At 74.9% G+C, this 55,880-nt stretch carries 57 protein-coding genes and 1 pseudogene (2 of these 58 only partly in view); 32 read left to right on the forward strand and 26 right to left on the reverse strand.

All coding sequences use genetic code 11. From position 1 onward, the window contains the following. The 5 genes and pseudogenes from PGB27_RS23705 to hutU all read right to left on the reverse strand — a co-directional run. A pseudogene (locus PGB27_RS23705) lies at positions 1-601 on the reverse strand (aromatic amino acid ammonia-lyase) (it extends 901 nt beyond the left edge of the window). Between the two features lie 26 nt (positions 602-627). Then, positions 628-1,815, reverse strand: coding sequence for an imidazolonepropionase (gene hutI / locus PGB27_RS23710; protein WP_274202895.1), 1,188 nt, complete (start codon positions 1,813-1,815; stop codon positions 628-630). Then, complete coding sequence (locus PGB27_RS23715; RefSeq protein WP_274202977.1) at positions 1,812-3,095, reverse strand: formimidoylglutamate deiminase; 1,284 nt, start codon at positions 3,093-3,095, stop codon at positions 1,812-1,814. The genes hutI and PGB27_RS23715 overlap by 4 nt, the downstream gene beginning before the upstream one ends. Continuing rightward, positions 3,092-4,273 (reverse strand): allantoate amidohydrolase, encoded by a 1,182-nt coding sequence (locus PGB27_RS23720; protein ID WP_274202896.1) that lies wholly within the window; start codon positions 4,271-4,273, stop codon positions 3,092-3,094. The genes PGB27_RS23715 and PGB27_RS23720 overlap by 4 nt, the downstream gene beginning before the upstream one ends. Beyond that, the gene (hutU, locus tag PGB27_RS23725; RefSeq protein WP_274202897.1) at positions 4,270-5,919 is read right to left on the reverse strand and encodes a urocanate hydratase; all 1,650 of its coding nucleotides are present in this window, start codon (positions 5,917-5,919) and stop codon (positions 4,270-4,272) included. The genes PGB27_RS23720 and hutU overlap by 4 nt, the downstream gene beginning before the upstream one ends. Positions 5,920-5,998: 79 nt before the next feature. Here hutU and PGB27_RS23730 point away from each other — a divergent pair, with 79 nt between their 5' ends. Beyond that, positions 5,999-6,811: an IclR family transcriptional regulator gene (locus tag PGB27_RS23730; protein WP_274202898.1), complete on the forward strand. Its 813-nt coding sequence runs from the start codon at positions 5,999-6,001 to the stop codon at positions 6,809-6,811. A 96-nt stretch (positions 6,812-6,907) separates the two neighbouring features. On the opposite strand, the gene PGB27_RS23735 is transcribed toward PGB27_RS23730, so the two are convergent. After that, a complete protein-coding gene (locus PGB27_RS23735) occupies positions 6,908-7,675 on the reverse strand; it encodes a class I SAM-dependent methyltransferase (RefSeq protein ID WP_274202899.1) in 768 nt (255 codons plus the stop codon). 299 nt (positions 7,676-7,974) lie between these two features. Between PGB27_RS23735 and PGB27_RS23740 the strand changes: the two genes are divergently transcribed. The 3 genes from PGB27_RS23740 (at position 7,975) to PGB27_RS23750 (ending at position 11,188) form a co-directional block, all read left to right on the forward strand. Further along, positions 7,975-8,124, forward strand: a complete 150-nt coding sequence (locus PGB27_RS23740) for a hypothetical protein (protein WP_274202900.1) — start codon at positions 7,975-7,977, stop codon at positions 8,122-8,124. Then, positions 8,121-8,765 carry a hypothetical protein gene (locus PGB27_RS23745; protein WP_274202901.1) on the forward strand — a complete coding sequence of 215 codons (645 nt, stop codon included), beginning with the start codon at positions 8,121-8,123 and terminating at the stop codon, positions 8,763-8,765. Before PGB27_RS23740 ends, PGB27_RS23745 begins: the two co-directional genes overlap by 4 nt. 257 nt (positions 8,766-9,022) lie before the next feature. Further along, positions 9,023-11,188, forward strand: a complete 2,166-nt coding sequence (locus tag PGB27_RS23750) for an HNH endonuclease signature motif containing protein (protein ID WP_274202902.1) — start codon at positions 9,023-9,025, stop codon at positions 11,186-11,188. A gap of 19 nt (positions 11,189-11,207) precedes the next feature. On the opposite strand, the gene PGB27_RS23755 is transcribed toward PGB27_RS23750, so the two are convergent. Next, positions 11,208-11,525, reverse strand: a complete 318-nt coding sequence (locus PGB27_RS23755) for a hypothetical protein (protein WP_274202903.1) — start codon at positions 11,523-11,525, stop codon at positions 11,208-11,210. Positions 11,526-11,630: 105 nt separating this feature from the next. Then, positions 11,631-12,632: a PLP-dependent cysteine synthase family protein gene (locus PGB27_RS23760; protein WP_274202904.1), complete on the reverse strand. Its 1,002-nt coding sequence runs from the start codon at positions 12,630-12,632 to the stop codon at positions 11,631-11,633. A 57-nt stretch (positions 12,633-12,689) separates the two neighbouring features. Between PGB27_RS23760 and PGB27_RS23765 the strand changes: the two genes are divergently transcribed. Further along, positions 12,690-14,045: a four-carbon acid sugar kinase family protein gene (locus PGB27_RS23765; protein WP_274202905.1), complete on the forward strand. Its 1,356-nt coding sequence runs from the start codon at positions 12,690-12,692 to the stop codon at positions 14,043-14,045. After that, on the forward strand, positions 14,036-14,995 hold the full coding sequence (gene denD, locus PGB27_RS23770; protein WP_274202906.1) for a D-erythronate dehydrogenase: 960 nt from the start codon (positions 14,036-14,038) through the stop codon (positions 14,993-14,995). Before PGB27_RS23765 ends, denD begins: the two co-directional genes overlap by 10 nt. Positions 14,996-15,031: 36 nt before the next feature. Here the strand turns inward: denD and fmdA are convergent, their stop codons facing one another. From fmdA to PGB27_RS23790, 4 genes are all read right to left on the reverse strand, one after another. Further along, positions 15,032-16,285 (reverse strand): formamidase, encoded by a 1,254-nt coding sequence (fmdA, locus tag PGB27_RS23775; protein WP_274202907.1) that lies wholly within the window; start codon positions 16,283-16,285, stop codon positions 15,032-15,034. A gap of 26 nt (positions 16,286-16,311) precedes the next feature. Then, the gene (locus tag PGB27_RS23780) at positions 16,312-16,947 is read right to left on the reverse strand and encodes an AmiS/UreI family transporter (RefSeq protein ID WP_274202908.1); all 636 of its coding nucleotides are present in this window, start codon (positions 16,945-16,947) and stop codon (positions 16,312-16,314) included. Between the two features lie 126 nt (positions 16,948-17,073). Then, a complete protein-coding gene (locus PGB27_RS23785; protein WP_274202909.1) occupies positions 17,074-17,355 on the reverse strand; it encodes an FmdB family zinc ribbon protein in 282 nt (93 codons plus the stop codon). Positions 17,356-17,456: 101 nt separating this feature from the next. Then, positions 17,457-18,533, reverse strand: coding sequence for a substrate-binding domain-containing protein (locus PGB27_RS23790; RefSeq protein WP_274202910.1), 1,077 nt, complete (start codon positions 18,531-18,533; stop codon positions 17,457-17,459). Positions 18,534-18,633: 100 nt separating this feature from the next. Here PGB27_RS23790 and PGB27_RS23795 point away from each other — a divergent pair, with 100 nt between their 5' ends. Then, the gene (locus tag PGB27_RS23795) at positions 18,634-19,107 is read left to right on the forward strand and encodes a MarR family winged helix-turn-helix transcriptional regulator (RefSeq protein WP_274202911.1); all 474 of its coding nucleotides are present in this window, start codon (positions 18,634-18,636) and stop codon (positions 19,105-19,107) included. Between the two features lie 3 nt (positions 19,108-19,110). Here the strand turns inward: PGB27_RS23795 and PGB27_RS23800 are convergent, their stop codons facing one another. Beyond that, positions 19,111-19,491 (reverse strand): MerR family transcriptional regulator, encoded by a 381-nt coding sequence (locus tag PGB27_RS23800; RefSeq protein WP_274202912.1) that lies wholly within the window; start codon positions 19,489-19,491, stop codon positions 19,111-19,113. Between the two features lie 57 nt (positions 19,492-19,548). Between PGB27_RS23800 and PGB27_RS23805 the strand changes: the two genes are divergently transcribed. Beyond that, positions 19,549-20,457, forward strand: coding sequence for an NAD(P)-dependent oxidoreductase (locus tag PGB27_RS23805; RefSeq protein ID WP_274202913.1), 909 nt, complete (start codon positions 19,549-19,551; stop codon positions 20,455-20,457). Here the strand turns inward: PGB27_RS23805 and PGB27_RS23810 are convergent. Beyond that, positions 20,399-21,085 carry a CDP-alcohol phosphatidyltransferase family protein gene (locus tag PGB27_RS23810; RefSeq protein WP_274202914.1) on the reverse strand — a complete coding sequence of 229 codons (687 nt, stop codon included), beginning with the start codon at positions 21,083-21,085 and terminating at the stop codon, positions 20,399-20,401. The genes PGB27_RS23805 and PGB27_RS23810 overlap by 59 nt on opposite strands. A 55-nt stretch (positions 21,086-21,140) precedes the next feature. Then, complete coding sequence (locus PGB27_RS23815) at positions 21,141-21,920, reverse strand: methyltransferase domain-containing protein (protein ID WP_274202915.1); 780 nt, start codon at positions 21,918-21,920, stop codon at positions 21,141-21,143. A gap of 90 nt (positions 21,921-22,010) precedes the next feature. On the opposite strand from PGB27_RS23815, the gene PGB27_RS23820 reads away from it, so the two are divergent. Continuing rightward, positions 22,011-22,466 carry a pyridoxamine 5'-phosphate oxidase family protein gene (locus PGB27_RS23820; RefSeq protein ID WP_274202916.1) on the forward strand — a complete coding sequence of 152 codons (456 nt, stop codon included), beginning with the start codon at positions 22,011-22,013 and terminating at the stop codon, positions 22,464-22,466. A 33-nt stretch (positions 22,467-22,499) separates the two neighbouring features. Here the strand turns inward: PGB27_RS23820 and PGB27_RS23825 are convergent, their stop codons facing one another. Continuing rightward, complete coding sequence (locus PGB27_RS23825; protein ID WP_274202917.1) at positions 22,500-23,162, reverse strand: NADPH-dependent F420 reductase; 663 nt, start codon at positions 23,160-23,162, stop codon at positions 22,500-22,502. 272 nt (positions 23,163-23,434) lie between these two features. Here PGB27_RS23825 and PGB27_RS23830 point away from each other — a divergent pair, with 272 nt between their 5' ends. The 4 genes from PGB27_RS23830 (at position 23,435) to PGB27_RS23845 (ending at position 27,189) form a co-directional block, all read left to right on the forward strand. Beyond that, positions 23,435-25,573 carry a DEAD/DEAH box helicase gene (locus PGB27_RS23830; RefSeq protein ID WP_274202918.1) on the forward strand — a complete coding sequence of 713 codons (2,139 nt, stop codon included), beginning with the start codon at positions 23,435-23,437 and terminating at the stop codon, positions 25,571-25,573. 16 nt (positions 25,574-25,589) lie between these two features. Next, on the forward strand, positions 25,590-26,225 hold the full coding sequence (locus PGB27_RS23835) for a ribonuclease H family protein (protein WP_274202978.1): 636 nt from the start codon (positions 25,590-25,592) through the stop codon (positions 26,223-26,225). An 82-nt stretch (positions 26,226-26,307) separates the two neighbouring features. Beyond that, a complete protein-coding gene (locus PGB27_RS23840; protein WP_274202919.1) occupies positions 26,308-26,796 on the forward strand; it encodes a hypothetical protein in 489 nt (162 codons plus the stop codon). A gap of 78 nt (positions 26,797-26,874) precedes the next feature. After that, positions 26,875-27,189 carry a hypothetical protein gene (locus PGB27_RS23845; RefSeq protein ID WP_274202920.1) on the forward strand — a complete coding sequence of 105 codons (315 nt, stop codon included), beginning with the start codon at positions 26,875-26,877 and terminating at the stop codon, positions 27,187-27,189. A 3-nt stretch (positions 27,190-27,192) separates the two neighbouring features. Here PGB27_RS23845 and PGB27_RS23850 read toward each other — a convergent pair whose 3' ends face one another. After that, positions 27,193-27,888: a LysR substrate-binding domain-containing protein gene (locus tag PGB27_RS23850; RefSeq protein WP_274202921.1), complete on the reverse strand. Its 696-nt coding sequence runs from the start codon at positions 27,886-27,888 to the stop codon at positions 27,193-27,195. 287 nt (positions 27,889-28,175) lie between these two features. On the opposite strand from PGB27_RS23850, the gene PGB27_RS29485 reads away from it, so the two are divergent. From PGB27_RS29485 to PGB27_RS23880, 5 genes are all read left to right on the forward strand, one after another. Continuing rightward, positions 28,176-29,708: a S9 family peptidase gene (locus tag PGB27_RS29485; RefSeq protein WP_408630113.1), complete on the forward strand. Its 1,533-nt coding sequence runs from the start codon at positions 28,176-28,178 to the stop codon at positions 29,706-29,708. Then, positions 29,705-30,571 carry an SDR family oxidoreductase gene (locus PGB27_RS23865; RefSeq protein WP_274202922.1) on the forward strand — a complete coding sequence of 289 codons (867 nt, stop codon included), beginning with the start codon at positions 29,705-29,707 and terminating at the stop codon, positions 30,569-30,571. The genes PGB27_RS29485 and PGB27_RS23865 overlap by 4 nt, the downstream gene beginning before the upstream one ends. Positions 30,572-30,671: 100 nt before the next feature. Continuing rightward, on the forward strand, positions 30,672-31,115 hold the full coding sequence (locus PGB27_RS23870; protein WP_274202923.1) for a phage holin family protein: 444 nt from the start codon (positions 30,672-30,674) through the stop codon (positions 31,113-31,115). Beyond that, a complete protein-coding gene (locus tag PGB27_RS23875) occupies positions 31,096-31,437 on the forward strand; it encodes a DUF3618 domain-containing protein (RefSeq protein ID WP_274202924.1) in 342 nt (113 codons plus the stop codon). Before PGB27_RS23870 ends, PGB27_RS23875 begins: the two co-directional genes overlap by 20 nt. After that, positions 31,434-31,739: a DUF4235 domain-containing protein gene (locus PGB27_RS23880; RefSeq protein ID WP_274202925.1), complete on the forward strand. Its 306-nt coding sequence runs from the start codon at positions 31,434-31,436 to the stop codon at positions 31,737-31,739. Before PGB27_RS23875 ends, PGB27_RS23880 begins: the two co-directional genes overlap by 4 nt. Before the next feature lie 143 nt (positions 31,740-31,882). Here PGB27_RS23880 and PGB27_RS23885 read toward each other — a convergent pair whose 3' ends face one another. Continuing rightward, positions 31,883-32,761 (reverse strand): universal stress protein, encoded by an 879-nt coding sequence (locus PGB27_RS23885; RefSeq protein WP_274202926.1) that lies wholly within the window; start codon positions 32,759-32,761, stop codon positions 31,883-31,885. Beyond that, the gene (locus PGB27_RS23890; RefSeq protein WP_274202927.1) at positions 32,758-33,252 is read right to left on the reverse strand and encodes a hypothetical protein; all 495 of its coding nucleotides are present in this window, start codon (positions 33,250-33,252) and stop codon (positions 32,758-32,760) included. The genes PGB27_RS23885 and PGB27_RS23890 overlap by 4 nt, the downstream gene beginning before the upstream one ends. 135 nt (positions 33,253-33,387) lie before the next feature. On the opposite strand from PGB27_RS23890, the gene PGB27_RS23895 reads away from it, so the two are divergent. After that, entirely contained in the window at positions 33,388-34,935 is a 1,548-nt protein-coding gene (locus PGB27_RS23895; RefSeq protein WP_274202928.1) for a PucR family transcriptional regulator, read from the forward strand. On the opposite strand, the gene PGB27_RS23900 is transcribed toward PGB27_RS23895, so the two are convergent. Further along, on the reverse strand, positions 34,932-35,255 hold the full coding sequence (locus tag PGB27_RS23900; protein WP_274202929.1) for a DUF3040 domain-containing protein: 324 nt from the start codon (positions 35,253-35,255) through the stop codon (positions 34,932-34,934). The two genes, PGB27_RS23895 and PGB27_RS23900, sit on opposite strands and share 4 nt — an antisense overlap. Positions 35,256-35,470: 215 nt before the next feature. On the opposite strand from PGB27_RS23900, the gene PGB27_RS23905 reads away from it, so the two are divergent. From PGB27_RS23905 to PGB27_RS23930, 6 genes are all read left to right on the forward strand, one after another. Continuing rightward, positions 35,471-35,926: a GreA/GreB family elongation factor gene (locus tag PGB27_RS23905; RefSeq protein WP_274202930.1), complete on the forward strand. Its 456-nt coding sequence runs from the start codon at positions 35,471-35,473 to the stop codon at positions 35,924-35,926. Positions 35,927-36,014: 88 nt separating this feature from the next. Then, positions 36,015-36,473 (forward strand): QcrA and Rieske domain-containing protein, encoded by a 459-nt coding sequence (locus PGB27_RS23910; RefSeq protein WP_274202931.1) that lies wholly within the window; start codon positions 36,015-36,017, stop codon positions 36,471-36,473. Positions 36,474-36,552: 79 nt separating this feature from the next. Beyond that, positions 36,553-38,751, forward strand: a complete 2,199-nt coding sequence (locus tag PGB27_RS23915; protein ID WP_274202932.1) for a serine/threonine-protein kinase — start codon at positions 36,553-36,555, stop codon at positions 38,749-38,751. Between the two features lie 76 nt (positions 38,752-38,827). Then, positions 38,828-39,433 carry a P-loop NTPase family protein gene (locus PGB27_RS23920; protein WP_274202933.1) on the forward strand — a complete coding sequence of 202 codons (606 nt, stop codon included), beginning with the start codon at positions 38,828-38,830 and terminating at the stop codon, positions 39,431-39,433. A 20-nt stretch (positions 39,434-39,453) separates the two neighbouring features. After that, positions 39,454-40,929, forward strand: coding sequence for a protein kinase domain-containing protein (locus tag PGB27_RS23925; RefSeq protein ID WP_274202934.1), 1,476 nt, complete (start codon positions 39,454-39,456; stop codon positions 40,927-40,929). A gap of 50 nt (positions 40,930-40,979) precedes the next feature. After that, positions 40,980-41,684 carry a hypothetical protein gene (locus PGB27_RS23930; RefSeq protein WP_274202935.1) on the forward strand — a complete coding sequence of 235 codons (705 nt, stop codon included), beginning with the start codon at positions 40,980-40,982 and terminating at the stop codon, positions 41,682-41,684. Between the two features lie 42 nt (positions 41,685-41,726). On the opposite strand, the gene PGB27_RS23935 is transcribed toward PGB27_RS23930, so the two are convergent. Next, positions 41,727-43,694, reverse strand: coding sequence for a 3-oxoacyl-[acyl-carrier-protein] synthase III C-terminal domain-containing protein (locus tag PGB27_RS23935; protein WP_274202936.1), 1,968 nt, complete (start codon positions 43,692-43,694; stop codon positions 41,727-41,729). Between the two features lie 914 nt (positions 43,695-44,608). Between PGB27_RS23935 and PGB27_RS23940 the strand changes: the two genes are divergently transcribed. From PGB27_RS23940 to PGB27_RS23960, 5 genes are read left to right on the forward strand one after another with little or no spacing between them, the layout of a single operon-like run. After that, positions 44,609-45,835: an epoxide hydrolase family protein gene (locus PGB27_RS23940; RefSeq protein ID WP_274202937.1), complete on the forward strand. Its 1,227-nt coding sequence runs from the start codon at positions 44,609-44,611 to the stop codon at positions 45,833-45,835. Continuing rightward, positions 45,832-46,815: a redoxin family protein gene (locus PGB27_RS23945; protein ID WP_274202938.1), complete on the forward strand. Its 984-nt coding sequence runs from the start codon at positions 45,832-45,834 to the stop codon at positions 46,813-46,815. The genes PGB27_RS23940 and PGB27_RS23945 overlap by 4 nt, the downstream gene beginning before the upstream one ends. A gap of 38 nt (positions 46,816-46,853) precedes the next feature. Further along, on the forward strand, positions 46,854-48,989 hold the full coding sequence (locus PGB27_RS23950) for a DHA2 family efflux MFS transporter permease subunit (protein WP_274202939.1): 2,136 nt from the start codon (positions 46,854-46,856) through the stop codon (positions 48,987-48,989). 20 nt (positions 48,990-49,009) lie between these two features. Then, entirely contained in the window at positions 49,010-49,693 is a 684-nt protein-coding gene (locus tag PGB27_RS23955) for an FAD-binding oxidoreductase (protein ID WP_274202940.1), read from the forward strand. A 14-nt stretch (positions 49,694-49,707) separates the two neighbouring features. Next, complete coding sequence (locus tag PGB27_RS23960; protein WP_274202941.1) at positions 49,708-49,974, forward strand: DUF6510 family protein; 267 nt, start codon at positions 49,708-49,710, stop codon at positions 49,972-49,974. A 134-nt stretch (positions 49,975-50,108) separates the two neighbouring features. On the opposite strand, the gene PGB27_RS23965 is transcribed toward PGB27_RS23960, so the two are convergent. Both PGB27_RS23965 and PGB27_RS23970 read right to left on the reverse strand, forming a co-directional pair. Next, positions 50,109-50,465, reverse strand: coding sequence for an STAS domain-containing protein (locus PGB27_RS23965; protein WP_274202942.1), 357 nt, complete (start codon positions 50,463-50,465; stop codon positions 50,109-50,111). 213 nt (positions 50,466-50,678) lie between these two features. Next, on the reverse strand, positions 50,679-51,011 hold the full coding sequence (locus tag PGB27_RS23970; protein WP_274202943.1) for a hypothetical protein: 333 nt from the start codon (positions 51,009-51,011) through the stop codon (positions 50,679-50,681). A 237-nt stretch (positions 51,012-51,248) separates the two neighbouring features. Between PGB27_RS23970 and PGB27_RS23975 the strand changes: the two genes are divergently transcribed. Both PGB27_RS23975 and PGB27_RS23980 read left to right on the forward strand, forming a co-directional pair. Beyond that, complete coding sequence (locus PGB27_RS23975) at positions 51,249-52,214, forward strand: CPBP family intramembrane glutamic endopeptidase (RefSeq protein ID WP_274202944.1); 966 nt, start codon at positions 51,249-51,251, stop codon at positions 52,212-52,214. 59 nt (positions 52,215-52,273) lie between these two features. Continuing rightward, the gene (locus PGB27_RS23980; RefSeq protein ID WP_274202945.1) at positions 52,274-52,807 is read left to right on the forward strand and encodes a GtrA family protein; all 534 of its coding nucleotides are present in this window, start codon (positions 52,274-52,276) and stop codon (positions 52,805-52,807) included. Positions 52,808-52,849: 42 nt separating this feature from the next. Here the strand turns inward: PGB27_RS23980 and PGB27_RS23985 are convergent, their stop codons facing one another. From PGB27_RS23985 to PGB27_RS23995, 3 genes are all read right to left on the reverse strand, one after another. After that, complete coding sequence (locus PGB27_RS23985) at positions 52,850-53,824, reverse strand: alpha/beta fold hydrolase (RefSeq protein ID WP_274202946.1); 975 nt, start codon at positions 53,822-53,824, stop codon at positions 52,850-52,852. Between the two features lie 226 nt (positions 53,825-54,050). Beyond that, the gene (locus PGB27_RS23990) at positions 54,051-54,638 is read right to left on the reverse strand and encodes a TetR/AcrR family transcriptional regulator (protein ID WP_274202947.1); all 588 of its coding nucleotides are present in this window, start codon (positions 54,636-54,638) and stop codon (positions 54,051-54,053) included. Continuing rightward, positions 54,635-55,880, reverse strand: partial view of a cytochrome P450 family protein gene (locus tag PGB27_RS23995; RefSeq protein ID WP_274202948.1) — the 3' portion only. It continues 14 nt past the right edge of the window; the window shows 1,246 of its 1,260 coding nt (coding positions 15-1,260); its start codon lies off the right edge, out of view; the stop codon is at positions 54,635-54,637. The genes PGB27_RS23990 and PGB27_RS23995 overlap by 4 nt, the downstream gene beginning before the upstream one ends.

A 55,880-nucleotide genomic window follows, 5' to 3' on the forward strand; every position in this document is an offset into this window, starting at 1 on the left:
AGCGCCGCCTCGGCGAGGGTGACCGCGTTGCTCGAGACGAACGCCAGCGCGTCGCCGGCGTCGACGGGGACCGGGCCGTGCCGCGGCGGGGCCGTCTCCCACGCGCCCTCCCCCGCGAGCGCCAGCGCGATCTGCGCCAGCGGCGCGAGGTCGCCGGTCCCGATCGCGCCGAGACGGTGCACGACGGGCCGCGCGTCGGCCGCGACCGCGTCGCCCAGCGCGCGCACGAGCGCCGGCGACACCCCGGAGCGCCCCGCGAGGAGCTGGTTGAGCCGGACCAGCAGCGCCGCCCGCACGAGCTCGGCGTCGAGCCCTCCCCCGCGCCGCCCGAGTGGCTGCGCAGCAGGCGCAGGCCGTGACCGGTGGGGTCGTCGGCGACGGCGGTCTCGTCGCGGTTCGCCCCGACACCGGTGGTGCGCCCGTACACGGCGCGGCGGGTGCTGAGGTCCGCCCCCAGCCGGGCGGCGCGCTCCACGCGGGCGAGCGCGCCGCGGTCGAGGTGCAGGTCGACCGGACCCGGGGTCCGCGCGGTCGCCGCGACGGCGCGGGCGGTGAGCGACGCGCCGCCGAGCCGGAGCGGCGGGCGACCCGCCGGCGGCAGGTCCGGCCGGACCGGGCTGTCGGTGCTCACGGACGGACCTCCTCCGGTACCGGGCACGGGGTGACGGGCACGCGCCGCCCGGCCCGCCACACCGCCGCGGTCAGCGGCACGCCGGGGCGCTGGGCCAGGTGGACGACGGTCGGCGCGTCGAGCACGTGCAGGTCGGCGCGGGCGCCCACCCGCAGGTGGCCGACGTCGTCGCGGCGCAGGGCCCGGGCGCCGCCGAGTGTCGCCGCGCGGACGGCCTCGGGCACCGACAGCCCGCACTGCAGCACGGCGAGGGCCACGCAGAGCGCCATGGACGTGGTGTAGCAGCTCCCGGGGTTGGCGTTGCTGGCCAGCGCGACCGTGGCGCCGGCGTCGACGAGGCGGCGGGCCGGTGGCGGGGGCTGGCCGGTCGAGAGGTCGCAGGCGGGCAGCAGGGTCGCCACGGTGTCCGACCCGGCGAGGGCCTCGACGTCGTCGTCGGCCAGGTGCGTGGCGTGGTCGACCGACGCGGCCCCGGCGGCCACGGCGACCGCCACCCCGGGTCCCGGGCCGAGCTGGTTGCCGTGCACGCGCCCGCCGAGCCCCCGCGCGGCACCCGCGGCGAGGACCCGGGCGGCGGCGTCGCCGTCGAACGCGCCCTCCTCGCAGAACACGTCGATCCACCGGACGTGCCCGGCGACGGCGTCGAGCATCGGGCCGCAGACGACGTCGAGGTAGTCGGCGGTCGTCGTGCCGGCGGGGGCGAGGTGGGCGCCGAGGAACGTGACCTCGTCGACGCCCGCGGCCGCGATCCGGGCCGCACGGGCCTCGTCGGCGACCGTGAGCCCGTACCCGGTCTTCGTCTCCAGGCAGGTGGTGCCCTGCCGGGCGGCCTCCGCCACGTGGCGGCGCAGCCGGTCGGCGAGGTCGGCGTCGGGCGCGGCCCGGGTCGCGTCGACCGTCGTCCGAATCCCCGCCGCGGCGTAGGGCTGCCCCGCGACCCGCCGCGCGAACTCCTCGCCCCGGTCCCCGGCGAAGACGAGGTGGGTGTGGCTGTCCACCCAGCCGGGCAGCACCGCGCGGCCGTCGACGTCGACGGCGGTGTCGGCGACCGGGGCGTCCCGTGCCCGTCCCGTCCAGGCGATCCGCTCGCCCTCGACGACGACGGCGAAGGGACCGGGTCCCGCGGGCCCGTCGGGGTCGTGGGTGGTGAGCTCGCCGATGCCCGTGACCAGCAGGGACGTCACGGCGCGTGCACCGCCCGGATCGCGGCGGCCAGGTCCGCGGCGGGTCGCTCGACGAGCTGGTGGACCCCGTCACGGACGATCACGCGGCCCCCGACGCGGACCTCCCGGACGTCGGCGGCGGTGGCCGCGAGGAGCACCCCGTCCGGGTGCGCGCCCGCGGTGCGCACGGAGGCGGTGTCGACGGTGACGAGGTCGGCCGGGGCGCCGACGGCGAGGGCGCCCCCGTCCGTGCCGGCGCGCAGGAGGGCGTCGGGGGCGAAGCGCTCCCGGACGCCGTGCGCCAGGCGCTCGTGCATCTCCAGGGCGCGCATCTCCTCGCAGGGGTCGATCACCGCGTGGCTGTCGCTGCCCAGGCACAGCGGCACGCCGGCGGCCGCGAGCGCGCCCGCGGGGCCGATCCCGTCGCCCAGGTCGCGCTCGGTGGTCGGGCAGAGGCACGCCCGGGTCCCGGTGCGGGCGAGGCGGGCGACGTCGTCGCCGGTCAGGTGGGTGGCGTGGACGGCGGTGGTGGTCGGGGCGAGCACCCCTGCATCGTCGAGCAGGGCCGTGGGGGTCAGGCCGTGGGCGGCGAGGCACGCGGCGTTCTCGGCGGGCTGCTCGGAGAGGTGGACGTGCAGGGCCCGCTCCCCCGTCCACGCGGCGACGGTCGGCAGGGCCTCCCGCGGCACCGCGCGCACCGAGTGGATCGCCCCGCCGACGCGCACGCGGTCCCCGTCGTCGAGCTTCGCGACGAGCGACGCCCGCTCCGCCCAGGCCTCGACGTCGGCGTCGGCGAAGCGGCGCTGCACGCCCTCCGGTGCGCGGTCGAACCCGGCGGCGAGGTAGCAGGTGTCGAGCAGGGTGATCCGCAGCCCGGCGGCCTGGGCGGCCTCGACGAGGGCGCGGTCCATGGCGACGGGGTCGGCGTACGGGTGGCCGCCCGGCGCGTGGTGCAGGTAGTGGAACTCGGTCAGTGCGGTGTGGCCGGCGAGCGCCATCTCGACGTAGACGGCGGTGGCGAGGCGGCGGTAGGTGTCGGGGTCGAGCGCGGCGGCGACGCGGTACATGCCCTCGCGCCAGCTCCAGAACGAGTCGGCCGCCCGCGCGGGCCGGCCGCGCAGGGCGCGGTGGAAGGCGTGCGAGTGCCGGTTGACCAGGCCGGGGAGGGTGAGACCGGGCAGGACGGTGCCCCGGCGTGGCGCACCGGGTGCGACGCCGACGATCCGGTCGCCGTCCAGCTCCAGGGCGACGGCGTCGACCGGCCCGCCGGGCAGCCACGCCTGCTCGCACCACAGGGTCAGCGACACAGCACCTCCAGGACGTCGGCGAGGGCCCGCACGCCGGCCTCGACGTCGGCGTCGTCCGCGTGCTCGTCGGGCGCGTGGCTGACACCGGTGGGGTTGCGGACGTGGAGCATCCCGGCGGGGACGTGCGCGGCGAGGACCCCGGCGTCGTGGCCGGCGGCCGTGGCGAGGCGTCCCGCACCGGTGACCGCGGCCAGGGTGTCGGCGAGCGCGGCGTCGAGCGTGACCGCGTCCGACACCGACTCGGCGCGGACCTCGACCGTGCACCCCTCGTCGGCCGCGGCGGCGTACGCGGCGGCGGCGACGTCGTCCACGAGCGTCTGCGGGAGGGGCCCCCGGGCGTCGAGCCAGAGGTCCACCCGGGACGCGACGACGTTGGTGCCGCCGGGCACCGCGTGCAGGCGCCCGACCGTCGCGCGGGCCTCGTCGCCGTGGTGCGCCATCGCGGCGCGGGCGGCGAGCACCGTGGCGGCGGCCGGCAGCATCGGGTCGCGGCGGTCGTCGAGGCGGGTGGTGCCGGCGTGGTCGGCGCGCCCGAGGAACGACAGCCGCCACCGGCCGTGGGCGACGATCGTCGACCCGACGGCCAGCGCCTCCCCGCGCGGGGCGAGCGCGCGGCCCTGCTCGACGTGCAGCTCGACGAAGCGGCCGATCAGCGCCAGGCGCTCCGGCTCGGCGCCGAGCCGTGCGGGGTCCCGGCCCCACTGCGTCAGGGCCTCGGCGAGGCTGACGCCGTCGGGATCGCGCAGGTCGCGGGCGCGGTCGGGGTCGAGGGCGCCGGTGAGCAGTCGTGACCCGAGGCAGGGCACGCCGAAGCGCCCGCCCTCCTCCTCGGCGAACACGACGACCGCCAGCGGACGCGCCGGGACGACCCCGCGGGCGCGGAGCTCGTCCACCGCGCGCAGCGCCGAGACGACCCCGAGCGGCCCGTCGTGGGCGCCGCCGCCCGGGACGGAGTCGAGGTGGCTGCCGGTGACGACGGCACCCGGCCCCGGCGTGCCCCACCACGCCCACAGGTTGAGGTTCACGTCGGTCTCGACCGCGAGGCCCCGCCGCTCCGCCTGCTCGGTGAACCACGCCCGCAGCGTCCACTCGGCGTCGTCGCCGAGGTGGCGGGACCAGCCGCCGCGGCGCGCGTCGCGGCCGATGTCGGCGATGTCGTCCAGGAGCCTCATGCCTGCTCCCGCGGTGTCTCCCGGAGGGGGATCCGCACGCCGCGCTCGTCGGCGACCTCGAGGGCGCGCGCGTAGCCGGCGTCGGCGTGCCGGACGACGCCGGTGCCGGGGTCGTTGGTGAGCACCCGGGTGATCTTGTCCCGGGCGAGCGCCGACCCGTCGGCGACGCACACCTGCCCGGCGTGGATCGAGCGCCCGATGCCGACCCCGCCCCCGTGGTGCAGCGACACCCAACTGGCCCCCGACGCGGTGTTGAGCAGGGCGTTGAGCAGCGGCCAGTCGGCGATCGCGTCGGACCCGTCGGCCATCGCCTCGGTCTCCCGGTGTGGGGAGGCGACGCTGCCTGCGTCGAGGTGGTCGCGGCCGATGACGACCGGCGCGGCGAGCTCCCCCGAGGCCACCATGTCGTTGAACCGCTCCCCCGCCCGGTGCCGCTCGCCGTAGCCGAGCCAGCAGATGCGCGCCGGCAGCCCCTGGTGGCGCACCTTCTCCCCCGCCAGCCGCATCCAGCGCGCGAGGGGTTCGTCGTCGCCGAAGAGGTCGAGCACCGCGCGGTCGGTGGCCGCGATGTCGGTGGGGTCGCCGGACAGCGCCGCCCACCGGAACGGCCCGCGGCCCTCGCAGAACAGCGGGCGGATGTAGGCGGGCACGAAGCCGGGGATGTCGAAGGCGCGCTCGACGCCGGCGAGGCGGGCCTCGGCGCGGATCGAGTTGCCGTAGTCGAAGACCTCGGCACCGTCGTCGAAGAAGCCGAGCATCGCCTCGACGTGCGTGCCCATCGACGCGCGGGCGCGGTCGGTGAACTCCTCGGGTTCGGCGCGCGCGTACTCGGCCCAGTCGGCGAGGTCGACGCCGATCGGCAGGTAGGACAGGGGGTCGTGCGCCGAGGTCTGGTCGGTGACGACGTCCACCGGCGCCCCGGCCCGGCGGATCGCGGGGAGCAGCTCGGCGGCGTTGCCGACGACGCCGACGGAGATCGGCTCCCGCGCGGCGCGCGCCGCCTCCACCCGGCGCAGGGCGGCGTCGAGGTCGTCGGCGACCTCGTCGAGGTAGCCGGTGGCCACGCGGCGGTGCGCGCGGGCCGGGTCCGCCTCGACGACGAGCGCGGTGCCGCCGTTCATCGTCACGGCGAGGGGTTGCGCGCCGCCCATGCCGCCGAGCCCGGCGGTCAGCGTGAGGGTGCCGGCGAGCGAGCCGCCCCGCGGGCGGGCGACGGCGGCGAAGGTCTCGTAGGTGCCCTGCAGGATCCCCTGGCTGCCGATGTAGATCCACGAGCCGGCGGTCATCTGCCCGTACATCGTCAGACCGAGGTGCTCGAGGCGGCGGAACTCCGGCCAGGTGGCCCAGTCGCCGACGAGGTTGCTGTTGGCGAGCAGCACCCGCGGCGCCCACTCGTGGGTGGTGAAGACGCCGACCGGGCGCCCGGACTGGACGAGCAGCGTCTCGTCGGGGGCGAGGTCGACCAGGCAGCGGCGGATCGCCGCGAGGCTCGCGTGGTCGCGGGCGGCCTTCCCGGTGCCGCCGTAGACCACGAGGTCCTCGGGCCGCTCGGCGACCTCGGGGTCGAGGTTGTTGTCGAGCATCCGCAGCGCGCCCTCGGCGGCCCACGTGCGTGCCGACCTGGTCCGTCCCCGCGCTGCTGGCATGGGTCCAGTGCAGCGCCCGGACGGGCCGGCCGACAGGGGCGCTGGCGTCCTGCTGTCTCGGATACGAGACTCTGGCCCCGTGGCCGGTGTCCCGGGGTTGCGCCGGGGGCTCGCGATCCTGCGCCTGCTCGCGGCGGGCGAGCCCCTGACGGCGGCGACGCTGTCCGCGCGCCTCGGCCTGCCCCGCTCGACGACCTACCACCTGCTCACCGAGCTCGAGGCCGCCGGCGTCGTCGCGCACCTCCCGGACACCGCGCGCTGGGCCGTCGGCATCGGCGCGTTCGAGATCGGGACGGCGTACCTGCGCCACCACCCGCTCGACGAGGTGGCGGGCCCGTCCCTGCGCCGGCTCGCGCACCGCGTCGACCACGACGTGCACCTCGGGGTGCTCGACGGGCGCGAGCTGCTCTACCTGCTGCGCGAGCGCCCGCCGCGCCCGCAGACGCTCGTCACCGCCGTCGGCGTCCGCCTCCCCGCGCACCTCACGGCGTCGGGGCGCGCCGTCCTCGCCGGGCTCGCCCCCGCCCAGCGCCGGGCCCTGCTCGCCGGCGCCGGACCGCTGCCGCGGCGCACCGACCGCGGCCCGACCTCCGTGCGCGCGCTCTCGGCGGTGCTCGCGGTCGAGGCGCGGCGCGGCTGGTCGGTGAAGGACGGCGAGGTCAGTCGCGGCTACGCCTCGGTCGCGCGGGCGATCCACGGCGCCGACGGGGTGGCGGTCGCGGCGATCAGCGTGACGTTCCCGCACCACTGCGACCCGGCGTGCGGGGCCGACTTCGGCGACCTCGCGGCGGTGGTCGGGCGCACCGCCGTCGAGGTCACCCGCCGGCTGGGCGGTCGGTCAGGGGCGGGCGTCGGGCCGCCCGCACCACCTGGGGGCGGTGGCTCCCGCTGATCGCCGTGGACTCGCGTCGGCGGGGTTCCCCGTGGGTGGGTGTGGTGGGCGTGGACCGCGACGTCGGCGACGTCGGCGACGATGGTGCACAACCGATCAGCCGGGAGCGACCCAGCCCTTGACGAAGGCGAAGTGCTCGTCGAACCGCAGGACCGGCTCGTCGCGGTAGGCGTGGCGGAACTGGGCGATGCCCGCCCGGAGCTCGTCCTCCGAGAACTCGCCCAGCACCGAGAGGTAGCGCGCCTCGAGCAGCCGGACGTAGCGCTGCCGGTCGATCGTGGTGTGGAAGGTCCGGTAGCTGACGCTGGTGCGCAGGCCCGCCGCCGCGAGGGTCTCGACGATCTCCGACGTCTCGGGCTGGAGCTGCGCGAACCGCTCGTGGGCCTCGCGGAACAGCGGATGGTCGATCGTCCGCGGGAGCATCACGACGAGGATCCGGCCGTGCCGTGACAGCAGTCCGACGAGCCCCTCGAGGGTCTTCCGCCGGTCGCCGACGTGGTGGATCGACTCCTTCATGATGATCGCGTCGAGCGTGTCGGCGCCGGGCAGCGGCACCTGCCCGGACGCGAGGTCCTCGGCGCGGGCGACCAGCGGCTGCAGGCCGGGCAGCTTCGGGAGGCGGTCGAGCATCGCCGGTACGGGGTCGACGCAGAGGATCGGCCGGGTCGGTCGGACGGCCTCGGCGACATGGCGGGTGTAGAGGCCGGTGCCGCAGCCGACATCGGCGATCGCGTCCGAGGACGTCAGCCGCAGCGCGTCCGTGATGGCCCCGGCGAAGCGCCGCACGTAGTCCGGGTCGTAGGACCAGTGCTCGTCGTAGTCGGCGGCGACGCTCTCGTAGTGCTCGGCGGTCCGGTCGGTCATGGCGGCCTCCCCGCGTGCGCTGTGACGGCGGTCTCGGCCGTCGCGTCAGGGTGGCATGCGTGAGCCGGACGGAGCAGGGGTGGTGGAGATCGGATCTGTCGGCGCGGAGGGAGCGGGTGCCGGCTCGGGATGGGGGACGGAGATCGCCGCCGCGGCCGGCGGGGAGCGGTGACGGCCGTGGGGTGACCGCTCCTGGTGGCGCCCGTCGGGAGGGCCGGGCGGGTGGTGTCACCACCGTCTCGTCCCACCGGCGCCGCCTCGTCTGGTGCCGGGACGCCGGACGTGCCAGCGTTCCCGTCATGGACATCGGCCCCGTCCGTCGCCGCCTCACCGCCGAACCGATCAGCTCCCCGGTGCCGGGCGAGTCGTCGACCGAAGGGGCCGACGACGCCGTCGCCGCGCCGGTGCCTGCCGCCCCCGACGACACCGCCCCGCAGCCCGCGCGGTGACGACCCCGGTCGACCCCGATCGCCGCCCCGGACCCGCCGAGGTCCTGGGCGTCCCGGACCTGCCCGCACCGATCCTCGGATGGCGGACCTGGCGCGTGGGCCGCCGGGCGCAGCGCCGCGCCGACCTCATCGCGCCGCTGGCCGGCGTCGTGTGGCCGGCGCGCCGACCGATGATCGCCCACTGCGGGTCGGCGGGGCACTCACCGCCCGGCGACCGCTGCCGCTGCGGCCTCTACGCCGTCTCCGACCCGGGCACGCTCGAGTGGGGCCCGTCCGACGTCGAGGTGCTGGGTGTCGTGGCGCTGTGGGGACAGGTCGTCGAGGGGACGCGCGGCTGGCGGGCGTCGCACGGCTACCCGCGGATGATCGTCGCCGGGCCGGGCGTGACCACCGAGCAGCGGGCCGCGCTGGCCCGGCGCTACGGGGTGCCGGTGCACGGCGCGGGTCTGCCCGCGAAGGCCCTCGCCACGCAGCTGTCGGGCGACCGCGAGGCCGCGGACCGCCTGCTCCACCGCCCGGTCGACGAGACCGAGGCCGTGCTCACCGAGCGGATGCCCGAGTGGACGCGGCGCTGGCAGGCCCGCCAGGCCTGCACCGCGCCGCGTCCCGGGACCTTCGGCCGGCTCTGGCGACGGCGCTGAGGGTCGGGGCTGACGCCCTACGGCTGCAGGGTCCGCAGCATCGCCCAGAGCTCGGGTACACGGTGACCAGGACGATCGGGTGCTGACCAGCAGCTCCCGGGCACGCCGGCGTCGATCATGCCGAGCAGGGCTCGCACGGGTCGGCGAGGGCGGTGGAGGTCCCGCTCCACATCGTGACCCGTTCGTGACCTGGAGCAGGTCCTCATCGGCCCTCGATCCGACCGGCACTGTCGGGGGTCGCCTCTAACGTCGTCTCCGTGAGCATCGACCACGACCTCCGGCCCGGCCTCGCCGCCGAGCTGGACGCGCTCGCCCCGGGCGCGGAGCTGGTCGCTGCTCTCGAGCGCCTCTCGCCGGCCGCGCTCACGGGCGAGGACCTCGCCGCCTACCTGCGCGCCTGCCAGCGCGCGACCAGCCGCGGCGTCGCCCGCCTGCTCGACGGGATGCACCACCTGGGACGCGCGCAGGCCGACCGCGTCGACCGTCGCGACGGGCTCGACGAGTTCTCGGGCGACGAGGTCGCGGCGGTGCTGGGCTGGGGCCGCACCATGACGAGCCGGAGGCTCGACCTCGCCGACGACCTGCAGGATCGCCTGCCCGACGTCGGCGACGCCCTGTGGCACGGGGCCATCGACGAGTACAAGGCGACCCGCTTCAGTGAGGGCACGTGCGACCTCGCCGACGACCACGCCCGCCACGTCTGCCGGGTGCTCCTGCCGGAGGCTGCGGAGCTCCCGCCCGCCGAGCTCGCCCGACGCATCGAGCAGGTCGCCACGGCCCTCGACCCCGAGTGGGCGGCGCGGCGCGCGGCGCGGGCGGAGAAGAACGCCCGGGTGATCCTCAGCCCCAACCCCACGGGCACCGCGACCTTCTCGGTGTGCGACATCGCCGCGCCCAGCGGGCTCGCCATGCGCGACCGCTGCGACGCCCTGGCCGCCGCGGTGCGCCACCTCGGGGTGCTGACACCGATCGGCTCCCTGCGCGCCCAGGTCGCCGAGCGACTCCTCGACGGGTCGGTGGCGGGCCTCGACGACCACAAGGTCGCTCTACTCCTCGCCGCTGAGTACCACGAGCACAACCGCCCCGACTCCTCGACGACCACCGACGACGCCAGCGCCGCCCAGGAGCCCGACCACGAGCGTGACCAGTGCTCCGACGACCACCACGGCTCCGACAACGGGCCGGGCGACGACGGTCGGGGCAGGGGCGACCAGGGTCCCGACGACGACGGGCCGGACGACGGGCCGGACGACGACGACCCAGGCCGCGACGACGACGGTCCCGGCGACGACGAACCGGACGACGACCCCGACGACCGGTCGGGCGGCCCCGTGGCCGACGGCGCGGAGGACGAGGCCTGCAGCGATGCGGACGGGGTCGGCAAGGCACTCGCGCCCGCAGATCACCCCTGCGAGCAGGGCGTCCTCGACCTGCCGGACCTCGCCGACCTGCCCGCGCCGGCCCTCCCGCCCACGATCGAGGGGGCGGACCCGGGCCCCGGGCGTCCTCGGTGCGGCACGTCCGAGCTACGGCTGCGACTCACCACCGCGCTCGGCCTCGACGACCTGCCCGCCACCGTGCCCGGCTACGGCAACCTGCTGGCCCACCACGCCCGGACGATGCTCACCGCCCACCACAGCGGCGAGTGGCGCATCGTCCTCGCCGACGACGAGGGCCGGCTCCAGCACGTCCTGCTCGCCCGACGACGACCACGACGACCAGTCCAGCCCCCGGAGCCACGAGGCCGGGGGCGGGTCGAGCAATGCACCGCGATCGTCGAGCTCCAGGTCCCGACGACGCTGGCGGCCGCCCTCGATCCGCGCGCCCATCCTGCGTGGTCGGGCTTCATCGCCGAGGTACAACGGCGCCTCGACGAGCTGGGCGGCCACTCGCCCGCGGGCCCGTACGAGACCACCGCCGACCATCTGCGGCGGCGTCCTCGTGTCGAGATCGACCGGTGGGTCCGGGTCCGCGACCGGCACTGCGTGGCGCCGGGCTGCCGACGGTCCGCGCGTCGGGCGGACCTCGACCACACCCTCGACTGGGCCTGCGACGGCATCACATCGCACACGAACCTCGGGGTCCTCGACCGGCACCACCACCGCGCCAAGCACGTCGCGGGCTGGAAGGTCGACCAGCCGTCGCCCGGGCTGTTCGCCTTCCGCACCCGCGCCGGGGTCCACCACACGACCCACCCGAAGAGGATCATCGAACCGCTGCCCCGACCCCGCCCGGCCCGCAGGCCTCGGCCGCTCCCCGACGACGGCCCGGTCGTCGACCCCGGCCTCGACCTCAGCCACGAGTCCGACGCCGCCGAGGAGGACGCCTGGCGCCGACGCTTCCTCCGCCGGACCGGCATGACCGCCGAGACCACGTCGACTCCGCCCCCGCGGCACGCGGACGACGACCCGCCGCCCTTCTGATCGCCCGAGGCCCCCGCCCCTACCCCGGCCCGCGCCGCGCCCGCAGGTGCAGGAACAGCGGCACGCGCTGCCAGCGGTGGTCGGCGTCGTCCCGCACCGCCTCGTCGGGCACCGCCGGCTCGCGCAGCGCCTCGACCAGCAGGCCGTTGCCCTCGAAGGCCCGGGTGTAGTCCTCGAGCGGGTGGTGGAGCGAGTGGAAGGTCATCCTCAGCCCGGCCCGCTCGATCGAGTCCGCGTAGCGCCGCCCGCGCAGGTACGACTCCTCGACCACGTACTCGCTCCCGGCCTCCCGCGACCGGAAGGTCCCCGCCGAGTTCAGCGGGTGCACCACGGCCACGCACAGCACCCCGCCCGGCACCAGCACCCGGGCGCCGCGCCCAGGCGATCCACCGGTCGGCCTGCTCGTCCCACGCGCGGCGGAGGTCGTCCACGCCCGCGAGTCTCAATCACCGAAGAGGTCGCCCGCGAGGTACTTGAGCCCCGTGTCCACGGCGACCGTCACCACCGTGCGGCCCGGCCCCACTTCTGCCGCCAGCTCCAGCGCCCCGGCGATGTTCAGCGCCGACGACGTCCCGACGAACAGCCCCTCATCCCGGGCCAGCCGCCGTGCCAGCGCCCGCGCCTCGCCCTCGTCCACGGCCCGCGCGTCGTCGTGAGCCCGCCCGGAGCCCGACGACGAGGGCACCAGCAACGGCGGCACGATCCCCGTCGCCGTGCCCTCCACCCGGTGCGCCCCGCCCCTCCCGGCCGTGAGCGTCGGCGAGCTCGCCGGCTCGAGCGCGACCACCCGCGTCGGCCCCGCCTCGTGCAGCACCCCCGCGACCCCGGCCAGCATCCCGCCCGTCCCGACCGCGGCGCAGAAGACGTCCACCGACGAGGCCTGCGCCAGGATCTCCCGCCCCAGCACGGCGTAGCCGGTGAGGGCGTCGGCGTTGTGGAACTGGTCGGTCCAGAAGGCGTCCTGCTCGACGACGATCCGGTCGACCTCCGCCCGCATCCGGACGAACAGGTCCGGCGTGATCCGGCCCTCGCGACTCGGCACCACCGTCAGCTCGGCACCGAACGCCCGCATCGTGCGCAGCTTCTCCGGCGAGAACGCGTCGGAGGAGACCAGGGACAGCGGGTGGCCGACGACCGCGCACACGAAGGCCAGCGACGACCCCGTGCTCCCGCCCGTGAACTCGACGACCCGCCGGCCCGGCCGCAGCTCGCCCCGCGCCCGCGCGCCCTCCACGATCGCCGTCGCCATCCGGTCCTTGTAGCTGCCCGTCGGGTTGGCGCCCTCGAGCTTGACCAGCACGTCCGCCGCCCCGGCGGGCACGACCCGGCCCAACCGGACCATCGGCGTGCCCCCGACGGCGTCGAGCACCGACGGCGCCACGCCCGCGTGTCCGACCCCCGCCTGTCCGACCCCCGCCTGTCCGGCCCCCGTCTGTCCGACCATGGCGACAGCATGCTCCGCCGGCGGCCGGATGCGGACCGTTCCTGCCACGATGCACCGATGGGCACCGACCGGCTCGCCGCACTCCCGCCCGTGCGCGAGGTCCCGGCCGAGCAGGTGCGTGAGGCGCTGGTCGGCACCCCGACCGTCGTGGTGCTCGACGACGACCCCACCGGCACCCAGACCGTCCGCGACCTCCCCGTCCTCACCCGCTGGACCGCCGACGACGTCGACTGGGCCCTCGCCCAGGGCACGCCCGCCTTCTTCGTCCTCACCAACACCCGCAGCCTCGGCCCCGACGACGCCGCGGCGCGCACCCGCGAGGTCGTCCGCACCTGCCTCGCGGTCGCCGGGCGCCGCGGGATGGACGTCGTCTTCGCGAGCCGCAGCGACTCCACCCTGCGCGGGCACTTCCCGCTCGAGACCGACGTCATCGCCCGGGCCGCCGGCGCCCCGGACGCGGTGATCCTCGCGCCCGCCTTCCCCGACGCCGGCCGCGTCACCCTCGACGGCGTCCACTGGCTGCGCGACGGCGACCGGCTCACCCCGGTCGCCGACAGCGAGTTCGCCGCCGACGCCACCTTCGGCTACCGCTCCTCGCGCCTGGCCACCTGGGTGGCGGAGAAGAGCGGCGGCGCCATCCCGGCCGCCGACGTCGCCGAGGTCGGCATCGAGGAGCTGCGCGACGGGGAGGTCACGCTGCCGCGGAGCCGGGTGATCGTCCTCGACGCCGTCGTCGACGACGACCTGCGCGCCGCCGTCCTCGCCATCCTCGCCGCCGAGCGCGCCGGCGCCCGCTATGTCTACCGCGTCGGCCCCTCGTTCGTCCGCGCCCGCGCCGGGCAGGGCGCGCAGCCGCCGCTCGACGACGCCGAGCTGAGCCGCACCGTCGCCCGCGGCCACGGCCTGCTCGTCGCCGGCTCCCACGTCGGGCGGACCAGCCGCCAGCTCGAGCGCCTCGCCGCCCGCCGCGACCTCGCGCACGTCGAGCTCGACGTCGCGGCCGTGCTGGAGGGCGCACCCCTCGACGAGATCACCGCCGACGCCGTCGACGCCCTGAAACGCCGCACCACCCTCGTCAGCACCTCCCGCACGCTCGTCACCGGCCGCGACGAGGCCGAGAGCCTCGCCATCGCCCGCCGGGTCAGCGCCGCGCTCACCGGCGTCGTGCGGCAGGTCGTCCACGCCGCCGAGCCCGCCTACGTCCTCGCCAAGGGCGGCATCACCTCGTCGGACGTCGCCACCGAGTCGCTGCGGGCCGACCGCGCCTGGGTGCGCGGCTCGATGCTCCCGGGGCTCGTGTCGCTCTGGGCGCCCACGAGCGGCCCGCCCCTCGTCGTGTTCCCCGGCAACGTCGGTGACGACGAGGCCCTCGCCGACGTCGTCGACCGCCTCGAGGAGGCCGCATGCGCGTGATCGTCACCGGCGGGTCGGGGTTCCTCGGGACGCTGCTGTGCCGCCGGCTGCTCGCCGGTCCGATCGGGATCGGCGGCGCGGCACCCGCCGACGTCACGCGGCTGGTCGTCGTCGACCTCGTCGCGCCCGCCGACGACGTCGCCGCCGACCCGCGCGTCGAGCACGTCCAGGGCGAGCTCAGCCGCACCCTCGGCGAGGAGGCCGACGCGGTCTTCCACCTCGCCGGCGTGGTCAGCGGCGCCGCGGAGGCCGACTTCGACGCCGGCATGCACACCAACCTCGACGGCACCCGCGCCGTCCTGGAGTACGCCCGCGGGCACGCGACGCCGCCGGTGCTGGTGTTCACCAGCTCGCTCGCGGTCTTCGGCAGCGACCCGGCGATCGGCCCGGTCGGCACCGTCGACGACGACACCCTCCCGCGCCCGCAGTCCAGCTACGGCGTCCAGAAGTTCATCGGCGAGCAGCTCGTCGCCGACTACACCCGCAAGGGCTTCGTCCGCGGGCGCTCGGTCCGGCTCATGACGGTCTCGGTACGCCCCGGGCGTCCCAACGCCGCGGCGTCGAGCTTCCTGTCGGGCATCGTCCGCGAGCCCCTCGCGGGCGAGCGCGCGGTGTGCCCCGCTCCTCCGGACATGGCCGTCGCGCTCTCGTCGCCGCAGCGCACCCTCGAGGGCATCCTGCGCGCCGCCGAGGTCGACGACGCCACGTGGGGCAGCCGGACCGCGATGAACCTGCCCGCGCTGACCACCACGCCCCGCGAGATGGTCGCCGCCCTCGACCGCGTCGCCGGCCCCGGCACCAGCGACCTCGTGGACTGGGTCGAGGACCCGGCGGTCGTGGCCGTCGTCGGCAGCTGGCCCGAGCGCTTCGAGACCCCCCGCGCCCACGCCCTCGGCCTCACCGCCGACACGTCCTACGACGACGTCGTCCGCGCCTACCTGAGGGGCTGATGCGCGGACGACGTCGCCGGGGCCGGGGAGCCCGTCTCAGGCGCGCGACATCGGGACGCCCTGGCCCGGGTCGATCTTCGTCGGGCCGTCCTTGCCCGGCTTGACGTCGAAGTCGAAGATCCCGGTCGGGAGGTAGACCGTCGAGCACGAGTTCGGGATGTCGACCACGCCGGACAGGCGGCCCTCGATCGGCGCCGCGCCCAGGATCATGTAGGCCTGGACGGGCGAGTAGCCGAAGGTCGTCAGGTAGTCGATCGCGTGCAGGCAGGCCCGCTGGTACGAGAGGTGCGAGTCGAGGTAGCGCTGCTCGCCGTCGAGGGTGACCGACGTGCCGGAGAAGGCGATCCACTCGCTGTACTGCGGGTCGGTGTTCCCCGGGACGAAGATCGCGTTCTCGGAGACGCCGTAGGTCTGCATGCCGCCCTTGATGAGGTCGACGTGCAGGTCGATGAACCCGCCCATCTCGATCGCGCCGCAGAACGTGATCTCGCCGTCGCCCTGCGAGAAGTGCAGGTCGCCCATGGAGAGGTTCGCGCCGTCGACGAACACCGGGTAGAAGACGCGGCTGCCCTTGGTGAAGTTCTTGATGTCCTGGTTGCCGCCGTTCTCCCGCGGCGGCGCGGTGCGGGCGGCCTCGTTGCGGGCCCGCTCGAAGTCCTCGCCCGACAGCGACCCGAGGATCGCCGAGTCCGGCTGCGGCGGCAGGGCCAGCGGCGGCACCGCCTGCGGGTTCGTGTCGATGAGCGCCTGCTCGCGGGCGTTCCACTTGCCCAGCAGGTCGTGCGACGGCGCGGTGCCCATGAGGCCCGGGTGGACGATGCCGGTGAACTCGACGTGCGGGACGTGACGCGAGGTGGCCTTCCCGCCGCGGAAGTCCCAGATGACCTTGTAGGCGTCCGGGAAGTGGTCGGTGAGGAACCCGCCGCCGTTGGTCTTGGCGAAGACGCCGGTGTAGCCCCAGCCCTGGCCGGCCAGCGGGCCGGAGTCCTCCTGCGGGATCGGGCCGACGTCGAGGATGTCGACGATGAGCAGGTCACCGGGCTGCGCGCCCTCGACCGCGATCGGCCCGGACAGCACGTGCACGCTGTTGAGCGGCGCGTGGAGGATGTCGTCGGCCGAGTCGTCGTTGACGATCGCGCCGTCGAACCACTCCCGGCAGTCGACCCGGAACACGTCGCCGGGCTTGACGTGCACCTGCGCGGGCACGTCGGGGTGCCAGCGGTTGTGGCCGACGATCTGCTGCTCGGTGAACTTCTTGCTGCTGTCGAGCGGGAAGACCTTCTTCGGCATCGCTTCTCTCCTCGGTACGCGGGTGGTCAGGCGGGGACGCGCTCGCCGGTGGGCGCGGGCGTGGGCGGGGCGGGCTGCCGGCGCGCCCACGGGACGAGGGCCGCGAAGACGACCACCCCGAAGATCGCCAGCCCGATCGCGAGCGGGACGCCGATCACGTCGTAGACGCCCGTGAGGAGCAGGAGCGCGGGGATCCACGCGGTGACCCACCCCTGGATGGCGCACACCGCGCCGGTGTAGCGCCCGATCCCCTCGCGCTTGCGGCCCAGCAGCACGAAGAACAGCGCCCAGAGGAACGCCCAGTACAGCCAGATGACACCGAAGGCCGGGTCGGCGAAGCGGGTGAAGTTCAGCGCGGAGAAGACGAGCGCGGTGATGGCGACGAACAGGCAGAAGTAGCCGAGCCCGGTGCCGTCGAGGTCCCAGGTCAGGTTCACCGCGACGTAGAGGTAGGTGAACGAGAAGAGGAACAGGCCGGACGCCGCGAGCACGACGTCGGCGTCACCGTTCGCCGTGAAGATCAGGTAGAGCGGCGTGACGATCTGCAGCCCACCGACGAAGAAGTTCATCGGTGCGGCCGAGCGGGCGTCGATCCACCCCAGCAGCATGACGCCGTTGATGAACAGCACGGCGCCGACGAAGAGCAGGCCGACGCTAGCCACGGGACGGCGCCGATCGAGGTCGCAGCACGGGACGTCCTCTCTGTCGTGGGGCCCGCCCGAGCAGGGCAGGAGGCATCGCGCCCCGGGGTCGACCGGGGCGGACCGGGGGCGAAAGGGTGGGTGCGGTCAGGGGCGCGGCAGCGCCGCGGTGCGCGGGTCGAGGGGACGCGACGGCCCGACGGGACGGGGCGGCGGCGCGCTGACGACGGCGGGCTCGGTGCGCGAGGCCTCGGCGCGGTCGATGGCCGCGACCTTCCTCCGGTCGGCCAGGGCGAGCCGCGGTGCAGTGATCATCTTGGCGGCGTCGGCGCCGCAGGTCGGGCACGGGACGACCGCGGGCGCGGTGCCCATCGGCCGCATGACGTCGACGGGACCGTCCGCGCCGCAGCGGTACGCGTAGAGCGGCATCGCTGTCCCCCTTCGTCGAGGCCCCGACGCCGCGGGCGAGATATGCGTCGTAGGAATTGGTTTCCTAGGAAACTAGCGACGGCGGGGCGAGCCGTCAACACTCAGAGCTGCTGCACGACGTCCCAGGTCAGCCCGTCGGCGACGGCCAGGAAGACCCGCTGGCGCAGGTGCCGGTCGCGCAGCTCGACCGTGCCGCGCGGGCTCTCGTACGCCAGGCCGTCGGCCACCGACATCATCGCCGGCACCTGCGTGGAGCCGGCCCGGCGCATCAGCTCGGTGAGCAGCCGGACGCCCTCGTAGCAGGACTCGCCGAGGCTGTTCAGCACCGGCGCGTCGTCGCCGAACTCGCGGAAGTAGGTGGCGGCGAACTCCAGCCCCGAGCTCGTCGCGAGGTCCTCGAAGTAGCCCGCCGAGGTCATCAGCCCGCGCGTGCTCTCCGTCCCGGACGCGAGCAGCACGTTCTCCTCGATGAGCGAGCTGAACCGCAGGATGTCCCGGTCGAGGCCCGCCGCGGCGAAGGACCGGTTGAACGCGACCGCGTCGTCGCCGATGAGCAGCATCAGCACCGCGTCGCAGCCGCTGGCCTCGACGCGGCCCAGCACCGACGAGAAGTCGGAGGTGCCGAGCGGCACGAACATCTCGTCGCAGACGGTGCCGCCGATCCGGCGCAGGTAGCGCGCCGCCGTCGCCGCCGAGCGCCGCGGCCAGACGTAGTCGTCGCCGACGATCGTCCAGCGCTGCACGCCCGCGGTGCCGGCGAACCAGTCCAGCGTCGGGCCGAGCTGGAGGTCCGGCGTCTCGCCGGTGAGGAACAGGCCCGGCCGGTCCTCGCCGCCCTCGTAGAGCGCGGTGTACGCGTACGGCACGCGACCGCGGATACGGGGCGCGACCGCCTCGCGGACCGCCGAGATGTGCCAGCCCGTGACGGCCTGGACCGCGCCGGCGCTCACCAGCGCGTCGACCTCGATCGCCACCTCCTCCGGGCTGCGCCCCCCGTCGACCGGCACGAGGTTCAGCTCCCGGCCGAGCACCCCGCCGTCGGCGTTGATCTCCTGCACGGCGAGCGCGGCGCAGCTCTCGCAGGACGGCCCGAAGATCCCGGCGGGACCCTGCAGCGGGATCACGAGCGCCATGTCCAGCACGTCGCGTCCGCGCGTGCGGGACAGCGACTCGGTCATGGGGAGACGCTAGCGAGCGGGACCCCGTCCGGAGCTGCTCCGATCGGACGAGCCGCGCGCACTCGCCCACCGTGAGCGACTCCGCGGCTACGATCGAGCGGTGCCGGCCAGCGCAGGAGGGTCCACCGGAGAGGGCGACGAGGCCCTCCGGTTGCTCTCGCTCGTCGAGCGGACGCTCACCGGGCGGCTCGAGGAGGCGCTGCGCCGCTGCGGGTCGAGCCTCGACCAGTGGCGGATCCTGAGCCTGCTCGCCGAGCGCGGCGGCTGCCCGATGAACGTGGTCGCCGACCACGTGCTGCTCCTCGCGCCGAAGCTGAGCAAGCTGGTCGACCGCATGGTCTCGGCGAACCTCATCCTGCGCCGGCGCGACCACGAGGACCGTCGGCGCGTGCTCATCGTCGTCTCGCCCCGCGGGCGGCAGGCCCTGGCGGAGTGGGACGCGGCGACGGCCGAGGTCCGGGGCCAGTTCCGCGCGGTCCTCGGCCCGGACGCCGAGCTCTTCGACGCGCTGCTGCGGCGCCTGCAGGAGGGCCTGACCCCGGCGCGCCTGGGCGAGCTCGAGGCACCGGCCTGACGCTCAGCAGCTCGCGGCGTACCGGTCGTCGTCCGGGACCGCCGTGGCGATGACGGCGTCCAGCCCGTCGCGGGCGGCGGCGAGCTCGTCGATCATCGCGGTGATCCGGTCGCGCTCGCGGTACAGGTCGTCGAGCAGCTCGGGACAGCTCGCCACCAGCCGCGGGCCGTCGGCGCCCATGCACGGCAGGAGCTCGGCGATGGTGGCCGTCGAGAGCCCCGCGGCGAGCAGGGTGCGCACGTGGTGCACCACGTCGACGTCCGCCTCGGCGTACTCCCGGTAGCCCGAGGCCGCGCGCTGCGGGCGCAGCAGGCCCTGCTCCTCGTAGTAGCGCAGGAGTCGCGGCGCCACCCCGACCCGGCGCGCCAGCTCGCCGATCCGCACGTCCCCGACCTCCGGGCTTGACCTTCACACCGGTGTCAGACTTTAACGTCCCCGGTCATGGAGCAGAAGGAAGCCGTCACCGTCCTGGGCCTCGGCGCGATGGGCACCGCCCTCGCCCGCGCCCTCCTGGCCGCCGGGCACCCCGTCACCGTCTGGAACCGCACCCCCGCCCGCGCCGACGCCCTGGTCGCCGACGGCGCCCGACCGGCGCCCGACCCAGCGAGCGCGGTCGCCGCGAGTGCCCTGACGATCGTCTGCCTGCTCGACGACGACGCCGTGCGCGCCGTCCTCGACGGGGTCGACCTCGCCGGCGCGACGCTGGTGAACCTCACCTCGGGCACGCCCGAGCACGCCCGCGCGACCGCCGCGTGGCTGTCCGACCGCGGTGCCGAGGTCCTCGCCGGGACGATCATGGTGCCGACCCCGCTCGTCGGCCCCGAGGAGGGCCTCGTCCTCTACAGCGGACCCGCCACGGTGCACGACCGGCACCGGACGACCCTCGCGGCGCTGGGGCGCACCGACCACCTGGGCGACGACCCCGGGCGCGCGGCGCTGTTCGACCTCGGCATGCTCGACGTCTTCTTCGCCGGCCTGGCGTCGTTCCTCCACGCCGCGGCGGTGGTGGGTCGCGACGGCGTCCCCGCCGCCGAGTTCGTGCGCTACGCCGAGGAGGTCGTCGCGATCCTGCCCGCCACCTTCCGCGGGCTCGCGGAGGACGTCGACGCGGGCACCCACCCCGGCGAGGAGGACAACCTCGTCATGGACGCGACCGCACTCGGCCACATCGTCGCGACGAGCCGGGCGCGGGGCGTCGACCCGGCGCTGCCCGAGCTCGTTCACCGGCTGGCGCGGCGGGCGATCGACCGGGGCCACGGCGCGGACGGGTTCTCCCGGGTGGTGGACGAGATCAGGTCCCCGCGTCCCCGGGATGCCGCGGCCGCCCCCGCAGACGCCGGCGCACGTTGACGACCAGCTGCGTCGTGGCGAGCAGGGCGAGCAGCGCCCAGAGCGCCGCGGCCACCGTCACCACGAGCACGGCCATCGACGGGACGATGCCCGCGACCCCGAGCGCGACCCCGCCGATGACCAGCCGGGCCGGGCGCTCGGCGATCGTCACGACGCCGGTCTCCGTCATGCCCGCCGCGCTCGCGCTCGACCGGATCGACTCGTCGAGCACCGTGAGGACCGCGGCCGCGGCGCACACCGGTCCCGGTGCGCCGAGCAACCAGAGCGCGGTGACCATGCTGACGTCGCCGACGCGGTCGACGATCTGGTCGAGGACCCGGCCCCAGGCGGTGGCGGCGCCGGTGAGCTCGGCGACCGCGCCGTCCACGCCGTCGAGGAGCGCGACGACCACGACCAGGGCCGCCGCGAGCAGCGCCCACCGCCCGCCGAGCGCGGCGACGCCGGCGATCGCGACCGCACCGACCCCGCCCACACCCGTGACCCACGACGGCGGCACGGCGCGGCGGGCGAGCGGCGCGGCGAGGACGTGCGAGATGCGCAGCCAGGCGCGCGCCGGACGGGAGCCGGCCACGTCGTAGTCACCGTGCGCCCGCGACCAGCGCTCGACGTAGTCCTCGTGGTCGTCCACGTCCACCCGAACCCCCCGGCCACCGGTCGACAGGCCCCGGCCACCCTACTGGTGATCAGTCCCCGGATCGTGCCGTCGCGACGAAGCAGTAGCGGTTGACACTGAAGAGGTAGTCGGTCCCCCGGGAGCGCAGGTCGGCCGTCCAGCGCGCCGCGTCCTGCGCGGTGAGGCCGTGGCGGCCGGTCACGTAGTCGGCGATCGTGACCATCGTGTGCGCGCTGTAGGTGTCCTCGGCGAGGACCGGGTTGAACAACGGCACGAGCGCGCGCTCGGCGACGTCGAACCCCGCGCGCTCGAGCAGGCCGGGCAGGACCCGGGGCAGGTACGGGTCGACGAGGTGCTCGTCCCACGCCGTCATGACCCGGCGGTGCAGGTCGCGGTCGGCGGCGTGCCAGACCACGGAGTCCCAGTCGGTGTCGAGGACGACGACGCGCCCGCCGGGCCGCAGCACCCGGTGCACCTCGCGCAGCGCCCCGGGGACGTCGGCCACGTACTCGTAGACCTGCGTCGACACCACCGCGTCGAAGGATCCGTCGGCGTACGGCAGGGCCTCCGCACCGCCCTCGTCGATGCCGACCCACCGGAGGTCGGCGCAGTGCTCCGCGGCGACGGCGTTCATCGCCGTGCTGGGGTCGATGCCGCGGACCGAACCGTCGAGCCCGACCGCCTCGGCGATCGACCGGACCAGGAAGCCCGGCCCCGACCCGACGTCGAGGACGTCCTCGCCGGGCAGCGGACGGAGCAGCGCCAGCACCTGCTCGCGCTGCCGGACCACGTCGGGCGTGGCGTAGACGAGCTGGATGCGGCGGGCGCCCTCGTCCCCGAACGGCAGCACGCGGCCCAGCGTCCCGCGCTCGCGGGTCCCGGGACAACGTCGTCGCTCAGCCGGGACACCCCTGTCGGAGGGTGGTGCCACGATCGGCGCATGGCGAGGTGGCGTGACGTCGAGGCAGCGGTACCGGAGTTCGCGGCGCGGGTGCGGGCGCTCTTCGACGCCCACCGGCACAAGACCCTCGCGACGCTGCGCGCCGACGGGTCGCCGCGGATCTCCGGCATCGAGACCGTGTTCGACGAGGGCGAGCTGACGTTCGGCTCCATGCCCGGTGCCCGCAAGGGCGCGGACCTGCGCCGCGATCCCCGGTTCGCGCTGCACAGCGCCACCGTCGACCCCGTCGAGGGCGCCGAGGCGCAGTGGCCGGGCGAGGCCAAGATCGCGGGGCGGGCGGTCGCGGCGGGCGCGGTCACCGGGGAGGCCGAGGGCGACCTCTTCCACGCCGACGTCACCGAGGTCGTCCACACCCACCTCGACCCGGCGGCGACGCTGCTCGTCGTCGAGTGGTGGACCCCGGCGGGCGGGCTGCAGCGCGTGGAGCGGGCGTGAGCCGGCCCAGGGCGCGGGCGCCCACCATCCCGCTCAGGCCGCCCGGAAGTCCGCGGGACGCTCCGGCGACGCCTCGGCCAGGGCCCGGCGCACGCCGTCGGCGTCGAGGTCCGCGCCGTAGACCGGGGTGCCGGGCTGCTGACGCCAGGACTCCTCGAGTCCGCCGGCGTCGACCGGGTCGAAGCCGAGCTCGTCGACCAGCGCGAACACCGTGTCCTTGGCCGGGCCGTCCGCGCCCGCGACCGGCAGCGCGATGCGGCCGGCCTCGCCCCGCGGCCGGCCGCGCTCCAGCAGGTGCTTCCAGTTGATGCCGTTGAACACCTTGTACACCGGCGTCCCGAGGATCTCGGAGACCCACACGCTCTCCGGCGTCCCGTCCTCCAGGGCGTCGATCCGCCCGTCGCGCTGCTGCGGGTAGTAGTTGTTCGTCTCGATGACCGGGGCGCCCGGCTTCGCCCCGGCGACGATGTCCGGACCCAGGGCCGGGGTGTTCTTCTGCGGGATGCTGACGATCACGACGTCCGCGTCCGCCGCGGCGTCGCGGGCCCACACCGGCGTCGCGCCGGTCTCCGCCGCCAGCTCCGCGAGCGTCTCGGGTGCGCGGGAGTTGGCCACGCGGACCTCGTGCCCCAGCGCCGCGAGCCGCCGCGTCAACGTCGCGCCGATCAAGCCTGTCCCGATGATGCCGATCCTCACGAGCGGGGTAACCCCGGGCTGGTCGACGGTGTTCCGGGCGTGCCGCACCGCCTCTCGCCGGTGCGGCGGTATAGTGGTGATGAACCCCGGCACGTCGCGCAGGGTCAGACCCTGCGGCGACCGCTCGACGCGGACCGTTCGGCATCCGCGGCGGCGCTCTGCCGTTCCCGCCGCGGTTCAGCGCGTCGTGTGCGGAGCCCGTCCGCTCCGCCGGCGACACCGACATGCTGCACGCAGCCCGGCACGACCGCCGGGCATTCCGGAGGAGGTCCATGGCTCGTCGAGGCCAGCCGCAGAACACTGCTCGCCGTGGTGGTGCCCCCGGGCCCCGCCGGCGGGGCGGGCGGCGGCGCGAGGACGTCACGGCGGTGCTCACGCGCGCCGTGCAGGAGGTCCGCTCCGCGCTGGGCAACGGCCGGGTGACGGCGTCGACCCGGACGAAGTTCCAGGCGGTCGCCCTGGCGCTGCGCGACGAGCGCGCGCGGGTGCGGGCGGACGAGGAGCTCACCGACGCCCGCCGGAACGACCGACTCAAGCGCCTCGACGACATCGCCACCGACCTCGCCAAGACCGCCGTCCGGCACCCGGCGCTCCTGTCGCTGCTCAGCGAGGACGCGGTCGTCTCCGACGACGCCCGCTCGCTCGAGCACGAGATGCTCCGGCGCGCCGGCATCGAGCCGCCCGCCGCCCCGGAGCCGGAGGTCGAGGAGCCGGCCGCCGAGCCCGCGAAGCCGGGCGTCGTCCCGCAGTCGGTCATCTCTCGCCGCCTCGCGAACCCCTTCCTCGAGCCCGACTTCTCCGCCGCTCGCCCGGCCGCGCCCCGGCCGACGCCGCTGAGCGGCTGGGAGCTGCTCGACCCGCTGCTGCGCTCCTTCGAGCGCGCGAGCGACGGGGCCTCGACGAGCATGGACCTGCCTGCGCCCGGGAACGTCCGGGTCCCCGGCGGCCGGGAGCTCATGCCGCACCAGGCCCGGCTCGTCGCCGCCGCCTCCGACGGGCACCGGACCTTCCTGCTCGCCGACGAGCCCGGCCTGGGCAAGACCGCGCAGGCGCTGCTCGCCGCCGAGGCGGCGAAGGCGTACCCGCTGCTGGTCGTCGTGCCCAACGTCGTCAAGACCAACTGGGTCCGCGAGGCCGGCCTCTGGTCGACGCGGCGCACGGCCACCGCGGTCCAGGGCAACGGAGAGTCCGTCGACGGCTTCGCCGACATCGTCGTCGTCAACTACGAGGTGCTCGACCGGCACATGGGCTGGCTGCGCGACTTCGGGTTCCGCGGGATGGTCGTCGACGAGGCGCACTTCATCAAGAACAAGACCTCCCAGCGCTCCCAGCACGTCCTGGCCCTGTCCGAGCGCATCCGGGCCTTCACCGCGCGCCCGCTGCTCATGGCGCTGACCGGCACGCCGCTGATCAACGACATCGAGGACTTCCTCGCGATCTGGGAGTTCCTCGGCTGGATCGACGAGAAGAAGCCGCTGGCCGAGCTCATGGACGCCCTGACCGCCACCGGCCTGACGCCGGCCGATCCCGGCTTCTCGCCGGCGGCCCGGCAGGCCGTGGTGGACCAGGGCATCGTCCGCCGCCGCAAGGTCGACGTGGCCGCCGACATCCCGGCGCGCCGCATCGCCGACCTGCCCGTCGAGCTCGACGGCCCGACCGGCCGCTCGATCCGTGCCGCGGAGCGCGACCTCGCCCGCCGCATGGTGGCGCGCTACCGCGACGCCCTCGCCGCGCGGGGCGCCGAGCCGGTCGAGAGCCCCGACGGTGTGGACCACGAGCTCGTCGCCCGCGTCGCCACGTGGGAGCAGAAGGACGCCGCCAACTCCCCCAACGGCGACAACGTGTTCTCGATGATGCGGCGCATCGGCCAGGCCAAGGCCACGCTCGCCGCCGACTACGCCGTCCAGCTCGCCCGCAGCGCCGGCAAGGTCGTCTTCTTCGCCAAGCACGTCGACGTCATGGACGCCGCCGAGGACACGTTCGCCCAGGCGGGCGTGCGGTACTCCTCGATCCGCGGCGACCAGACGCCCGGCGTGCGGCAGCGCAACATCGACGCGTTCGTCGAGGACCCGGACGTCGCGGTCGCGGTCTGCTCGCTGACCGCGGCCGGGGTCGGCATCAACCTGCAGGTCGCGTCGAACATCGTGCTCGCCGAGCTGCCGTGGACCGCGGCCGAGCAGACGCAGGCCATCGACCGCAGCCACCGCATCGGGCAGACCGAGCCGGTCACGGCGTGGCGCATCCTCGCCGCGCAGACGATCGACGCGCGGATCGCGGACCTCATCGACGACAAGGCGGGCCTCGCCGCGGCGGCGCTCGACGGGTCCGACGAGGAGGTCGGCTCGTCGACCGACGCCCAGCACGCGACCCTGGTCGCGCTCCTGACGGAGGCGCTCCAGGCCGGCGATTAGGGTGGCCGCCGTGCCGATGACCGCCAAGTACGCGACCACCTGCGGGGTCTGCGCCGCGCCCGTCACCCCGGGCGAGGAGATCGCGCGCTCCGGGGAGCGGTGGGCGCACGCGGCGTGCGCGTCGACGTCGGGTGCGGGCTCGTCCGCCAAGCCCGCCGCCAGGACCGTGTCCAAGGCCGCCGCCAAGGCCACGAAGCCCTCGCGTCCGGACATGCCCGCGCCCGACGGGGCCCTCGAGGTGTGGACCGACGGCGCGTGCTCGGGCAACCCGGGTCCCGGCGGCTGGGCCTGGGCCACCCGCGACGGCCGGCAGGCCAGCGGCGGCGAGCCCCGCACCACCAACCAGCGCATGGAGATCCGCGCCGCCCTGGAGGCGGTGCGGGCGCTGGACGGCCCGCTGGTCGTGGTCAGTGACTCCACCTACGTCGTCAACTGCTTCCGCGACGGCTGGTGGAAGGGCTGGCTCGCCCGCGGCTGGGTGACCAGCGCCAGGAAGCCGGTGGTGAGCCGCGACCTCTGGGAGCCGCTGATCACGATCGTCAACGAGCGCGGGGACATCTCCTTCCGCTGGACCAAGGGCCACTCGGGCGACGAGATGAACGACCTCGTCGACCGGCTCGCGGTGGAGGAGTCCAAGGCCGTCGCGAGCTGAGGGACGCCGTCGCCACCCCGCGCGCGTCTGCTTTCGGGTGAAGATGGCCCACGGGAGGCGGCAGGCGCGTGACGATGCGCCGGTGACTCCCACAGCACCGACGGCGCGGCGGCGCGCGATCGTGGTCGGGGCCGCCCTGGCGTCGGTCCTGGCCCTCACCGGCTGCGGCAGCAGCGGACCGCAGTCGTTCTCCGACCTCAGCGCGGTGATCCAGGACGGCGGTCTCGTCGTGTGCACCTCCCGGCCCGTCCCGAACCCGCCCGGGACGCCGGCCCAGGAGACCCAGGCCCTCGAGGTCGGGTCGACCGACGCGGGCGAGCTCTCCGCCGAGGGGCAGAACGGCACCGGGAACCTGACCTGTGCCCCGAGCGCCGTCACCGTCGCGACCGCCTCCCGCTACGCCGACCAGGACGCCCGCGACGAGGCGGCCCGGGCGCTGCAGGCCACGGTGCCGCCCGCGAGCGGCACGACCGTGCACAGCACCGGCCTGTTCGTGGTCGTCGTGGCGGACCCGAACAACGACGGGCCGACCGACCGCCTCGACGAGGTGCTCACGAAGGCCGCCTCCTGACCGGTCCGCGGGCCGCGGGCGGGGGCCACGCCTCGTAGGCTCCGGTCGGCCCGGTCGTCCAGCACCCCGGAGGAGCCCGTGTACCTCGCCATCGCCACCGACGGTGTCGAGCTCCAGCAGCCCGAGAGGGTGAACGAGCTCTACGCGTCCTACTGGGAGCGGCTGGGACCCGACGAGATCAGCAAACTGCTGGCCGAGCACGACGCCGGGGAGCTCCTCCCCGACTTCAACCACATCATGGTGCCGGTGGCCACGCTGCGACGCCTCGCCGCCGGGCGCGTGCCGGAGGGCTGGGAGGACGACTTCGCCGGCATGCTCGCCTACGCCCGCGAGAAGGGCTGGCTCAGCGAGGACGGCGAGGCCGTCCGGGCCCACCTCGAACGGGAGCGGTAGCCCTCACCCCTCCCCCACCGTCCGCGCCGCGCGCCGCGGCACCGCGACCAGCGCCGCCAGGCGGTGGCCGGCCGGCAGGGCGACGACCCGCGGCTCGAGCCGGACCAGGTCGAGCCGCAGGCCGTCGTCGTCGGCGGTCGGGGGCCGTACGAGCGCGGTGTCGACCGTCCGGGACCGGACCGCGCTCGCCTGCTCGTGCCACGCCAGCTGCACGAGCTGCACGGTGACGTCCGGGGCCTCGCGCGCCACGAGGTCGAGGATGCGCCGGGTGTGCGTACCGGTCGCGGCGCTCATGAAGCCGAGGCGCAGGACGCCGTGCAGGTCACGACGGTAGGCCTCGAGGCCCGCGACGGCCCGGTCGGCGGCGGCCGGCGCCGCGCGGGCGTCGGGGAGGAACCGCCGGCCGGCCTCGGCGGGGACGACGGGGTGGGCGCTGCGGTCGAGGAGGTCGACGCCGACCTTGCGCTCCAGCAGCTCGAGGACATCGAGAACCCGCGCCAGCGGTGTACGAGGACGGCGCCTCCCGCCAGATCCTCGAGCCCGGTCGGACGCGTTTGACCATGCCGCAGCGGCACGGTGTTCCGTGGAGCCCGTGTCCCCCGAGCTCGAGCCGAGCATGACCGCCGCGCCGCTGATCGACGTCGAGGAGTTCTTCGCCGACCCGGACTTCGCCGCCCCGACGATCTCCCCGGACGGCACGCGGATCGCCTACCTCGCGCCGCACCGGGGACGGCGCAACGTCTGGGTGCGCGGGGTCGACGAGACCCACGACGACGCCGTCCCCGTCACCCACGACGAGCGGCGCGGGATCACCAGCTACTCCTGGACCGACGACCCCCGTTGGCTGCTCTACCGCCAGGACGCCGACGGCGACGAGGAGTGGCACCTCTACCGCGTCGACCTCGAGGACCCCGACTCCCCGGCCGTCGACCTGACCCCCCCTCGAGGCCGGCTCGCGCGTCTTCGCCGTCGACCCGGAGACGACGGTGCCCGGCACGGTCATCGCGTGGATGAACCCGCGGCCGCTGTTCGTCGACGTGTTCCGCATCGACGTGGCCACCGGGCGGACGACAGCGCTGGTGGAGCGGACCGACCCCGCCGAGACGTTCGTGATCGACCGGTCGGGGCGCCCGAGGTGGTTCATCGCGCAGGACGCCGACGGCACCCACGAGGTCCACGCCGCCGATCCCGACACCGGCGAGCGACGGCTGGTGCACCGTCTCGGCGGGCCCGAGCACCCGATCGGCTTCTTCCTGCACCCGACACCCGACGGCCGCGCCGCCCTGATCGGCGACTACCAGGACTCCGACGACCTGCGCCTCGTGCGCCTCGACCGCGACACCGGCGAGCTGACCGTCGTCGCCGCGCTCGACGGGCACAGCCTGGACACCTCGAGCGCCGTCGCCGACACCCTGCCACCGACGGTGTTCGTCAGCCGGCGCACCGGGGAGGTCATCGCCGCGCGCTTCACCGGCGACCGCCCGCGCGTCGTACCGGTCGACCCCGGGTTCGCCGACGTGCAGGCCGCCCTGGAGAAGCTCTCCGACGGCGTGCTCGACACCGTCTCCTCCGACCTCGCCGAGCAGCGCTGGGTCGCCACCTTCGTCCACGACCGCGAGCCGGGCACGGCCTGGTTCCACGACCGCGTCACCGGCGAGTCCCGCGTGCTCCACCGCGCGACGCGCCCGGACCCGGCCCTGCTCGCGCCGATGACGCCGATCACGCTCACCGCGCGCGACGGCATGCCCCTGCACGGCTTCCTCACCCTGCCCCTCGGGGTCGAACCGCAGCGCCTGCCGCTGGTGCTGCTCGTGCACGGCGGGCCGTGGGCGCACGACGGCTGGGGCTACCTCGCCGCCGTGCAGTTCCTGGCCAACCGCGGCTACGCGGTGCTGCGGGTGAACTTCCGCGGCTCGACCGGCCAGGGCCGTCGCCACCTCACCGCCGCGATCGGCGAGTTCGCCGGGAGGATGCACGACGACCTGATCGACGCCGTCGACTGGGCCGTCGCCCGTGGCCATGCCGACCCCGACCGCGTCGCGATCGTCGGCGGCTCGTACGGCGGCTACGCCGCGCTGGTCGGCGTCACCGTCACCCCTGACCGCTTCGCCGCCGCCGTCGACTACGTGGGCATCTCCGACCTCGCGAACTTCCTGGCCACGCTGCCGCCGTTCGTGCGCGCGAACATGACCAACAACTGGATCCGCTACGTCGGCGACCCCGACGACCCCGAGCAGCTCGCCGACATGCGGGCGCGCTCCCCGATCACCATGGTCGACCGCATCCGCACCCCGCTGCTCGTCGCCCAGGGCGCCAACGACGTGCGCGTCGTGCAGGGCGAGTCGGACAACATCGTCGCGCCGCTGCGGGCCCGCGGGGTGCCGGTGGAGTACCTGGTGGCCGACGACGAGGGCCACGGCTTCGAGAACCCGGAGAACCAGCTCCTGCTCTTCCGCGCCATCGAGCGGCACCTCGCCGCGCACCTCGGCGGCCGGTCCGGGCAGGGTGTCCCGCGATGAGCACGGCGGAAGGGGACGACACGGTGCAGCCGACGATCGCGGTCACGGGGGCGACGGGGCGGCTCGGCGGGCGGGTCGCGCGCCTGCTCGCCGAGCGCGGCATCGCCCAGCGCCTCGCCGTCCGCAGCCCCGACCGCGCGCCGGCGCTGCCCGACGCCGTCGCCGTGCGCTGCGCCTATGACCGACCCGACCAGGTCCGCAGCGCGCTCGACGGGGTCGGGACCGTCCTCATGGTCTCGGGCTCCGAGACCCCCGACCGTGTCGAGCAGCACCGGACCTTCATCGACGCCGCCGCGGACGCCGGGGTGCACCGGCTGGTCTACATCTCGTTCTACGGCGCCTCACCCGACGCCACCTTCACCCTCGCCCGCGACCACTGGGCCACCGAGGAGCACCTGCGCGCGAGCGGGCTCGTGACCGTCGTCCTGCGCGACAACTTCTACCTCGACTTCCTGCCCGAGCTCGTCGAGGCCGACGGCGTGATCCGCGGGCCCGCGGGCACCGGACGCGTCGCCGCGGTGGCGCAGGACGACATCGCCGAGGCCGCCGCCGCGGTCCTCACCGACCCGGGCGCGCACGACGGCGCCACCTACAGCCTCACCGGCCCCGAGGCCCTCACCCTCGAGGAGGCCGCCGGCGTCATCGCCCGCCGCACGGGCCGGCCGGTGCGGTTCGAGGACCAGACCCTCGACGAGGCCTACGCCTCCCGCGCGGGCCAGGCCCCGGACTGGCAGCTCGACGCGTGGGTCAGCACCTACACCGCCATCGCGGCCGGCGAGCTCGAGGGCGTCACCGGCGACGTCCCCCGCCTCACGGGCCACCCGGCCCGCTCGCTGGACGACCTGCTCGCTGCGCGGTCCTGAGCCGGCACCCCTCGTCCGGGCGGACGCATCGCGGGGCGCCGTGGCGGGCATCCCGCGCCGTCCCTCCCGACCTCGGGACCGACGAGAGCAGGAGTGAGTGATGAGCAACAGCGTCCCCGACCGGGTGGCGCCGCCGCCCGGCCCGCCGTCCGAGGCGTCCGTGGGCGAGCTGATGACCCGCCTGTCCGAGCAGACCTCGCGGCTGGTCCGCGACGAGCTGGCGCTCGCCCAGATCGAGCTCAAGGACACCGCCAAGCAGGCCGGGAAGGGCGCCGGACTCCTGAGCGGCGCCGGCGTGCTCGCCCTCTACGGCCTGGGCGCCGCGGTCGCGACCGCGATCATCGCGCTGGCCCTGGTGCTGCCGCTGTGGGCGTCGGCGCTGATCGTGACCGCGGTCCTGTTCCTCGCCGCCGGCGTGGCGGGGCTCGTGGGCAAGAAGGAGGTCGAGCACGTGTCGCCGACCCCGCAGCGGACCGTCGACAACGTCAGCCGCGACGTCGCAGAGGTGCAGGAGGCGCGTCACCGTGACCACACCCGGTCCTGAGACCCCCACCGGCGCGCGGGCCCCGCGCCCGGGCCCCCAGGCGACGCAGGAAGAGCTGATCGCCGACATCGAGGCCACCCGCGCCGAGCTCGGCGACACCGTCGACGCCCTGACCCAGAAGCTCGACGTCAAGGCCCAGGCCCGCGAGTCCCTCGAGGACGCCAAGCAGCGCGCCTCCGTGCAGTTCCGGCAGGCCAAGGACGCCGCGACCGACGAGCACGGCAACCTCACGCCGCAGGCGCGCGCGATCGCGATCAAGGTCGCCGCGGCCGTTGCGGGGCTGGTCGTCGTGCGGGCGGTCTGGAAGAAGGTGCGCGGATGACCCAGCAGCAGACGGCGCCGGCCAGCACCAGCGCGAAGATCCTCTACCGCCCGGTCGGGATCGTCAGCTCGATCGTCGGCGGGCTCCTCGCCAACCTGGTCTTCAAGAAGGTGTGGCAGCGGGCGGCCCCGAGCGACGTCCCGGACGACCCGCCGAACGCCCTCGACTCGGGCTCCGACCTCAAGACCATCCTGCTCGCCGCGGGCCTCCAGGGCGCGATCTTCGCGGTCGTCAAGGTCCTCGTCGACCGCGGCGGCGCCCGCGCGTTCCAGCGGTGGAGCGGGGAGTGGCCCGGGAACTGACCCGGTCCTCGCCCCCGCACGACGGAAGGCCCGCCCCCGGCCCGGGGGCGGGCCTTCCGTCGTGCGGGGACACCGACGCCGGGCCGACCGAGGACGGGTGACCTGATCGCTCCCCACCCGAGCTGTGCGGCTCGACCCCTGCCCTACGGGGGCGGCACGACCAGCACGGGCCGGTGGCCGTGGTGGAGCACCGCCCGGGCGTGGCTCCCGAGCACCACCTCCCGGACCAGGGACCGTCGCCGCGAGCCGACCACGATGGCGCCCGCGCCCTGGGTGGCGGCCTCACGGGCCACCGCGCCGGCGGCCGCGACCGGGCCGAACCCGTCGGGGCGGAGCCGGAGGGCGTCCGTGGGGACGCCCGGTTCGCCGAGCTCACCCGACCCGTCGCTCATCGGCGACTCGACGTGGACCGGCACGAGGAGCCGAGGAGCCAGCAGGTCGGCGGCGACCGCGTGTGCATACGCCGCGGACTCCGAGCCGTCGTGCGCGACCAGGGCGGGACCCGACGACGTCGCGGCCCGTTCCTCGGCGAGGAGCGGCGGGACGACCAGGACCGGCACCGAGCTGCGGTGGACCACGACCTCGGCGACGCTGCCGAGCAGTCCCCGCAGCCCGCCCGTACCGCGTGAGCCCACCACGACGGCCGCGGGACGGAGCTCGTCCGCCAGGGCCGCGAGGTCGGCCCCCTCGTCGGAGTGCTCGCCGCGGACGACCGGCTCGGCGGTCCACCCGGCGGCCGTGGCGAGCGCGACCCCGGTCGCCGCGACGCCGTCGGCGGCGGCCGCGGCCTCCTGACGCGTCAGCCGGCGGAGGTGCTCGGTCGTCCGCGCCTGCTGGGCGAGACGCCGGTACAGGGCGGAGCCGGCGCCGGGCGAGGTCCAGATGTGGGCCACCCGGGCGTGCCGGGCGGGCAGCAGGTGCGCCGCCACCGCGATCGCGGCCGCGGCGTCCCGGGACCCGTCGAAGCCCACGAGGAGGACGCCGTCGTCCTCGGGCCGGGCCGACCGCGGCGTCGACGTCACGACGACCACCTTCCCGCATCGGCCCGGGGCACGTCGCTGGGCTCGGACACGAAGTTCGCGCTGCCGAGGAACACGAACTGGACGAAGCCGGCCAGGGCGACCACCACCGGCAGGAAGATCGCGGCCAGGTTCATGTCCCAGGCGCCGACCGGGTGGTACACGGCGCCGGCGGCGAACATCGCCGTCGCCACGGTGGCCTTCGCGACCGCGACCCGGCGCAGCCACGCCGTGTGGCGGAGGGTCAGCAGGATCGCCAGGCCGATCGCGGCGAGGACAGCGAACTGGGGCAGTCCCGCCCGGACGCCCGCCACCGTGGCCGTCACGGCCTCACCACCGCCGAGGGCGACGAGGCCGGCGCCGCCGAGCACCACGGCGAGGACGCCCTCCACCGCCAGCGACGCCCGGGTCCGCCGGGTGAACCGCCGGGCCTCCTCCTCGAGGTGCCCCGTGACCATCGCCCGCACGTCCTGGCCGGTCGCCACGCTCCCCATCACCGCGCTCCTCCTGCTCGCATCGTCCGACGGGCGGGACGGTCCCGCCCTCCCCGTCGAGCATGCGACGACGCGGCGCCGAGCTGGTTGTAGGATCGGCCAATTCCCGGTCTCCGCGTTGTCGAGAGGTGACCGATGATCACGTTGGACCGCCTCGTCGACGTCCTGGCCGGCAGCGGCGCCCGACTCGCCGGTGGAGCCCGTGCCCGCGAGGTCGTGCTGCGGAGCCTGGTCGTGCACGACCCCAGCGATCCGCGCCCCACCACGGGTGACGTCTTCCTGGCCGTCGGGATCGACGCGCCGGCGGAGGCGGTCGCCCTGGCCGAGCAGGCGCGCGCGACCGTCGTGCTCGTCCGCGCCCCGGCGCCGCTCGAGCCCGCGACCTCCGCCGCCGCCGAGCACGCGGGGATCGCCGTCGTGCTCGCCGACCCCGAGGCCTCGTGGAGCCACCTCACCGGGCTGGCCTACGGGCTCGTCCTCGAGGGCCGGGAGACCGCGTCGGGCCGCGGTCCGACCGACCTGTTCGCCCTGGCCGACACCCTTGCCGCCGCGCTCCGCGGCTCCTCGGTGGTGATCGAGGACCAGCTCTCCCGCGTGCTGGCCTACTCCAGCTCCGACGACGGCGTCGACGCGGTCCGCGCGCGCACCATCCTCGGGCGGCGGCTCCCCGACACCGTGCGGGAGCTCTTCGCCGCGCGCGGCGTGTTCCGCCACCTCGCCGCCTCCGACGAGCCCCTGTTCGTCGAGCCCTCCCCCGCGCACGGGCTCGGCGGACGCATGGTCATCGCCGTGCGGGCCGGCCGCGAGCTCCTCGGCTCCCTGTGGGTCGAGACCGCCACCGCGTTCGAGCCCGCCCGCCGGCGGGTCCTCGAGGACGGCGCCCGGACCGCGGCGCTGCACCTGCTGCGCTCCCGCGCCAGCGCCGACCTGGAGCGCCAGGTGGAGTCCGACCTGGTCACACGCCTGATCGAGGGCACCGGCGACGCCCCCGCCATGATCAGCCGACTCGGTCTGCCCGCCACCGGGCTGCGCGTCGTGGCGCTGCAGGCCCACGTCGAGGACGAGCAGCACGCCGGGGTGCTGCTGACCTTCGAGCACGTCACCACGGGCTTCGGGTGGTCACGGCCGGGCCGCAGCGCGCTGTTCGCCCACACCGTCTACACCCTGTTGCCGGTCGGCGACGAGTTGATCGAGGCCGCCCGCACGTGGGTGGCGTCGGTGCGCGCCGGCCTGCCCGCGCACGTCGGTCTCGTCGCCGGGATCGGGGGTGCCGCCGACGCGACCATGCTGCCCGCCAGCCGGCGCGAGGCGGACGAGTGCCTGGCGCTGCACGTCGCGCGCCCGGACCTCCCACCCGTGGCCTACGACGAGTCGTGGGACCGGATCGTGCTGCGCCGCCTCCGGGCCGTCGCCGCCGCCGGCCGCATGCCCGAGCGCAGTCCCGTGGCCGAGCTCCGACGCCACGACCGGCAGCACGGCACGCACCACGTCGCGACCCTGCGCGCGTGGCTGGCCGCCCACGGCGACGTCGGGACCGCCGCCGCGGCCCTCGACGTCCACCCGAACACCGTCCGCTACCGGTTGCGGAAGATGGACGAGGCCACCCCCCTCGCCACCGACCACCCCGACCAGCGACTCGCCCTGATCGTCGCCCTCGCGGCCATGGACGAGGACGGGGTCTAGCGCGGCGTCGCCTCCGGCCCGCCTCCGCCGCCGGGTCCCTCGCGCACGAGGGGCGCACGCCGGAGCCGGTGGACCAGCCAGGCGAGCAGGACGGTCACCGCCACGAAGAACGTCGCCGGTGCCGGGGCGTTCGCCACGACCATCAGCAGCGCCAGCGCGGCGGAGACCACGGCCGCCAGGGTGTGGAACGCCAGCTCGAACCTCCGCCGCCGGCGGGCCCGCCGCGCCCACGTGGAGAAGGCCGTGGACCACGCGGGGTCCTCGGCGAGCAGGTGGTTCTCGATGTCGAGCAACGCGGCGCGTTCGCGGTCGTCGAGCACGTCGGGCCTCCCGTCGGGCCTCGTGTCGGAGGGGTCGGCGCAGGGTCGGGCCCGAGCCTGCTCCCCGTCCCACCCGGGATCGTTGTCCCTGGACGACAAGGTCCGCCGGTGCGGTTGTCGGTCCGCGACATCCGCTCCCGCGGGCGGCCCACGCAGGGTGGTGGGGCGGATCGACGGACCGGTCGGACCGGTCGCCCAACCGGGAGGTGCACCTCGTGACGGAGAGCGGTCGCGCGTGGCTCAGCGCGCAGGGCTACCAGCAGGTCCTCGACGAGCTCGACCAGCTGCTGCTGAGTCACCGGTCCGGTCCGCCCCGACAGGACGGCGACGACGACGCCTGGGCGCGTCATCGGTGGCGCGAGCGTCGCATCCGGTACCTCCAGGAGCTCGTGCTCGGAGCCGCCGTCGGCGGTGCACCGCCGGACGACGGCGTCGCCGAGCCGGGGATGGTGCTCACCGTCCGCCTCGACGACGCGGCGGAGACGGACACGTTCCTCCTCGCGGAGAGCGGCGTCCCGGCCGACCGGGAGATCGACGTCTACTCGCCGGCTTCGCCGATCGGACAGGCGGTGCTCGGAGCGCACGAAGGGGACACCCGCCCCTGCCGCCTCCCCGACGGGCACACGATCTCGATCACGCTCGTCGCCGCGACGCCCTACGACCGGGGTTGATCAGCGGTGGTCGGCCGCGCACGATCCGGCGGGGACGTCGGCGCGCCCCGCGCCGTCCGACGGGCACGTGCGAGGACCGGGAGGTCGCGTGAGCACGAGCGACGACCACGAGACGCCCACGGTGAGCCGGCGCAGTGCGCTGATCGCCACCACCGCGCTGGGGCTGGCGGGGTGCGCGGCCCCGGAGCCCGAGCCCCCGCCGCGGCCCCGGGGCGGAGGGCTCCCGTTCACCACGGCGCCGGGTCCCGGGTCGGGCGCGGCGGGCACCGTGGTCGGTCCGGCCGCGGACGTCCCGGTCGGCGGCGGCACGGTCTTCCCGGCCCTCGAGGTCGTCGTCACCCAACCGACCGCGGGGCGGTACGAGGGCTTCTCCGCCGTCTGCACCCACACCGCGTGCATCGTCGCCGACGTCTCGGACGGGACGATCAACTGCCCCTGTCACGGGAGCCGCTTCAACCTCGACGGCACCGTCGCGCGCGGCCCCGCTGAACGATCACTCACCGTGAGATCGGTCCGCGTCGACGCAGGACAACTCCTGCTCGAATGATGTAGCGTGCTCACCCTGAGTGTCGACATCGGTGTGTCGTGCCGGTGCGTCGCCCACGACGTGGCTCTCGGGGGGTCCGATGAAGCGCTTTGGCCAGTACGAGCTCCAGTCGCTGATCGGTCGTGGCGGGATGGGCGAGGTCTACCTCGCCCACGACGACCGGCGCGATCGGGAGGTCGCCCTGAAGCTGCTGCCCGAGGGGCTCGGGAAGGACGCCGACTACGAGCGGCGCTTCCGCCGCGAGTCGTACCGGGCGGCGCGCCTCCGCGAGCCGCACGTGATCCCGATCCACGACTACGGCGAGGTCGACGGGCGGCTGTACATCGACATGCGCCTCGTCGACGGCCAGGACCTCGCGACGCTGCTGGCCGCCGAGGGCGCGCTCCCGCCCGAGCGCGCTGTCGCCCTGGTGGGCCAGGTGGCCGAGGCGCTGGACGCGGCGCACGAGGCCGACCTCATCCACCGCGACGTCAAGCCGGCCAACATCCTCGTGACGCCCAACGACTTCGTCTACGTCGCCGACTTCGGCATCGCGCACAGCGTCGGCCAGACGCAGTCCACGGCGACCTCGAACGGCGCCGCCGCCGGCACCCTCGACTACATGGCGCCCGAGCGCTTCACCAACGGCACCATCGGGCCCCGCACGGACGTCTACTCGCTGGCCTGCGTGCTGTTCGAGTGCCTGACCGGGACGAAGCCGTTCCTCGGCGGCGACTTCCCCACGCAGGTGTACGCCCACGTCTACCTCGAGCCGCGCCGTCCGAGCGAGATCAACCCCGGCGTCTCCGCCGCGCTCGACGCGGTCGTCGCGCGCGGCCTGGCCAAGGACCCCGACGAGCGCTTCGCCAGCGCCGGGGATCTCGCCCGGGCGGCGCGGGAGGCCCTGCACGCCGGCCAGACGGTCGGGTTCGCCACGGCGGCACCGACGGCGGCCGCCACCACCGTCAGCCCGATGGCGCCCCCGGCCGGGGCCACCGCCGTCCTCGCGGCGCCGACGGGGACCTCCGACCCCACCACCACCATCCCGGCCCCCCGCGTGGGCGACGCCGATGCGGCCCACGTCTCGCCGACGGGGTCGCCGTCGACCCCGTCGACACCACCGGCCGCACCGCCGACGCCACCGCCCGCCCCGCCGACACCACCGCCGACACCACCCGCCCGGCCCGCGGGCGACGGCTCCGGCGGCTCGGCCCCGAAGCGACGGCGGGCCCTCGTGACGGTGCTGGTCGCGGTCGGCGCGGTGCTCGCGGTCCTCGCGGCGGTCGGGCTGGTGGCCCTGCTCGGCGGCACGAGCTCGCCCGGCGGGGCGTCGCCGGGGGTGCCGTTCGACCCGGAGGCCGGACCCCGCGTGGTCGCCACCAGCGTCGCCCGTCCCACCGTCGGCGCGACGGTCCAGGTCGGCTCGACGCCGGGGTACATGGAGATCGCGCCGAGCGGCGACTTCGGCTACATCGCGAACCGCGCGGCCGGCGTCATCACGGTCTTCGACACGACGCGCAACGCGCCGACCGGCGTCATCCCGGTGCCCGACGGCGGCCCCCAGTTCGTCGCGTTCTCGCCCGACGGCTCCCGCGCGTACGTCAGCATCTTCAACCAGGACTACAGCCTCAACGAGGTCGGCGTCCTGGACACGGAGAGCGGCACCTTCATCGCCCGGGTGCCCACCGGCAAGCGCCCCTTCGCGCTCGACGTCAGCCCCGACGGCCGCAAGGTCTACGTGCCCAACCACGACTCGGGCTCGCTGACGGTCATCGACACCGCGACGAACACCGTCGTCAACACCATCGCGCTCGCGCCCAACCCGCACTGGGTCGACATCTCCCCCGACGGCACCCGGGTCTACGCGGCCAATCACGAGTCCAACGTCATCTCGACGATCGACACGAGCACGGACACGGTGCTCGGCACCGTGGCCGTCGGCAAGAGCCCGCACTCGATCATCCGGCACACGACGAAGCCGCTGGTCTTCAACGCGAACTACGACGACAGCAGCGTCTCGGTGACCGACGTGAACACCAACCGCGTCGTCGCCACCATCCCCACCGCGAGCCACCCGCAGGACATCACGCTCAGCGCCGACGGCAAGCACGCCTACCTGGCGACGGTGGACGCGAACTTCATCCAGGTCCTGGACACCACGACCTTCAGGCTCACGGGCGAGGTCCCGACGGGGCGGGGTCCGACGAGCATCGCGGTGTCCCCGGACGGGCGGCAGGGCTACGCCACCAACCTGCTGGACGGCAGCGTCACCGTCATCAACCTGGCCAGCACGGCCTGAGCCCGTGGCCCTGGTCAGCGCGGCGGCTCCCGTGTCCGCGCGTCGTCCGCTGCCTCCGTGGGGCCGGCTCGTCGTCGTGACGGGCGGCCCGCGGTCCGGGCGGACGACCGTCGTCAACGCCCTGCTCGGCGCACCCGCCGTGCCGGACGGTCGGCTGCCGTGCACCGACCCGACCGTCCTCGTGCGGTGGGGCGACCGGCCCGGGAGCCACATGTACCGCAGCCCGGACGACCGCCCCGACTGGTTCAGCCTCGAACAGCTCGTCGGGTGGGCCGCGGCCTCGGCCGCGCCGTTCATGGCGTTCGCCGACGTCCTGTACCCGAGCGAGCTGCTCCGGGAGGTCGCCCTCGTCGACGGCCTCGCCGACGACCCCGGTCCGGCCGACCGTCCCCACCTGCGTGTGCACGTGATCGACGCGACCGTGGGTGCGGCGCCCGACGCGGGCGCCGAGCCGGCGCTCCTGGTGCTCACCAAGCTCGACCTGGTGGACGCCGACGAGCGCGACGCCTGCCGTACCGCGGTGCTCGCGCCGTGGGGCGACGACGTCCCGCACGTCGTCGTCGACGCCCCGCGGACGCTGCGAGCGCTCGCGAAGCGCAGCGGCCGGGCCTACGTCGCGTCCGGCGGTGCCGCCCTGCTCCACGCCGTCCGGCGCCTGGCGCAGGGCCGGCGGGCCGTCTGACCAGGCCCGCTGGGACTCCGGTGGAGCCGCGACGGTTCGGCCCCTACCGCCTCGAGCGGTTGATCGAGGCCGGAGGCACGGGCGAGGTGTACGAGGCCGTCGACGTCGAGCGGGACCGCCCGGTCGCGCTGAAGCTGTCGCCGGAGGACCCCGCCCTCCGGGAGCGGTTCCGCCGCGCCTGCCGCCTCGCCGCCCGCCTGCGGGACCCGCACGTCATCCCCATCCACGACTACGGCGAGGTCGACCGTCGCCCGTACCTCGAGATGAGGCTCGTCGACGACGGGGTCACGCTGGCGTCGCTGCTCCGGACGCACGGCCCGCTCGACCCGGCGCGCGCCGTGCGGCTCGTGGGCCAGGTCGCCGAGGCCCTGGACGCCGCCCACCACGACGGCCTCGTGCACGGGGACGTCCGGGCCGAGGACGTCCTGGTCACCCCGCAGGACTTCGTCTACGTGCTCGACGTCGGCGCGGTCGGGGCGCCCGACGACGTCGACGCACGGGCCGACGTCGCGGCGCTCGCCCGGCTGCTCGGCGCGTGCCTGGCGGGGTCCGCCACGCCCGCGGACCTCGACGCCGTCGTCCGGCGCGGGGCGGCCCACGGCTACCCCAGCGCCGGCGCCCTGGCCACGGCGGCGCGACAGGCCCTCGAGGCGCCTCCGCTCCCGGACCCCGGGCCGGGTCTGACCCTCGTCGAGCGGGCCGGGGGCGCCCTCGTCCTCGCGGTCGCGGTGGTCCTCCTCGCGGTCACGCTGCTCGCCTCGCCGGACGTCCGGCCCATGGCGTCACCGCGACCGGGGGCGAGCGGACCGGTCGGCGTGGGGCACAGCCACGCCGTCCCCGAGATCACCGACCTGGTCCCGACGGCGCCGTCGCCCGTCGCCATGACGATCACCGGCGACGGGCGCCTCGGCTGGATCGCGCACCGGGACATCCGCGCGGTCACGGTGCTGGACCTGTTCTCCCGGGCGACGGTGGCGACGATCCCGATGCCCGCCCCACCGCGGGAGATCGTCCTCGACCGGACGGGGCAGCAGGCCTCCGTCCGCTGCCGGGAGGACGGCGGCACGGTCGACCAGGTCGTCACCGTGGACGTGCCGAGCCGCACCGTCAGGCGCACCGAGGTGGTCCCACCGGCCCCGGAGGGGCGGGGACCGACCGCCCACGCCGTCTCCCCGGACGGCTCGCGCCTCGCCGTCGCGAACCGGGACGACGACACCGTCTCGCTCATCGACGCCCGGACCGGCCAGGTGGCCGCGACGGTCCCCGTCGGTCAGGGGCCCGAGGACGTCGCGTTCGCCCCGGACGGCCGGTACCTCTACACCGCCGACACCGCCGGTCGCACCGTCACGTCCGTCGAGGTCGGGACCGGACGGGTCAGCGCGACCGTGCAGGTCGGCGGCTCCCCCGCCGCCGTGGCGCCCGAGCCCCACGGCCGCCTGGCCTACGTGACCCTCGTCGACGAGGCACGCCTCGCGACCCTCTCGATCGGCCACTGACCGCACGGCGCCCCTCGCGTGCCGGCCGCGGTGGCCGGGTAGCCGTCGCCGTGACGACCCCGACCGACCGCCTCGTCGACGAGACCGTGGGACGTGTGGCCGGACCGGCCTTCGCGCTCGCGTCCTTCGTGCGCCGCGCGCGGGTCTTCCACCCGCACGGCCGGACGCTCACCGCGCGCCTGCACGTCCGGGGCGACGACCGGTTCGCGGGCACGGTGCTCGGGGCGGCCGGGGTCCACGACGGCGCGGTCCGCTTCTCCCGCGGAGCCGGGGTGCCCGAGCCGCTGCCCGACGTGCTGGGCCTCGCCCTGCGGCTGGACCTCGCCGACGGCCCCCAGGACCTCCTGCTCGTGTCGTCGGCACCGGCGCCGATCGCGCGCCACGCCATCCTCCCGGCACGCGACTACGGCGCCACCCACTACTCCTCGATCGTCCCCTTCCGCCTCGGCGGCACGACCGTCGTGCTCGGGGCCCGCCCGGAGCACGACCGCGAGCCGGAGCCCCTCGAGCGCCTCGCCGCCCTCGAGCGGGCGGCGGCCGACGGTCGGGTGCGGTTCACGCTGCTCGCCGCCCACACGACCGGACCGTGGAGCGCGGTGGGCGAGATCGAGCTGGGCACCGCGCTGCCCGACGAGCGCGGCGAGCGGCGTCGCCACACCCCGTTCCACGACGCCGGCGGCATCGAGCCGGTGGGCGTCGTGAACGCGCTGCGGCGTCGCGCCTACGCCGACAGCCAGGCGGCTCGACCGTCCTGAACAGCCAGGCGGCTCGACCGTCCTGAGCACCGGCCGGCGGCATCAGTCGCCGAAGGCCACCTGCACGTCGTCGGTCGTGGTGCGGACCGGCTGCGCCGGACCCATGCGCTCGGTCTCGACGCGGTCGAGCACCACCTCGTCGGCGACGATCGCGGGGTCGACGCGGAGGATCGCGTAGCCGCCCACGGCCCCGGCGCCGAAGCCGGGAGCGAAGATCCGCTGCGGACGGGTGATCACCCCGTCGCGGACGGCGTCGTTCACCGCGATCGGGATGCTCGCGGCCGAGACGTTGCCCATGGACTCGATGTTGAAGTAGAGCTGGTCCTCGGACAGCCCGGCCTTCGCGGCCAGGTCGAGGATCATCGTCTTGTTGGCCTGGTGCGGGACGATGAGGTCGATGCTCTCGAGCAGGGTGCGGCCGGGGTCGTCGGGATCGGTCTGGTCGCGGAGCTCGCCGAGCATCTGGTCGAGGTAGCGCTGCACCAGCGACTTGACCTCGGGTCCGTAGACGGTGATGTCGTTGTCGAACTCGGGGTTCGGCCAGATGATCGAGTTGACCTCCGACGCCGGCCCGCTCGCGTAGGTCTGCAGGACCTCGACGTCGACCGGGGCGCCGTCCGCCGCCGGGGCCACGACCATCGCCGCCGCGCCGTCGCCGAAGATCATCCTGGAGGTACGGGCACTGCCGATCTTGTCGGAGAACTTCTCGACGCAGACCAGCAGCACCGGCCGCTCGACCTCCTGGATCTGCCGGACCGCCTCGGCGAGCCCGTAGGGCAGACCGGCGCAGGCGGCGACCATGTCCATCGACGTGTGGGTCTGCTCCAGCCCCAGCTCCCCGGACACCCAGCAGGCGATCGAGGGGATCTGGCGGTTGCTGGTGCAGGTGCTGACCAGCACCGCGCCGATCTCGTCGGGCGCCCGGCCGGACTTCGCGAGCGCCGCGCGCGCGGCGTCCAGCGCGAGGTGGTGGGGGTCGCGCGCCGAGTAGCGCCGCTGGCGGATCCCGGTCTTGCGGGCGATCTCCTCCGCGCTCATCGGCGACCAGGAAAAGCTCGTGTTGCGGATGACGTCGACGTTGTCGCAGACGTGCTCGCCGCGCACCACGGCCAGGGCCTCCAGCGCGGGCTGCACCGCGAAGGCCTCGCGCACGCGCACCGGCGGGTAGGGCGTCCGGGGCGCCACCGGCTCGACCGGCGTGCTCGTCGTCCCCGCCGCCGCGGGGACGGTGTCGCGGTCCTGCTTGACCCGGTCGATGAACGCCCGGACGTCACGGTCGCGGGGGTGGAAGGTGACGACGAAGTCGTCGGGACCGATGTCGGCGGCCGAGCGCAGCGTGGTCCGGGAGCCGTCCCACGGGTAGAGGTTGTGCAGCACCATCGCCCACCGCGTGAGCGCCTCGAGCTCCGGCACCTCCTCGTCGGCGTCGAGGATCTCGTCGATCGTGAAGAGGTGGTGGTCGGGGTCGTGCTCGGGCATCACGAAGGTCAGGGCGTCGGGCTGCGCCGTGAACTCCGCGACGGTGGGCTTGATCGCGGGCAGCTCGGTGGCGTGGTGCAGCTTGTGCCGGAACACGTCGAAGAGCAGGGCGAAGACCCGGTCCTCGGCGTCGGCGGTCCACCGCGCCGGTAGCTCCTGGTAGGCCCGCTCGACCGCCGCGACCTTCCGATCGCGGTCCTCCCACGGCGTCAGCACCGGGAGGAAGACGTCGTCACGGTGCCGGGGGACGTCGCGCCACCGGGTCGGGCGCTTGTCGAACATCGTCATCGAGTACCGGTTGACCCAGAACAGGTTCTGCCCGAGGTCGCGCAGCAGCTCGAAGCGGCTCGGGTAGGAGCCGCTCTCCACCCGGTGCAGGATGTCGGTCCCCGTCGGGGCCTTGGCCTCGAAGTCCCGCTCGATGACGGCCGTGAACTGCTCGAGCGTGTCGAGGACCGTGAAGTCCAGCTCCCCGAGGAAGTTGGCCGGGAACACCAGGCGGCCATGACTGTTGATCACGAACGGCTTCACCGCGTCACCTCCGGCTGTCCTGCGCGAGCGATGGCCCGGGTCAGCCACGTGGGTGCCCACTCTAGAAGAGCCGGGGAGCCGGGGGCCTGCGCGAGAGGTGCATGGGGTTCCCCCAGCCGGCGGTGGCGGTGGGTCCTCTCCGGTCCTCGCGGGTCACCGAGGGCCCCGTTGACATCGACGGATGGCCGCAGTCATGGCCATGGTCGGCGCGGTCAGGGACATCCCGGACGACGTGCCGCCCACGACACGGCCGACGACCCTGGTCAACGTCACCCGACGAGGCCATCCGCGAGGCCCGAGAAAACGCCGGCGAGGCGGTCCAGACATTCGGCGAGCATCGGGGGCGACCATGCGTGCCCTTCCGAGCGAGTCCGGTCGATGCACCGTCCGTATCCGCGTCGTCGCTTTCCGCGAAATGCGGAACCGCACCGTCACGAACACGTTCCGTGGACGCCGCACGAATCTTGACCCGATGAGCCGAGGCGCTTCCAGGCGTTGAGCCGAGGGCGGTCCGCGATCCGTCTGCTCTTCACCCCGGCGTCTCCCGTCACGCGACTTCTCGGGCATACCCTCGACGCACGCGCCTGCTCCCCGTCGACGAGAGGAGCAACGATGGCCACCACGTCGATCGCGCCCGTTCGTCCGGCCGGCCTTCTCGAAGCCCTGCCTGCGCGCTGACGCCCGAGACGCGCCCCCAGCAGCCCGCCGCGGTCCTGCCTCGGTACGCGCCTCCACCGACCGTCGGCGCGATTCCTCGTGCGCGCACGTGACGTGCGCGTGCTGTACCGCCGACGATTTCCCTCACGACGAATGTCCGGTCCGACGCGACCGCCGACTCCGGCGACGGCTCAGGCGCCCTCGCCGGGTCCTCGACGCCACGCGGAGAGCCTCGAGACGTATCCAGGAGATTGTTCGTGTCCCTCATCACCGATTCGCGGACAGACACGACCGTCCGACCATTCCGCATCGCGATCCCGGAAGAGGATCTCATCGACCTGCGCCGTCGCCTCGTCCACACGCGCCTGCCCTCCCGAGAGCTCGTGGAGGACCGCTCGCAGGGCGTGCAGCTGGACGCGGTCGAGGAACTCGTCCGCTACTGGGCGTCCGACTACGACTGGCGCGCGTGCGAGGCGAAGCTGAACACGCTGTCGCACTTCAAGACCGAGCTCGATGGCGTCGACATCCACTTCGTCCACGTGAGGTCGCCGCACCCCGACGCCCTGCCGTTGATCATGACGCACGGGTGGCCGGGCTCGGTCGTCGAGCTGCTCGACACCGTCGGCCCCCTGACCGACCCGACCGCGCACGGCGGCGTGCCCGAGGACGCGTTCCACCTGGTCCTGCCGTCGTTGCCCGGCTACGGGTTCTCGGACGCACCGACCGATCTCGGCTGGGACTCCGGCCGCATCGCTCACGCCTGGGCTCAGCTCATGGATCGTCTCGGCTACACGCGCTACGTCGCCCAGGGCGGCGACGTCGGCGCCGACGTCACCGACGCGATGGGCCGACAGGCCCTCGACGGGCTGCTCGGCATCCACGTCAACCTCCTCGCCGGCGCGCTCGGGCTCAAGGACCGACTGCCGGCCACGACCGACGAGGAGCGCGCCGCGCACGCCGCGGTCACCACGTTCACCACCGACGGCTTCGGCTACTTCCTCGAGCAGTCCACCCGTCCGCAGACCATCGGCTACGCCCTGCTCGACTCGCCGGTGGCGCTGGCGGCCTGGATGCTCGACCACGACACGGACAGCTACGAGAAGATCCGGCGCGCGTTCGTCGACGACGCGCCCGTCGGCAACCTCGGGCGCGACACGGTCCTCGACAACATCACGTTGTACTGGCTCACGGCGACCGGCGCCTCGGCCGCCCGGTGGTACTGGGAGTTCGGGCGGTTCGTGGCCGCGGCACAGGCGGCCGGCGAGGAGCCGCCGCCGGTCACGGTCCCGGTCGGCTTCACGACGTTCCCCGGCGAGCTCTGGGCCGCCCCGCGCAGCTGGGTCGAGACGGTCTACCCCGGCCTCGCCTACTTCAGCGAGGTCGACCGGGGCGGCCACTTCGCCGCCTGGGAGGAGCCCGAGCTCTTCGCCCGGGAGATCCGGGCCGCCTTCGCGGACGTGCGCGGGGCGAGGTCACCTCGGTGACCGCGCCGGCCCGGTTGCCCGTCGAGGGCCCCCTGCCCGCCCTCGACGGCGCCACCGCCTGGCTGAACTCCGCACCGCTCACGCCGGCCGGCCTGCGGGGCACGGTGGCCGTGGTCCAGTTCTGCACCTTCTCCTGCATCAACTGGCTGCGCACGGTGCCCTACGTGCGGGCGTGGGCCGAGAAGTACCGCGACGACGGCGTCACGGTCATCGGCGTGCACTCGCCGGAGTTCCCGTTCGAGCACGACGAGCAGGAGGTCCGGTCCGCGCTCGAGGGCATGGGCATCCGGTACCCGGTCGCGATCGACGACGACTTCGCCATCTGGCGCGCGTTCGACAACGCGTACTGGCCCGCCCTCTACTTCGTGGACGTCGAGGGACGGGTCCGGCACCACCACTTCGGCGAGGAGGACTACGAGCGCTCGGAGAGGGTCATCCAGCACCTGCTCCGTGAGTCGGGCGTCGGCGACGTCGACGAGGGCCTCGTGTCGGTCACGCCGGACGGCGTCCACCTCGCCGCCGACTGGGCCGACCTGCGGACGCCGGAGACGTACACCGGCTACGCCCGGGCGACCGGCTTCGCGGGACCGGGCGGCCTGCGCCTCGATCGTCGGAGCGTCTACGTCGCGGCCGAGCGCCTGCGACGCAACGACTGGGCCCTCGTCGGGGACTGGACCGTCCGTGCCCGGGCCACGACGCTCGACGAACCCGGCGGCCGGATCGTCCACCGCTTCCACGGGCGCGACCTGAACCTCGTGCTGGCCCCTGGCGCCGAGGGACCGGTGCGCTTCCGGGTGCGGATCGATGGCGGGCTGCCGGACGACGCCCGCGGGCTCGACGTCGACGAGCAGGGCGAGGGGAGCGTGGTCAGGCCTCGGCTCTACCAGCTCGTCCGACAGCGCCAGCCGATCGCCGACCGCACCGTCGAGATCACCTTCGCCGACGCCGGCGTCGAGGCGTACGTCTTCACCTTCGGATGACCGAAGGTCTCGTGGAGCTGAGGAGGTCGACCGACGTGGTGACCGCCCCCGCACCGCCGACGGTGCCGCTGGCCTCCCGGGCCGGGCGGTGGCTCATCGTCGCCACCGCCCTCGGCTCGGGGGTGGCGTTCCTCGACGGGTCCGTGGTCAACGTGGCGCTGCCGGCGATCGGCGAGGAGCTGGGCGGCGGCTTCTCCGTCCTGCAGTGGGTGCTCGACGGCTACCTGCTCACCCTCAGCGCGCTGCTGCTCCTCGGAGGGGCGCTCGGTGATCGCTACGGTCGTCGCCGGGTCTTCCTGCTGGGCCTCGTCGTCTTCACCGTGTCGTCCCTGGCCTGCGGTCTCGCCCCGACCGGGCCCGCGCTGATCCTCGCTCGTCTCGCGCAGGGCGTGGGCGGCGCGCTGCTGATCCCCGGGAGCCTGGCACTGATCGACTCGGTCGTCCGTGAGGACGACCGTGGGCGCGCCGTCGGCACGTGGGCCGGACTCAGCGGCGTCGCGGCCGCGGTCGGGCCGTTCCTGGGCGGGTGGCTGGTCGACGCGGCCTCGTGGCGCTGGGTGTTCCTGATCAACGTCCCCCTCGCCGCCGTCGCGTTCTGGGTGACGGCGCACCACGTGCCCGAGACCCGGGACGCCTCGGCGACCGGCCGGCTCGACGTCGCGGGCGCGGCCGCGGCCACCGTCGGGCTGGGCGGGATCGTGTACGGCCTCATCGAGGCCCCGGTCCACGGCTGGGACGCGATCACCGTGGGCGCCACCGTCTGTGGGGCGCTGGCCCTGGCCGCGTTCCCCGTCATCGAGCTGCGGGCCGCGGCCCCGCTGATCCCGCTGTCGTTGTTCCGCTCCGCGCAGTTCACCGGCGCGAACCTGGTGACCTTCGCCGTCTACACCGCTCTCGGTGGCGCGCTGTTCCTGCTCGTCCTGCAGCTCCAGCAGGGCCTGGGCTACTCCGCGCTGGCCGCCGGACTCGCGTTCCTCCCGTTCACCGCGATCATGCTGCTCCTCTCCGGCCGGGTGGGAGCCCTCGCCCAGCGGGTGGGCCCGCGCTGGCCCATGACGCTCGGCCCCGTCGTCGCCGGAGTCGGGCTCGCGCTGCTGGTCGGGGTCGTACCGGGCGCCGCCTACGCCACCACCGTGCTGCCGGCCGTCGTCGTCTTCGGTGTCGGGATGGCGCTGACGGTGGCACCGCTGACCTCGGCGGTGCTCGCGTCGGTCCAACCCGAACACGTCGGTGCGGCGTCCGGTGCCAACAACGCCATCTCCCGGATCGCGAGCCTGCTCGCCGTCGCCGTGCTCCCGCTGGTCGTCGGCCTCGACGGCAGCGGGACCGGTCCGCTCGGGCGGGGTTCTCCCGGGCCATGCTCATCTCGGCCGGGCTCTGCGTCCTCGGAGGCGCGGTCGCCGCCGTCACGATCAGCCGCGGCGCTCCGGCCGAGCCACACGTGCTGCCGGGGCTGCACCAACCCTGTCAGTCCCCCGCCCCGGCGCGTCGCCCACCACCGGCCGACGGCCGCGGCCGGGTCGGCGAGCGATGAGGGAAGAGATCACCATCAGGAGCGTGACGGCATGACCTTCGTCTCCCGAGGCTTCCGGAGCCGACCCGGAGCCCGTCGACACAGGGACGACCTCCCTCCCGGGCAGTACGACGTCGGCGGCGGGTTCCCCGTGCTGTCCGCCGGGCCCACCCCTCGGACCGCCCTCGAGGACTGGGACCTCAGCGTCACCGGTGAGGTCACCGAGCCGGCGCGCTGGACCTGGCGGGAGTTCCAGGCGCTGCCTCGCGAGGACGTCACGGCGGACATCCACTGCGTGACGAAGTGGTCGAAGTTCGACACGACGTGGAGCGGGGTCTCCGTGGAGACCCTGCTCGACGCCGTCGAGACGTCGGCGGACTACGTGATCGCCTTCTGCGACGGGGGATACACGACGAACATCCCGCTCGAGGACGTCGTCGGGGGCAGCGCCTGGATCGTCGACCAGTACGACGGTGAACCGCTGACCGCCGAGCACGGCGGCCCGGCCAGGCTGTTGATCCCGCACCTCTACTTCTGGAAATCGGCGAAGTGGGTGCGCGGGCTCCAGCTGTCGAGCACGGACGAACCCGGCTTCTGGGAGACGCTGGGATACCACGACTACGGTGACCCATGGCGCGAGCAGCGGTACGCCGGCGACTGACGTGGCGGCTCGCCACCATCGTGTCCACCACCGTCGAGGCCGCCTCCGCCCGGAGGTTGTCGCTGCGGATCGACGGCTGGGAAGGCCATCTGGCGGGCCAGCACGTCGATGTCCGGCTGACGGCACCCGACGGCTACCAGGCCCAACGGAGCTACTCCATCGCCTCGGCGCCGGAGAGCCCGACCGTGGATCTGGTGGTGCAGCGGGTGGCCGACGGAGAGGTGTCGCCGTACCTCGTCGACGAGCTGCGGGTCGGCGACGAGCTGGAACTGCGCGGCCCGATCGGCGGCTACTTCGTCTGGCACCCCGACGTCGACTCGCCGCTGCAACTCGTGGCGGGCGGCTCGGGGGTCGCGCCGTTCCTGGCGGTGTTGGACCACCACGCCGCCATCCGCTCGTCGGTGCCGGTACGGCTCCTCTGTTCGGCCAGGACTCTCGACGACGTCATCGGGGCGGAGCGTCTGGAGGGCCACGCCGACCGCGGCGTCGCCGTGACGATCGCCCTGACACGTGGGGCACCACCGGGATGGACGGGGCTCCGGGGCCGCGTCGAGCCGGCGACGATCCGGCAGCACACGCTTCCCGTCGAGCAGCAACCGCGGATCCTGGTGTGTGGCCCCACCACGTTCGTCGAGGCCGTCGCCGACGGCCTCGTCGACGACGGTCACCCGCCGGCCGCCATCAAGATCGAACGATTCGGATGACCGGAGGAGCAGCAGTGACGACGGATTCCCGACGACTGGACGGCAATGCCGCGGCGGGACGGCTGGCGGACGTCTTCGCCTTCGACGCGACCGTGGTGCAGACCCGGTGCGGTACGTGCGGCACGAGGGCCCCGTTGGGGCAGTACCACCTGTACGCGGACGCGCCGGGCATGGTCGTGCGCTGCCCCGCCTGCGAGAACGTGGTGTTGCGGGTGGCCCAGACCCCCGGCCACACCTGGCTCGACCTGGGCGGTGCCGTGACGCTCGACATCGCCGAGTGATCCCCTCGACCGCGGTCCCGACCGCCCGTCCGACTCGAGCGCGACTCGGTGCGTGAGCTGCGCCGGCTGACGCCCCGCCGGTGGCGGTGTCCTCCCGGCGAGCCGACCTGCCGCGGTGGCGTCCCCGCGGCGGCTCAGGTCAACCCGGCCGCGGCCAGCCACGACCGCGCGGCCGGAGCCCCGAGGTGGACGAGGTGCAGCGAGACGCCCTCGCGCCGAGCGCGCGCGCGGACCCGCGCCAGGACCTGGACGCCGAGGGGATCGCAGGACGGGACCGCCGAGAGGTCGAGCACGATGACGTGACGGCGGCGGTCGAGCTCGGCGTCGAGGTGCCTGCTCAGCGTCTCGGCACCGTCGAGCGACACGGGACCCGACACCGTCACGATCACCCCGTGGGCGGCGTCGACGGGACGCACGTCGACGGCCGTCGTCGTCGAGCTCGACGTCGAGCTCGCGAGGCCGTCGTGGGCAGGAACAACGAGGTCGGTCACGGCGTCTCCCCGGCACGTGGGTTCGATGCCGGGCTGCACAGCTCAACCGACGGCGGCCCGCCCCACCTACCCCGTCGGCCAGCAGGATTCACGCCTCCCTGCGCATTGGGGCTGATCGGCGCGTGTCTTCTCGGCCGACCGGCCGACCGGCCGGACGGATGGTGCACACGATCCGCTGCGATCGGGTCGGAGAATTCCTCGGCCCGACAGCCGTCAGTCGGTCGGCAGGCGGGAGTCCAGGTGCGTGCTGTGGCTGCCGTCGAACATGCGGCTGGCGGCCATGCGTCGGGCGAGCTCGGCGCCGGCGTTCATGTGCTGCGCGATGGCCTGCATCGAGTGCCCCGGTCCACCGGACGCGGGCGGCTGGAGATCGACGGTGCGCAGGAGCCGCACGGCGGCGTCGAGCATGTCGGCGACCGCCGCCGCGACGTCGGGCTTGCCGACCTCGCTGACCTTGTCGGTCGCCGGACCCGCGTCGCGGCCGGCGCGCAGCGCTCTCGCTGCCTCGGTCATCGCGGTGATCGCCACCTGCTCGGCGCTGTCCATCGCCGTCGAGTCTTGTCCGCCCCGCCGGAGACCGCGCGACGACCGTTCGCTCCGCGGCAGGTCGCTGCGCTGACAGGACCGATCGCCGACCTTTCCTCCCGGTGACAGAAGGCTCCTCCTGCGGCCACGAGGTTCGCGCCGCGGGGCCACAGACCGCACCGCAGAACCCGTCGACCCTGCTGACAGGGGTCGTCGCCCCTGCACCGTGCCGTCCTCGACCTCGTGGGAGGAACCACCATGACCGCTGTTCACCCGTCCGCCACACCGACGCCGGCACCGGCACCGGCACCGCAGACCGTCGTCCCCGGTGACACGCACTCCGTCGTGCCACCGCCGGTGACCTACGACCATCTCGCCCGGACGGCGGGCCGCCGCTGGTACAACGGTCCGGCCGCGCTGCTGCTGATCGTCGTCACGGGCCTGCTGTTCGTGATCGTGGTCGGCATCGCCGTCAGCCTGGCGTCCCTGATCGCGGGAATCCCCCTCGACGCCGACGGCTTCCCGGCCGACCCCGCGTGGTCGACAGCGGCCGGCCTCGTGACCATCGCCGCCGTCCTGCCCGCGGTGCTCCTGGTCGTGCGGTTCGTGGAGCGGCGCCGGCCCGGGACGCTGTCGTCGGTCACCGGACGCCTGCGCGGTCGCTGGCTCGCGATGTGCCTGGTGCCCGCGCTCGCGGTCTCCGCCCTGGTCGGCGTGGTGGGCGTGCTCGTCGACCCGACCCAGGGCACCTTCGCGGGCTGGTCGTCGTTCCTCGGCGTCGCCGTCGTGGCGCTGGCGCTCACACCGTTCCAGGTCGCGGCCGAGGAGTACCTGTTCCGCGGTTGGATCGTGCAGGCCTTCGGCGCCGTCGTCCGCAGCCCGTGGCCCGGCGTCGCGGTGAGCGCCGTCCTGTTCGCGCTGGTCCACGAGGGTGCGACGGCGAGCGTGTGGGGCTTCGCCGACCTCGTGGTGTTCGCGGTCGTGCTCTCGGTCGTGACCCTGCGGACCGGCGGCCTCGAGGCTGCCCTGGCCCTGCACGTGGTCCACAACACCGTCTGCTGGGTCGCCGCGGCCGCCTACGGCGCGACCGACTCCATCGCCGACTACACCGAGGTCGGACCCGGGGTGTTCGTCGTCTCGACGCTCGGCACCGCGCTCTACGCAGCCACCGTGCTGGTGCTGGCCCGGCGCCGGGGCGTCGCGACCACGACGCGACCGGCATAGGCCGCGTCGAGGACGTCTCGCGGCAGCTCGCGCTCGGCCACCCGCCGTACCGTGGGCGGGTGTCCGCAGCGAGGTCGTGTCGACGGTGCTCCGAGGGCTCGCGGCCCTGGCAGGTCGCGCTGTGCGGCACCCGGGCCCGGCTGCACGGCGACGACCCGGCCGCTCAGCTCGTCCGCTTCGTCACGGTCGGCGTGATCAGTTCGCTGGTCTACTTCGGTGTGTTCCTGCTGCTGCGGTCCGTCGGCAGCCAGCCGGCCAACCTGGCCGGCGCCGTCGTCTCGTCCGTGCTCGCCAACGAGCTGCACCGGCGCCTCACGTTCCACGCCGGCGGGCGAGTCGACTGGTGGACGGCGCAGTGGGAGGGCGGCGGGCTGGCCGCGGCCGGCTTGGTCGCCACGTCGACGGCCCTGGCCGTGCTCGATCCCGTGGTGAGCGAGGCCTGGTGGGCGCAGGTGCTGCTCATCGGTGCGGTGACCGGCGCGGTCGGTCTGGTGCGGTTCGTCTTCCTGCGGCTCTGGGTGTTCTCCAGCCACGCACGTCGGACCGCCAGGCCGTCACCGTCGCCTCCCGTCCCGACGCCGCCGCGCCCATGACCTCGCATGTCCATCCGGATGGCCATGAGCTGGCGAATCGTTCTACTTCGCGCAGCACGAGGTGAGGCTGTACCACGTGCCGGGGTCCCGAGCTCCCGTCACCACCTGCCGTATCGCCTCCACCACCAGGGCGGGCTCGTCCTGGTAGATGTCGTGGCCGCTGCGTGCGGCGATGCTGTGTCTTGCGGCTGGGGTGAGCGTGGCGAGGTCGTCCTGCAGCGCTCGCCAGCTCCGTTCCAGCTCCGCGACCGGGAACCCCGGGATGGGGACCTCGACCGCCTGGCCCCGAGTGAGCACGGCCAACGGGATCGGCCGCAGCGGCACCGCCGTCCGGGTCTGCGCCAGCAGAGCGTCGCCGCGGTCGGCGTCGACCAGTTCGACGTCGGGATATCGCTCTCGCAGGGAGGAAGGCCCGCCCTGCACCTGGGCGAGCTGTTCGGGGGTCAGGAGGCGCCGCAGCTCGGCGTTGTACCGCTCGTGCGCGGCGTCGACGAGGACCACCCCGACGACGTCGTCGGGGTGGGCGGCGGCGTAGAGGCGGGCGTAGAGGCCACCGAGTGAGTGGGCCGCGAGCACGTACGGGCCGGGGACACGGGCAGCCAGCAACAGCGCATGCAGATCGGCGACCGTGTCCTCGGGCGAGCGCGGCTGAGGCACCGGGTCGCTGCGGCTGCGTTCGGCCGGGTCGTCGACCGACTCACCGACGGTGCCGGGCCGGTCGTAGGCACAGACCCGGGTGAAGCCGGACGTTCCCGGAAGGACCGCCGGTGCCGGCACGCCGGGGGACAGCACGCTCCATGCACTGCCGCGGTTCCCGTAACCGGCGATCAGGACGACGGTGGGGCCGCCCGTACCGCGGCACTCGATGTACATCCTCCTGCCGCCGACATCGACGGGGCCGGCGAAATCACCGTTTGCCGGTGGTGGTGCGCTCGACGCTGCCGCGCTGCACGCCGTTGCCGTGAGCAGCACACTCGTCGCCGCGGCGACCAGCGCTCTGATGAACAACCTCGTCAACTCCGCGCTCCGCTGTCCTCGAGCTCCGCGCCGAGCCCCACTCCGAACCCGGCACTTCGGCGAACTCGCAGAGGAGCGCCGGAACGGGCGCGCTCATGCCAGACATGCAGCATGCTCGCGTGATCTCCGGAACGGAACGAGGATCACGAACGGGCCTCGGGCGCTCACATCGAGTGAGCAGATCGGACAGGTCGCGCAGGGATCACTCTCCCGGTCGACGTCACCGCTACGGGTCGGCGCGGATCCCACGGTGGACGATGTCGACGAGGCCCTCCAGCCATTCGCCCGTCGGGCCGGCCTGCTCGAGCAGCGTGCGGTGGATGATGGCGCCGACGAGCGTGAAGATGGCCTGCTGGGGGTCGACCCCGGGCCGCCACTCTCCTCGTGCGCGGGCGCGCTCGGCCAGCGACGACGCCGAGTGGCCGTCGCCCGCGCGCTGCAGGGCAGCACCGCCCAGGTCGCCGCGGGCGGTGGTGGCGAGGGCCGCTCGCAGGAGCGCGACGCCGTCGGGCCGGGCGGCGAGATCGGCGATGGGTGCGGCGAGGGCGAGCAGGTCGCCCCGGAGGCTGCCGGTGTCGGGGCTGTCGCCGAACTCCTCGAGGAGGCCCTCCATGGCCGCCGCGACGAGGGCCTCCCGGGTGGGCCAGCGGCGGTAGACGCTGGTCTTGTTGACCTCCGCGCGGCGGGCGACCCGCTCGACGCTGAGGCCCTCGAACCCGGTCTCGGCGAGCTCGGCACGGACCGCGGCGAGGACCGCGGACACGACCGTGGCGCCGCGCGGCCGGCCGGCGTCGCGCCGAGGCGGGCCGGTCACAGCAGCACCGGCAACGACTCGAGTCCGCGCACGATCGCTCCGCCCCGCCATGCCGGGGGCGCCGTGGGATCGACACGACGCAGGGCCGGCGCCCGGCGCAGCAGGGCCGGGACGGCGATCTGGGCCTCGAGCCTGGCCAGCGGGGCGCCGAGGCAGTAGTGCGCGCCCTTGCCGAAGGCGAGGTGCGGATTGGGCGAGCGGGTCAGGTCGAGACGGTCGGGGTCGGTGAACGCCGCGGGGTCGCGGTTGGCCGAGGCGATCGCGGCGAGCACCAGCGACCCCCGCGGGATCGTGACACCGGCGACCTCCACGTCCGTGGCGGACCAGCGTTCGGTGGCGGTCTGCACCGGGCTGGTGAAGCGCAGCAGCTCCTCGACCGCCGTCCGCACCACCTCGGGGTCGTCGCTGCCGGACCGCAGCAGGTCCGCCTGGTCGGGGTGCTCGAGCAGGGCCAGCGTGCCCGCCCCCATGAGGTTGACGGTGGTCTCGTGGCCCGCGGTGAGCAGCAGGACCAGCATGGCGAGGATCTCGTCGGTCGTGAGCCCGTCGTCGCCGTCGCGGGCCGCGACCAGCCCGGACACCAGGTCGTCACGGGGGTCGCGGCTCCGGGCGACGATCAGCCGGCGGAGGTAGTGCATGAACCACAGGACCGACCCGATGCTGCGCAGCGGGCGCTCGCCGACGGCGAGCAACGCCCGGGTCCAGGCCCGGAACCGCGGGACGTGCTCCTCGGGGACGCCGATGATGCGGGCGATCAGGATCAGCGGGAGCGGGGCGGCGAAGTCGCCGATCAGGTCCATCACGCCCCGCCGCTGCGCGGTGTCGAGCAGTGACTCCGTGAGCTGTTCGGCCTGCTCACGCATCAGCTCGATCCGATGCGGTGTGAACGCCTGGCGCACCAGGCGGCGCAGTCGGTCGTGATCGGGCCCGTCGAGGCTGAGCAGGCCACGCTCCAGCGGGGCCAGCACCTTCGGCACCCCGCGACCGGCCGCCGCGACCCCCGGACGCAGCGCGTCCTGCCGGTTCTTGCGCAGGCGCGGATCGCGCAGAGCGGCCTCGACGTCGGGATGGCGGGTGATCACCCACGCCGTGCTCCCCCGCGCCCAGCGCACCGGCTGCACCGGCGCGTCGTCCCGCAGCCGAGCCCAGAACCCGAAGGGCTCGGCGGCGAAGTCCCGGCTCGTGATGTCCACCGAGGCGAGCTCGCCCACCGAGAGGCTGTCCCAGACCGGCGCCTGCACG

It is taken from the genome of Actinomycetospora lemnae (assembly GCF_028737315.1).
GTDB classification, from domain to species: Bacteria; Actinomycetota; Actinomycetes; order Mycobacteriales; family Pseudonocardiaceae; genus Actinomycetospora; species Actinomycetospora lemnae.

What these genes read in the sequence shown, in the direction of transcription:
- PGB27_RS23720 (WP_274202896.1), bottom strand. Translation starts at nt 4,273, where the DNA reads ATGAGGCTCCTGGACGACATCGCCGACATCGGCCGCGACGCGCGCCGC.
- hutU (WP_274202897.1), bottom strand. Translation starts at nt 5,919, where the DNA reads ATGCCAGCAGCGCGGGGACGGACCAGGTCGGCACGCACGTGGGCCGCC.
- PGB27_RS23735 (WP_274202899.1), bottom strand. Translation starts at nt 7,675, where the DNA reads ATGACCGACCGGACCGCCGAGCACTACGAGAGCGTCGCCGCCGACTAC.
- PGB27_RS23740 (WP_274202900.1), top strand. Translation starts at nt 7,975, where the DNA reads ATGGACATCGGCCCCGTCCGTCGCCGCCTCACCGCCGAACCGATCAGC.
- PGB27_RS23760 (WP_274202904.1), bottom strand. Translation starts at nt 12,632, where the DNA reads ATGGTCGGACAGACGGGGGCCGGACAGGCGGGGGTCGGACAGGCGGGG.
- PGB27_RS23765 (WP_274202905.1), top strand. Translation starts at nt 12,690, where the DNA reads ATGGGCACCGACCGGCTCGCCGCACTCCCGCCCGTGCGCGAGGTCCCG.
- denD (WP_274202906.1), top strand. Translation starts at nt 14,036, where the DNA reads ATGCGCGTGATCGTCACCGGCGGGTCGGGGTTCCTCGGGACGCTGCTG.
- fmdA (WP_274202907.1), bottom strand. Translation starts at nt 16,285, where the DNA reads ATGCCGAAGAAGGTCTTCCCGCTCGACAGCAGCAAGAAGTTCACCGAG.
- PGB27_RS23785 (WP_274202909.1), bottom strand. Translation starts at nt 17,355, where the DNA reads ATGCCGCTCTACGCGTACCGCTGCGGCGCGGACGGTCCCGTCGACGTC.
- PGB27_RS23790 (WP_274202910.1), bottom strand. Translation starts at nt 18,533, where the DNA reads ATGACCGAGTCGCTGTCCCGCACGCGCGGACGCGACGTGCTGGACATG.
- PGB27_RS23805 (WP_274202913.1), top strand. Translation starts at nt 19,549, where the DNA reads ATGGAGCAGAAGGAAGCCGTCACCGTCCTGGGCCTCGGCGCGATGGGC.
- PGB27_RS23820 (WP_274202916.1), top strand. Translation starts at nt 22,011, where the DNA reads ATGGCGAGGTGGCGTGACGTCGAGGCAGCGGTACCGGAGTTCGCGGCG.
- PGB27_RS23830 (WP_274202918.1), top strand. Translation starts at nt 23,435, where the DNA reads ATGGCTCGTCGAGGCCAGCCGCAGAACACTGCTCGCCGTGGTGGTGCC.
- PGB27_RS23835 (WP_274202978.1), top strand. Translation starts at nt 25,590, where the DNA reads ATGACCGCCAAGTACGCGACCACCTGCGGGGTCTGCGCCGCGCCCGTC.
- PGB27_RS23865 (WP_274202922.1), top strand. Translation starts at nt 29,705, where the DNA reads ATGAGCACGGCGGAAGGGGACGACACGGTGCAGCCGACGATCGCGGTC.
- PGB27_RS23870 (WP_274202923.1), top strand. Translation starts at nt 30,672, where the DNA reads ATGAGCAACAGCGTCCCCGACCGGGTGGCGCCGCCGCCCGGCCCGCCG.
- PGB27_RS23880 (WP_274202925.1), top strand. Translation starts at nt 31,434, where the DNA reads ATGACCCAGCAGCAGACGGCGCCGGCCAGCACCAGCGCGAAGATCCTC.
- PGB27_RS23890 (WP_274202927.1), bottom strand. Translation starts at nt 33,252, where the DNA reads ATGGGGAGCGTGGCGACCGGCCAGGACGTGCGGGCGATGGTCACGGGG.
- PGB27_RS23895 (WP_274202928.1), top strand. Translation starts at nt 33,388, where the DNA reads ATGATCACGTTGGACCGCCTCGTCGACGTCCTGGCCGGCAGCGGCGCC.
- PGB27_RS23915 (WP_274202932.1), top strand. Translation starts at nt 36,553, where the DNA reads ATGAAGCGCTTTGGCCAGTACGAGCTCCAGTCGCTGATCGGTCGTGGC.
- PGB27_RS23970 (WP_274202943.1), bottom strand. Translation starts at nt 51,011, where the DNA reads ATGGACAGCGCCGAGCAGGTGGCGATCACCGCGATGACCGAGGCAGCG.
- PGB27_RS23975 (WP_274202944.1), top strand. Translation starts at nt 51,249, where the DNA reads ATGACCGCTGTTCACCCGTCCGCCACACCGACGCCGGCACCGGCACCG.